At 71.3% G+C, this 56328-nt stretch carries 52 protein-coding genes, 2 tRNA genes and 1 riboswitch (1 of these 55 only partly in view); of the genes, 32 read left to right on the top strand and 22 right to left on the bottom strand.

Annotated features, from left to right (window positions below; all coding sequences use genetic code 11):
* The 5 genes from ACFXPL_RS22035 to ACFXPL_RS22015 all read left to right on the top strand — a co-directional run.
* Window positions 1–454: the final stretch of an ATP-dependent DNA helicase UvrD2 gene (locus ACFXPL_RS22035; protein WP_384922071.1), read on the top strand. The gene continues 1838 nt to the left of window position 1, outside the view; 454 of the gene's 2292 nt are visible here — the last part of the coding sequence; the start codon falls outside the window, past its left edge; its stop codon occupies window positions 452–454.
* A gap of 182 nt (window positions 455–636) precedes the next feature.
* Window positions 637–975 carry a hypothetical protein gene (locus tag ACFXPL_RS22030; protein WP_384922038.1) on the top strand — a complete coding sequence of 113 codons (339 nt, stop codon included), beginning with the start codon at window positions 637–639 and terminating at the stop codon, window positions 973–975.
* 172 nt (window positions 976–1147) lie between these two features.
* Window positions 1148–1516 (top strand): WhiB family transcriptional regulator, encoded by a 369-nt coding sequence (locus ACFXPL_RS22025; RefSeq protein WP_365812136.1) that lies wholly within the window; start codon window positions 1148–1150, stop codon window positions 1514–1516.
* The gene (locus ACFXPL_RS22020; RefSeq protein WP_384922035.1) at window positions 1513–1836 is read left to right on the top strand and encodes a hypothetical protein; all 324 of its coding nucleotides are present in this window, start codon (window positions 1513–1515) and stop codon (window positions 1834–1836) included. Before ACFXPL_RS22025 ends, ACFXPL_RS22020 begins: the two co-directional genes overlap by 4 nt.
* Before the next feature lie 108 nt (window positions 1837–1944).
* Window positions 1945–2139 (top strand): hypothetical protein, encoded by a 195-nt coding sequence (locus tag ACFXPL_RS22015; RefSeq protein ID WP_384922032.1) that lies wholly within the window; start codon window positions 1945–1947, stop codon window positions 2137–2139.
* A gap of 15 nt (window positions 2140–2154) precedes the next feature.
* Here ACFXPL_RS22015 and ACFXPL_RS22010 read toward each other — a convergent pair whose 3' ends face one another.
* Both ACFXPL_RS22010 and ACFXPL_RS22005 read right to left on the bottom strand, forming a co-directional pair.
* Window positions 2155–3582, bottom strand: a complete 1428-nt coding sequence (locus ACFXPL_RS22010) for an ABC1 kinase family protein (protein WP_384922029.1) — start codon at window positions 3580–3582, stop codon at window positions 2155–2157.
* Between the two features lie 42 nt (window positions 3583–3624).
* On the bottom strand, window positions 3625–4770 hold the full coding sequence (locus ACFXPL_RS22005) for a ThiF family adenylyltransferase (protein ID WP_384922027.1): 1146 nt from the start codon (window positions 4768–4770) through the stop codon (window positions 3625–3627).
* 180 nt (window positions 4771–4950) lie between these two features.
* Between ACFXPL_RS22005 and ACFXPL_RS22000 the strand changes: the two genes are divergently transcribed.
* From ACFXPL_RS22000 to ACFXPL_RS21985, 4 genes are all read left to right on the top strand, one after another.
* Window positions 4951–5595, top strand: a complete 645-nt coding sequence (locus ACFXPL_RS22000; RefSeq protein ID WP_384922024.1) for a M48 family metallopeptidase — start codon at window positions 4951–4953, stop codon at window positions 5593–5595.
* A 173-nt stretch (window positions 5596–5768) separates the two neighbouring features.
* On the top strand, window positions 5769–7337 hold the full coding sequence (locus ACFXPL_RS21995) for a TerD family protein (protein ID WP_384922022.1): 1569 nt from the start codon (window positions 5769–5771) through the stop codon (window positions 7335–7337).
* Between the two features lie 13 nt (window positions 7338–7350).
* A complete protein-coding gene (locus ACFXPL_RS21990) occupies window positions 7351–8031 on the top strand; it encodes an AIM24 family protein (protein WP_384922019.1) in 681 nt (226 codons plus the stop codon).
* Window positions 8032–8046: 15 nt separating this feature from the next.
* Window positions 8047–8805 carry an AIM24 family protein gene (locus ACFXPL_RS21985; RefSeq protein ID WP_384922016.1) on the top strand — a complete coding sequence of 253 codons (759 nt, stop codon included), beginning with the start codon at window positions 8047–8049 and terminating at the stop codon, window positions 8803–8805.
* Window positions 8806–8919: 114 nt separating this feature from the next.
* Here ACFXPL_RS21985 and ACFXPL_RS21980 read toward each other — a convergent pair whose 3' ends face one another.
* Together ACFXPL_RS21980 and ACFXPL_RS21975 are read right to left on the bottom strand one after the other, a co-directional pair.
* A complete protein-coding gene (locus tag ACFXPL_RS21980) occupies window positions 8920–9459 on the bottom strand; it encodes an NUDIX hydrolase (RefSeq protein WP_384922013.1) in 540 nt (179 codons plus the stop codon).
* On the bottom strand, window positions 9456–10934 hold the full coding sequence (locus tag ACFXPL_RS21975) for a zinc-dependent metalloprotease (RefSeq protein ID WP_384922010.1): 1479 nt from the start codon (window positions 10932–10934) through the stop codon (window positions 9456–9458). Before ACFXPL_RS21975 ends, ACFXPL_RS21980 begins: the two co-directional genes overlap by 4 nt.
* Before the next feature lie 238 nt (window positions 10935–11172).
* On the opposite strand from ACFXPL_RS21975, the gene ACFXPL_RS21970 reads away from it, so the two are divergent.
* The 4 genes from ACFXPL_RS21970 to ACFXPL_RS21955 all read left to right on the top strand — a co-directional run bounded on the left by ACFXPL_RS21970 (window position 11173) and on the right by ACFXPL_RS21955 (window position 14374).
* Window positions 11173–12285 carry an SDR family oxidoreductase gene (locus ACFXPL_RS21970; protein WP_384922007.1) on the top strand — a complete coding sequence of 371 codons (1113 nt, stop codon included), beginning with the start codon at window positions 11173–11175 and terminating at the stop codon, window positions 12283–12285.
* Window positions 12286–12419: 134 nt separating this feature from the next.
* Window positions 12420–12878, top strand: coding sequence for a molybdenum cofactor biosynthesis protein MoaE (locus tag ACFXPL_RS21965; RefSeq protein ID WP_384922004.1), 459 nt, complete (start codon window positions 12420–12422; stop codon window positions 12876–12878).
* A 67-nt stretch (window positions 12879–12945) separates the two neighbouring features.
* Window positions 12946–13179: a hypothetical protein gene (locus ACFXPL_RS21960; RefSeq protein ID WP_384922074.1), complete on the top strand. Its 234-nt coding sequence runs from the start codon at window positions 12946–12948 to the stop codon at window positions 13177–13179.
* Window positions 13180–13285: 106 nt separating this feature from the next.
* Entirely contained in the window at window positions 13286–14374 is a 1089-nt protein-coding gene (locus ACFXPL_RS21955) for a PDZ domain-containing protein (protein ID WP_384922000.1), read from the top strand.
* Between the two features lie 121 nt (window positions 14375–14495).
* Here ACFXPL_RS21955 and ACFXPL_RS21950 read toward each other — a convergent pair whose 3' ends face one another.
* Window positions 14496–15056 (bottom strand): PPA1309 family protein, encoded by a 561-nt coding sequence (locus tag ACFXPL_RS21950; protein ID WP_384921998.1) that lies wholly within the window; start codon window positions 15054–15056, stop codon window positions 14496–14498.
* 125 nt (window positions 15057–15181) lie between these two features.
* Between ACFXPL_RS21950 and ACFXPL_RS21945 the strand changes: the two genes are divergently transcribed.
* The 4 genes from ACFXPL_RS21945 (at window position 15182) to ACFXPL_RS21930 (ending at window position 20619) form a co-directional block, all read left to right on the top strand.
* Window positions 15182–18139: a UPF0182 family protein gene (locus ACFXPL_RS21945; protein ID WP_384922068.1), complete on the top strand. Its 2958-nt coding sequence runs from the start codon at window positions 15182–15184 to the stop codon at window positions 18137–18139.
* A gap of 43 nt (window positions 18140–18182) precedes the next feature.
* A tRNA-Met gene (locus ACFXPL_RS21940) sits at window positions 18183–18256 on the top strand.
* Window positions 18257–18449: 193 nt separating this feature from the next.
* The gene (locus ACFXPL_RS21935; protein WP_384921995.1) at window positions 18450–20423 is read left to right on the top strand and encodes a tetratricopeptide repeat protein; all 1974 of its coding nucleotides are present in this window, start codon (window positions 18450–18452) and stop codon (window positions 20421–20423) included.
* Window positions 20424–20545: 122 nt separating this feature from the next.
* A tRNA-Met gene (locus ACFXPL_RS21930) sits at window positions 20546–20619 on the top strand.
* A 106-nt stretch (window positions 20620–20725) separates the two neighbouring features.
* Here ACFXPL_RS21930 and ACFXPL_RS21925 read toward each other — a convergent pair.
* Window positions 20726–21142, bottom strand: coding sequence for a Fur family transcriptional regulator (locus ACFXPL_RS21925; RefSeq protein ID WP_384921992.1), 417 nt, complete (start codon window positions 21140–21142; stop codon window positions 20726–20728).
* A gap of 144 nt (window positions 21143–21286) precedes the next feature.
* Between ACFXPL_RS21925 and ACFXPL_RS21920 the strand changes: the two genes are divergently transcribed.
* The gene (locus ACFXPL_RS21920) at window positions 21287–22738 is read left to right on the top strand and encodes a catalase (RefSeq protein WP_384921987.1); all 1452 of its coding nucleotides are present in this window, start codon (window positions 21287–21289) and stop codon (window positions 22736–22738) included.
* A 91-nt stretch (window positions 22739–22829) separates the two neighbouring features.
* Here ACFXPL_RS21920 and ACFXPL_RS21915 read toward each other — a convergent pair whose 3' ends face one another.
* Together ACFXPL_RS21915 and hisN are read right to left on the bottom strand one after the other, a co-directional pair.
* Window positions 22830–23231 (bottom strand): cyclic nucleotide-binding/CBS domain-containing protein, encoded by a 402-nt coding sequence (locus ACFXPL_RS21915; RefSeq protein WP_384921985.1) that lies wholly within the window; start codon window positions 23229–23231, stop codon window positions 22830–22832.
* 346 nt (window positions 23232–23577) lie between these two features.
* Complete coding sequence (hisN, locus tag ACFXPL_RS21910; RefSeq protein WP_384921982.1) at window positions 23578–24378, bottom strand: histidinol-phosphatase; 801 nt, start codon at window positions 24376–24378, stop codon at window positions 23578–23580.
* Between the two features lie 130 nt (window positions 24379–24508).
* Here hisN and ACFXPL_RS21905 point away from each other — a divergent pair, with 130 nt between their 5' ends.
* On the top strand, window positions 24509–25231 hold the full coding sequence (locus ACFXPL_RS21905; RefSeq protein ID WP_384921979.1) for a TetR/AcrR family transcriptional regulator: 723 nt from the start codon (window positions 24509–24511) through the stop codon (window positions 25229–25231).
* Here ACFXPL_RS21905 and ACFXPL_RS21900 read toward each other — a convergent pair.
* From ACFXPL_RS21900 to ACFXPL_RS21885, 4 genes are all read right to left on the bottom strand, one after another.
* The gene (locus tag ACFXPL_RS21900; protein ID WP_384921976.1) at window positions 25197–25520 is read right to left on the bottom strand and encodes a DMT family transporter; all 324 of its coding nucleotides are present in this window, start codon (window positions 25518–25520) and stop codon (window positions 25197–25199) included. The two genes, ACFXPL_RS21905 and ACFXPL_RS21900, sit on opposite strands and share 35 nt — an antisense overlap.
* Window positions 25521–25663: 143 nt before the next feature.
* Window positions 25664–26674, bottom strand: coding sequence for a ribosome small subunit-dependent GTPase A (gene rsgA, locus ACFXPL_RS21895; protein WP_384921973.1), 1011 nt, complete (start codon window positions 26672–26674; stop codon window positions 25664–25666).
* A 4-nt stretch (window positions 26675–26678) separates the two neighbouring features.
* On the bottom strand, window positions 26679–28037 hold the full coding sequence (aroA, locus tag ACFXPL_RS21890; RefSeq protein ID WP_384921970.1) for a 3-phosphoshikimate 1-carboxyvinyltransferase: 1359 nt from the start codon (window positions 28035–28037) through the stop codon (window positions 26679–26681).
* 129 nt (window positions 28038–28166) lie between these two features.
* On the bottom strand, window positions 28167–28880 hold the full coding sequence (locus ACFXPL_RS21885) for a M50 family metallopeptidase (protein WP_384922065.1): 714 nt from the start codon (window positions 28878–28880) through the stop codon (window positions 28167–28169).
* Between the two features lie 176 nt (window positions 28881–29056).
* Here ACFXPL_RS21885 and ACFXPL_RS21880 point away from each other — a divergent pair, with 176 nt between their 5' ends.
* The 8 genes from ACFXPL_RS21880 to def all read left to right on the top strand — a co-directional run bounded on the left by ACFXPL_RS21880 (window position 29057) and on the right by def (window position 37093).
* Window positions 29057–29872 (top strand): SOS response-associated peptidase, encoded by an 816-nt coding sequence (locus ACFXPL_RS21880; RefSeq protein WP_384921967.1) that lies wholly within the window; start codon window positions 29057–29059, stop codon window positions 29870–29872.
* A 22-nt stretch (window positions 29873–29894) separates the two neighbouring features.
* The gene (locus ACFXPL_RS21875; protein WP_384921964.1) at window positions 29895–30605 is read left to right on the top strand and encodes an alpha/beta family hydrolase; all 711 of its coding nucleotides are present in this window, start codon (window positions 29895–29897) and stop codon (window positions 30603–30605) included.
* A gap of 345 nt (window positions 30606–30950) precedes the next feature.
* A complete protein-coding gene (locus ACFXPL_RS21870) occupies window positions 30951–31610 on the top strand; it encodes a sigma-70 family RNA polymerase sigma factor (RefSeq protein ID WP_365812177.1) in 660 nt (219 codons plus the stop codon).
* Entirely contained in the window at window positions 31607–31987 is a 381-nt protein-coding gene (rsrA, locus tag ACFXPL_RS21865) for a mycothiol system anti-sigma-R factor (protein ID WP_384921960.1), read from the top strand. The genes ACFXPL_RS21870 and rsrA overlap by 4 nt, the downstream gene beginning before the upstream one ends.
* Window positions 31988–32197: 210 nt before the next feature.
* Window positions 32198–33835 (top strand): HD-GYP domain-containing protein, encoded by a 1638-nt coding sequence (locus ACFXPL_RS21860; protein WP_384921957.1) that lies wholly within the window; start codon window positions 32198–32200, stop codon window positions 33833–33835.
* Window positions 33832–35130 (top strand): HD-GYP domain-containing protein, encoded by a 1299-nt coding sequence (locus ACFXPL_RS21855; protein WP_384921954.1) that lies wholly within the window; start codon window positions 33832–33834, stop codon window positions 35128–35130. The genes ACFXPL_RS21860 and ACFXPL_RS21855 overlap by 4 nt, the downstream gene beginning before the upstream one ends.
* A gap of 107 nt (window positions 35131–35237) precedes the next feature.
* A complete protein-coding gene (locus ACFXPL_RS21850) occupies window positions 35238–36242 on the top strand; it encodes a tetratricopeptide repeat protein (protein ID WP_384921951.1) in 1005 nt (334 codons plus the stop codon).
* A 194-nt stretch (window positions 36243–36436) separates the two neighbouring features.
* Window positions 36437–37093: a peptide deformylase gene (gene def, locus ACFXPL_RS21845; protein WP_384921948.1), complete on the top strand. Its 657-nt coding sequence runs from the start codon at window positions 36437–36439 to the stop codon at window positions 37091–37093.
* Here the strand turns inward: def and ACFXPL_RS21840 are convergent.
* The 4 genes from ACFXPL_RS21840 to ACFXPL_RS21825 form a co-directional block, all read right to left on the bottom strand.
* The gene (locus tag ACFXPL_RS21840; RefSeq protein WP_384921945.1) at window positions 37069–39222 is read right to left on the bottom strand and encodes a transglycosylase domain-containing protein; all 2154 of its coding nucleotides are present in this window, start codon (window positions 39220–39222) and stop codon (window positions 37069–37071) included. The genes def and ACFXPL_RS21840 overlap by 25 nt on opposite strands.
* A gap of 110 nt (window positions 39223–39332) precedes the next feature.
* Window positions 39333–40343, bottom strand: coding sequence for a GlxA family transcriptional regulator (locus ACFXPL_RS21835; RefSeq protein ID WP_384921942.1), 1011 nt, complete (start codon window positions 40341–40343; stop codon window positions 39333–39335).
* Window positions 40344–40511: 168 nt separating this feature from the next.
* Window positions 40512–41015, bottom strand: coding sequence for a DUF2809 domain-containing protein (locus ACFXPL_RS21830; protein WP_384921939.1), 504 nt, complete (start codon window positions 41013–41015; stop codon window positions 40512–40514).
* A gap of 11 nt (window positions 41016–41026) precedes the next feature.
* Window positions 41027–42505 (bottom strand): translation initiation factor 2, encoded by a 1479-nt coding sequence (locus ACFXPL_RS21825; protein ID WP_384921936.1) that lies wholly within the window; start codon window positions 42503–42505, stop codon window positions 41027–41029.
* Between the two features lie 222 nt (window positions 42506–42727).
* Here ACFXPL_RS21825 and ACFXPL_RS21820 point away from each other — a divergent pair, with 222 nt between their 5' ends.
* The 3 genes from ACFXPL_RS21820 (at window position 42728) to ACFXPL_RS21810 (ending at window position 45264) form a co-directional block, all read left to right on the top strand.
* Window positions 42728–43609 carry an aminoglycoside phosphotransferase family protein gene (locus ACFXPL_RS21820; protein ID WP_384921933.1) on the top strand — a complete coding sequence of 294 codons (882 nt, stop codon included), beginning with the start codon at window positions 42728–42730 and terminating at the stop codon, window positions 43607–43609.
* A gap of 19 nt (window positions 43610–43628) precedes the next feature.
* A complete protein-coding gene (locus ACFXPL_RS21815; protein WP_384921930.1) occupies window positions 43629–44600 on the top strand; it encodes a GNAT family N-acetyltransferase in 972 nt (323 codons plus the stop codon).
* 64 nt (window positions 44601–44664) lie between these two features.
* Complete coding sequence (locus tag ACFXPL_RS21810; protein ID WP_384921927.1) at window positions 44665–45264, top strand: DinB family protein; 600 nt, start codon at window positions 44665–44667, stop codon at window positions 45262–45264.
* Between the two features lie 192 nt (window positions 45265–45456).
* On the opposite strand, the gene ACFXPL_RS21805 is transcribed toward ACFXPL_RS21810, so the two are convergent.
* Window positions 45457–46377: a D-alanyl-D-alanine carboxypeptidase family protein gene (locus ACFXPL_RS21805; protein WP_384921924.1), complete on the bottom strand. Its 921-nt coding sequence runs from the start codon at window positions 46375–46377 to the stop codon at window positions 45457–45459.
* 218 nt (window positions 46378–46595) lie between these two features.
* Between ACFXPL_RS21805 and ACFXPL_RS21800 the strand changes: the two genes are divergently transcribed.
* Window positions 46596–47345 (top strand): SDR family oxidoreductase, encoded by a 750-nt coding sequence (locus ACFXPL_RS21800; protein WP_384921921.1) that lies wholly within the window; start codon window positions 46596–46598, stop codon window positions 47343–47345.
* 82 nt (window positions 47346–47427) lie between these two features.
* Here ACFXPL_RS21800 and ACFXPL_RS21795 read toward each other — a convergent pair whose 3' ends face one another.
* The 5 genes from ACFXPL_RS21795 to ACFXPL_RS21775 form a co-directional block, all read right to left on the bottom strand.
* Window positions 47428–48447 (bottom strand): ribonucleotide-diphosphate reductase subunit beta, encoded by a 1020-nt coding sequence (locus ACFXPL_RS21795; protein WP_384921918.1) that lies wholly within the window; start codon window positions 48445–48447, stop codon window positions 47428–47430.
* Window positions 48438–50879: a ribonucleoside-diphosphate reductase subunit alpha gene (locus ACFXPL_RS21790; protein WP_384921915.1), complete on the bottom strand. Its 2442-nt coding sequence runs from the start codon at window positions 50877–50879 to the stop codon at window positions 48438–48440. The genes ACFXPL_RS21795 and ACFXPL_RS21790 overlap by 10 nt, the downstream gene beginning before the upstream one ends.
* 145 nt (window positions 50880–51024) lie before the next feature.
* Window positions 51025–51167: riboswitch (cobalamin riboswitch) on the bottom strand.
* 158 nt (window positions 51168–51325) lie between these two features.
* Window positions 51326–51544 (bottom strand): YbdD/YjiX family protein, encoded by a 219-nt coding sequence (locus ACFXPL_RS21785; protein ID WP_384921912.1) that lies wholly within the window; start codon window positions 51542–51544, stop codon window positions 51326–51328.
* Entirely contained in the window at window positions 51541–53763 is a 2223-nt protein-coding gene (locus tag ACFXPL_RS21780; RefSeq protein ID WP_384921909.1) for a carbon starvation CstA family protein, read from the bottom strand. Before ACFXPL_RS21780 ends, ACFXPL_RS21785 begins: the two co-directional genes overlap by 4 nt.
* A 194-nt stretch (window positions 53764–53957) precedes the next feature.
* Window positions 53958–54764 carry a GntR family transcriptional regulator gene (locus ACFXPL_RS21775; RefSeq protein WP_384922062.1) on the bottom strand — a complete coding sequence of 269 codons (807 nt, stop codon included), beginning with the start codon at window positions 54762–54764 and terminating at the stop codon, window positions 53958–53960.
* Between the two features lie 239 nt (window positions 54765–55003).
* Between ACFXPL_RS21775 and ACFXPL_RS21770 the strand changes: the two genes are divergently transcribed.
* On the top strand, window positions 55004–56287 hold the full coding sequence (locus ACFXPL_RS21770; protein ID WP_384921906.1) for an extracellular solute-binding protein: 1284 nt from the start codon (window positions 55004–55006) through the stop codon (window positions 56285–56287).
* Window positions 56288–56328 lie beyond the last annotated feature (41 nt).

Below are 56328 nucleotides of genomic sequence, written 5' to 3'. Positions count from 1 at the left end.
GCTGCGTCCGGGCTCCACGGCCCCTGGAGCCCGCGGCGCGGGTACGGGGGCGGGCGGCTCCGTCGAGCGGGGCGGCGCCACCGGTGCGGCGGCCGGCGGCGCCGCGCGGCGCAAGCGGCGGGGACCGGCCCGCTGCCGGGTGTGCGGCAGGACCCTCACGGACGCCGGCGAGATGAAGCTCATGCGCTGCGAGGAGTGCCCCTCCGACATGGACGAGGGGCTGTACGAGCGGCTGCGGGACTGGCGCGCCGGGCAGGCCCAGCGGATCGGACAGCCCGCGTACTGCGTGTTCACCGACAAGACACTGATGGCGATCGCGGAGGCCGTGCCGGGCAGTGCGGGCGAGCTGACGGGCATCCCCGGGGTCGGGGTCCGGAAACTGGATCGCTTCGGAGCCGATGTGCTGGCCATCTGCGCAGGTGAGGAAGGTGTGGGCGAGGACGGCGACGACTGAGTCGAACTCGTCGAAAAAATAGTTTGCGCCCGCACGGGGAATCCCCATAGGTTCTTAACCACGGAACGGCGGGCTTCTCCGAAGCCTGGTCCCCGTGCTCTACTTGTCAAGCAGTACTTGCCCAACATACGTATGACGGGTCTTCGGACCTGTCCTTGAGACGCCGAGAGGAGGCGATTCCAGTGATCAGCATCGACTACAGCTCCGTCAGCACCGTCAAAATGACCGATCTCTCGGTCGTCTCCGCCTGCTCGCTCGGCTTCTCCGGTACCGAACTCATCGCCAGTGGCCTGCCCGGCGCCTCCGCCGTCAAGCCCGCCGGACTCTCGGGTCTGCTGACTTGCGAGCGGCCCGTCATGGTCCGCGATGAGCGACCGACCAAGGCACTGGAAGCAGCAGTAGCAGCGGCAGCAGGCAATGCCTATGCCTTTGCGGCGACCGGTGCCGAAACGAAGCAGCAGACGCAGCATCACCTGATGTGGGCCTTCCGTGGGCTCGAACCCTGGAGTGATCCAGCCTGATCGACGATCAGGCCGGCGCCTTCAGGGCCGCGGAACCCCACCCGGGATCCGCGGCCCTTCTGTTTGTCCCGAACGGGACAGTCGGAGCGAAGGGGCCTCGGGACACGCACCACCCGGTACCAGCCGACAACTGGCCAACCAGGCCGGACCGACCAGACGAGGAACGACACCCGTGCAACTCGAAGCGCACGCCCCGTCCGTACCGCCTTCCGAATCGATCTCCCCGCCCGTCCCCACGGAGGACTCCACCTTGACCCCGCTGACCGCGCTCACCGCGCTCGACGACGCCATCGAGAACCTCGGCGTACCCGTTCCCTGTCGTGCCTACGACCCGGAGGTCTTCTTCGCCGAGTCCCCGGCCGACGTCGAGTACGCCAAGGCCCTCTGCGGCACCTGCCCGCTGATCGAGGCCTGCCTCGCCGGCGCCAAGGAGCGGCGTGAGCCGTGGGGTGTCTGGGGTGGCGAACTCTTCGTCCAAGGGGTCGTCGTGGCCCGCAAGCGGCCGCGTGGCCGTCCGCGCAAGAACCCGGTCACGGCATGAACGCCGTCGGCACGATCGACCGTCCCTTCACGCACGATCCCCAGAAGCAGGCCCCGATGACCTCTTCCCTGAGCGAGCCGTCCGGTTCCGCCACCCCAGTTGTCACCACCATGGGCGCGAACGACTCGCGTCAGAACAGGACCCGCGAGATGCAACTCATTCCAGAAGCCCTGGCTCGCGCGCATATGAACGAGCGCATGCGTGAAGCCAACGCGGAACGCCGGGCCGTGCGCCTGGTCGCCGCGCGGCGTATGCAGCGCCGTGCCGAGCGCGTGTCCCTGCGCGCCCGCCGCGCGCTGGCCATGGCCGTCATGCAGTAGGCGTCAGCCATCACCGACGTACGGAGTAACCGACGCACGGAGCGGGGGCCGGCCCCCGCTCCGTGCGTTGTCCCGCGCCGGGACGCCCGGCGGGGTTATCGTCGGCCCGTGCCGAGTTCCGAACCGCCAGGTGCCGAGAATGCCGAGAAGGCGGTCTGCGCCCGCTGCGGCGTCACGGCCGAAACCCCGCCACCGACCTGGAGCCGCGCCGTCGACCACGGCCGCCGCTCCTACCTCTGCGACGACTGCTGCCGGGCACACATCACAGCGATCGAGAGCAGGCTCGACCCCGCCCGGTGGTGACGCGCGCGGCGTCGCTCAGGCCCCCGTGTCCACCGCGGCCTCGACAGGATCCGAGTCCGGAACCGCCTCCACATCCGGACCCTGGGCCCGGTCAGGATCCTGCTCCGGCAGGAACCCGGGCAGCCACGCCTCCAGCTCCTCCCTGAGCCGTACCGTCGCGTTGAGCTGGCAGAGCACCCCGATCGTGCTCAGCGTGACGCGGTGGATCAGCAGATAGGACGGCGGCAGATTGAGCTGCTTGCCCAACTGATGGGCGGGCGACCGAGGATCGGCGATCCGCGCCGCCTGCGTACGGATCCAGCTCCGGGTGAAGGTGAACTCCTCCACCACGGCCGGCTCGATGATCGGCAGCAGATACTCCAGCACGGCGTCCGGGTCGAGATCGATGGATTCCTTGACGAACCCTTCCGCGCGCAGCAGCTCGTACACCGCCTCGGCGTCGTCCTCCAACGCCAGCCGCAGCGCCTCACCGATGATCCCGGGCAGCCCGCCCGGCAGCCGGTCCACCGTGCCGAAGTCCAGCACCCCCAGCCGGTACGCGCCCTCCGGGGACTCCCCGGCGTCGGCGGGTGGCAGCAGCCGGAAGTTCCCCGGGTGCGGATCCGCGTGCAGCAGACCCGTGCGCGCCGGGCCCGAGAAGAGGAACCGCGCCAGAAGCTGGCCCGCGCGGTCCTGCTGCTCGGGCGTGCCGTCCGCGATGATCTCCGCCAGCGGAACCCCGTCGATCCACTCGGTCACCAGCACCTGCTCGCCCTGATGCACCACCTGGGGCACCACCACGTCGGGATCGTCCGCGAACTCCGCCGCGTGCGCCCGCTGCGCCTCTGCCTCCAGGGCGTAGTCCAGCTCCTCGGAGACCCGGTCACGCAACTCGGTGATCAGGGGCTTGATGTCCATCCCCGGGATCAGCGGCCCCAGCAGCCGGGCGAAGCGGCTGAGCTGTGTCAGGTCGGAGAGCAGCGCCTCCCCGGCCCCCGGGTACTGCACCTTCACCGCGACCTGGCGCCCGTCGTGCCACACCGCACGGTGCACCTGGCCGATCGACGCGGCGGCCGAGGGCTTCTCCTCGAACTCCAGGAACAGCTCCCGCCACTCCTCGCCCAGCCGTTCCACCAGCACCGCGTGCACCGTGTGCGTCGGCATCGGCGGTGCCGCTTCCTGGAGCTTGGTGAGCGCCGCCCGGTAGGGCCCGGCGATCTCCTCGGGCAGCGCCGATTCGAAGACCGAGAGGGCCTGGCCGAACTTCATCGCGCCGCCCTTCAACTCCCCGAGGACCTTGAAGAGCTGGTCCGCCGTGCGCTGCTGCAGCTCCCGGGCGACGATCTCGGCCGATTTGCCGCCGATCCGCTTGCCCAGGCCCCAGGTGGCCCTGCCTGCGAAGCCCAGTGGCAGCGTGGCCAGCTTCGCGGTGCGGGTGACCGCCTTCCGGGGAAGATCAGACATGAAGCCCCTCCTAATCCCAGACAGCCGTGCCGCGTGCGGCGGTTACCCGGCCATTGTGTCGTGCGACGCCCCCGTTCCGGCGACGCGCTCCCCCCTTCGCCGTCCGGCCGCCCCGCACGGGCAGTCCTGATGGGGAGTGATCCGCTCCGAGCGCCAGTCCAGCAGCGGCAGTGCCGCCTCCCATCGTGCACCCGTACTGGCGGGAAGTTCCCCGTCGAGGAACGACAGGGCATGAGCCGCCGTCAGCCCCGCCACCGTGGTGGCCAGCGCCACATCACAGGCCGGTACGGCGCCCGCCCCGCGTCCCGAGCGCCACTGGGCCAGCATCCTCGGCCACCCGCGGTCGTGATCGGCCCGGGTCCGCGCGACGCATCCCGCACACGCCGTGCCACCCGGCAGCACCAGCGGCCCCACCAGCCCCGTGGCCTCGATCACCCCCGCGTAGAGATGCGGCGTGCCGGTGGTCAGCCACGGCTCGGCCGTCACCGGATCGGGTGCGTACGCCGCGAGCCCGTCGCGCGGCGTGACGATCACCAGGGAGAGCGGCGGCTCGCCCTCCGCCGACTCCGGGTGCCCCGCCGCTCTCGGCGGCCGGCCGGGCGCGGACCGCCGTACGAGCTGCCGGGCCGCCAAGTCCCTGCGCTCACCGACGGAGTGCTCCGGCAGTCCGCCGGGCGCCACGTCCCCCGCCGTCGCGCACCCGCCGTCCAGTACGTCGACCCGACCCACCCCCGAAGCAGCGAGCACGGCGGCGACGGCCGCTCCGACCCGGCCCGCGCCCCGGACCTGCACCCGCGCCGACCGCCGCGCGGCCAGCTTCCGCAGGGCCGCCCCCGGCTCGGGATGCAGGACGGAGAGCGACGCGAGATCGGGCCGCAGCCGCTCGACCTCTCCCGTCCTGCCACGCAGCGCGTCGGCCGCCGGGCCGCCCGCTCCCGGGTCGTCGAGCACCCCCGCCGCCGTGAGCCGCCGTACCAGCGCGTCGACCAGCCCGTCCGGCAGTCCCATCGCGCGGGCCTGCTCCCGTAGCAGCGGCAGCCCGCGCGTCCCGTCCAGCAGCTCGAGAAAACTGCCCGTGGCCGTATCGACCGGGCCCATCACCACCGCGTGCGCGGGCGTCACCCCGAACTGCACCGTCTGCCGGTCCCGCCAAGCGCGCCGCAGCGCGGGCTTCATCATCGGACGCATGTCGGCCTCCCCGTTCCCGCTGATCCGTGATCCCAGAATGCAGGGCGGCGGCCGACGGTGCGCAAAGTTGTCCACAGGCACGGGCATTAGTCGTTCGAATAGTGCGTGCCCATACGGGGAACAAGGCGGAACCCGTCAGGAGACAGGACTTCCGCCGCGCTGAGCGGGTAACGTCAGGGCGTGCCCGCCGACCCGTCCCCCAGCCGCCCGCTCCGCGGCTCGGGGACGAGCGCTGTCGAGGTCCGGAGAAGCGCCCGCCGCAGCAGAACGGTCTCGGCGTACCGCGAGGGCGACCGCACGATCGTGCTCATCCCCGCCCGGATGTCGGAGGCGGAGGAGCGCCGCTGGGTCTCGGTGATGCTCGACAAACTCGCCGCCCAGGAGAGCAAGCGGGTCCTCGGCGACAGCGCGCTGACCGAGCGCGCCGAACAGCTCTCCGCGCAGTACTTCGACGGCAGGGCGCGGCCCGCCTCCGTCCGGTGGGTCACCAACCAGAACACCCGCTGGGGCTCCTGCACCCCCGCCGAGGGCAGCATCCGCCTCTCGCACCGGTTGCAGGGCATGCCGGAGTACGTCGTCGACTACGTCCTCGTCCACGAACTGGCCCACCTGCTGGTGCCGGGGCACGGCCCGCGCTTCTGGCGGCTGCTGGAGGCCTACCCCCGCACCGAGCGGGCCCGGGGTTATCTCGAAGGCGTGGTCGCGGCCGAACGGCTTCCGCATCTTCCCCTCACGCGCGGGGAGAACGGCCCGGACGGCGGCGAGGCGGACGATGTGGACGCGGCCGGGACGCCCGACGTGGCCGGAGCCGAAACCGGGGGATGAACGCGGAGCCGGCCCGGAGCAGCGCGTTCCCTGGCGGTCCGGGCGCACCCTCCGTCAGGGAAGAGTCCGTTCACCGGTCCTGTACCGAGTCTGTACCGGCTTGGCCGATTGTCCGACCCAGCCGTTAGCCTGGCGCGACGCATTGCACTCGGGACGGGGGACGGTCGTTACGTATGGCACGGGAATTCCAGCGTGGCCACAAGGCCAGGATCAGTGATCTCACGGCGGGGACGGATCTGTACGTGGGCGTGCAGATCGCGGCCCCAGGACTGAGCTTCGACATCAGTTGTTTCGGTCTCGACGCCGACGAACAGCTCTCGGACGACCGCTACTTCATCTTCTTCAACCAGCCGAAGTCGCCGGAGGAATCCATCCAGTTGCTGGGCGCGCAGGCCGGCGACACCGAGTCCTTCCGGGTCACGCTGGACCGTATCCCCGCCGCCGTCCACAAGCTTTCCTTCACCGCCACGATCGACGGCGCGGGACAGATGTCGCAGGTCGGCCCCGGATACATCCGGATCGTCGCGGGCGGCGAGGAGGTCGTCCGATACGCCTTCACCGGCTCGGAGTTCACGACCGAGCGCGCCGTCATGCTCGGCGACTTCTATCTCAAGGACGTCTGGCGGTTCGCCGCCGTCGGCCAGGGCTTCGACGGCGGACTCGACGCGCTCCTGAAGAACTTCGGCGGCGAAGTCGCCGAGGAGGAACCGGCCGCACCGCAGTCCCCGGCGGGCGGTGGCCCGGCCCCGGGCTTCGCCCCGCCCGCGGCGCCCGTCGTGCCGCCCGCGCCCGCACCGTCCTTCGGCACTCCCGCGGGACCGGCGGCCCCGGCACCCGCGCCGCAGCCCGTGCACGCCGCGCAGACCATCGTGGCGCCGATGCCCCCGCAGGGCGGCACCGTACCGCCGCCGTCCGCGCCGCCCCCGTACGGCCAGCAGCCGCCCCAGCAGCCGCAGTTCGGCCAGGTCCCGGGACAGATGCCGCAGCCCGCGCCGTCCCCGTACGGTGGCGTCCCCGCCCCCTTCGGGCAGCAGCCGCCCGGTGCGCCCCAGGGCGTCCCGCAGGGTCTGCCAGCGGGCGGGGCCGGTCTCCAGGCGGCCCTCCAGCCGTACAAGGAAGCGCCCACAGGGCAGCGCTGGACCTCGCAGAACGGCCAGCTCGTACGGATCGACCTGGGCGAGGGCGGCAGCCCCGTCCTCGCCCGGCAGGGCAGCATGGTCATGTACCAGGGCAAGGTCGACTTCGGCTACAAGGGCGCCGGTTTCGTCGGCCGCGTCGTGGGCAACGCCACCGGCCAGGAGATGCAGCTCATGCGCTGCACCGGACGCGGCCAGGTCTTCCTCGCCGAAGAGGGCGCGCACCTCCACCCCGTCGAACTCCAGGGCGACGGCATCTGCGTCTCGGCGGAGAACGTCCTCGCCTTCGACGAGAGCCTTCAGTACGAGGTCCGCCGCATCGAGGGCCACGGCATCCCCGGCGGAGCCCTGTTCACCATGCAGTTCCAGGGCACGGGCACCGTGGTCGTGAAGACCCACGGCACCCCGGTGGTGCTGCCCGTCACGCCCACGACCTTCGCCGACTGCAACGCCGTCGTCGCCTGGTCGTCGGCCGCGCAGGTGATCATCTCCAGCCAGGTCAGGCTGCGCCGCAACGCGTACCCCGGCCACAGCGGGGAGACCGTGAACCTCCAGTTCCGGGGAGCGCCCGGCAATTTCATCGTCGTCCAGCCGTACGAGGTCTGAGGGAGCCCGGACAATGAACCAGCAGCTCGCGGGCTTCGCCCCGACCCCCGCCGCGGCCCGGATGGAGAATCACGGCCGCTCCATGCTCAAGGTCGCCATGGCCTCGGGGCACGACCTCTACGCGCGCACCGGCTCGATGATCGCCTACGAGGGCTTCATCCAGTACGAGCCGAACCCGCCCGCCGTCCGCCAGATCGCCTCGCAGTGGGTCACCGGTGAGACCACCCCCGTGATGAAGTGCGCGGGCGACGGTCTGCTCTATCTGGCCGACTACGGTTCGGATGTCGTTGTCATCAACCTCGACAACGACGCGCTCTCCGTCAACGGCTCCAATCTCCTGGCCTTCGACGCGCACCTCCAGTGGGGCGTGGAACGCGTCAAGGGGCTGGCCAAGTTCGCCGGCCAGGGCCTGTGGAACGTACAGATCTCCGGGACGGGCTGGGTCGCCCTCACCTCCCGCGGCACTCCGGTCGTCGTCGACTGCGGACGCGGCGAGGACGAGACCTATGTCGACCCCGACGCGCTCGTCGCCTGGTCGCCCGCCCTCAAGGTGAAGGGCAAGCGCAGCTTCAAGGCGTCCTCGCTGATCGGGCGGGGCAGCGGAGAGGCCTACCAGATGGCCTTCTCCGGCCAGGGCATCGTCGTCGTCCAGCCCAGCGAGGACAGCACCGACCGCCTGCGGGTCCGGGGCTGAGGGGAGCGAGGAACCATGCAGAGTCCGCTTTTCGCGTACACGGAACAGCAGTCCCAGGACCGCTACGCCGTCCAGAACCCGCAGCTCCTGCGGGTCGCTCTCACCGGTCAGGACGACCTCCTCGCCCGCAAGGGCGCGATGGTCGCCTACCAGGGGCTCATCGAGTTCGACGGTGAGTACCAGTCGCACGGCCAGCGTCAGGCACGCGCGACCACCGGCGAGGGTCTGGACCTGATGCGCTGCTCCGGGCAGGGCACGGTCTATCTGGCCAACCTCGCCCAGTACATCCATGTGGTGGATGTCGACCACGACGGGATGACGGTGGACAGCGCCTACGTCCTGGCGCTCGACTCCGCGCTGCACGTCGAGGTCGTCGCGGTGGACAGCCAGTACGGAATCTCCGGCTCCGGCAAGTACCAGCTCAACATCTCCGGACGGGGCAAGGTCGCGCTGATGACCTCGGGCCAGCCGCTGATGATGGAGGTCACGCCGGACAAGTACGTCAACGCCGACTCCGACGCGGTCGTCGCCTGGTCCTCCGCGCTGCGGGTGCAGATGCAGGCGCAGACGCATTCCTCGGGGGTACGGCGGCGGCGCGGCTCCACCGGCGAGGGCTGGGAGCTGAGCTTCCTGGGGCAGGGCTTCGCGCTCGTCCAGCCGAGCGAGGTCATGCCGCCGCAGCAGGCGGAGATCGGCCAGGGGCTGGGCGCGCAGTACGGCGTCGGGCAGCACGGCGCGTACGGGCAGAACCAGAACAACGCCTGGAGCAGGTGACCCGGGCCGGCAGAGTCAGGGGGCGGATCCCACAGGACCCGCCCCCTGACTCTGCCGATCCCACGGGCCCCGCGGCCGATCCGGTGGGATCCGTCTCCGCGGCAAGCTTCCGTCTCAGGCGTCCAGGACCGCCCGCGTACGCTCCAGCAGCCGGACGACCGAGCCGTCGGCCACCTCCGCCACCTCGTCGTACGCGAACCAGCGCAGGTCCAGCGACTCCTCGCTGATGGACTCGACCGCGCCCGGCCGCGCCAGCGCCGCGTACTGGACGTCGAGATGCCAGTGACAGGGCGCCGGGATGGGGTGCCGGTCGAGCTGTACGGGGCCGCCCGGCAGCAGGGTCAGCTCCGGGATCCCGGACTCCTCCCCGGCCTCCCGCAGCGCCGCGCGCTCCACCGTCGTGTCACCCGGCTCGCAGTGGCCGCCCATCTGCAGCCACCTGCCGAGCTTCTTGTGCAGGGTCAGCAGGACCCGGCCCCGCTCCGGATCGACGACCAGCGCGCTCGCCGTCAGATGCCCGGCCCCGCACGCCTTCCACATACCGTCCGGGTGGGCCGCGAGATGATTCAGATAGAGCCCGCGCAGCTCCTGCTGAGCGGACCCGGGCCCCTCGTACGTCTTCAGCACGAGGACCGCGTCGTCATGCAGGCTCACTTGTCGGTGTCGTCCTTGTCGTCCGTGCTGCCCTTGTCGCCCTTTTCGGTTTCGTCGGTGGAGTCTTTCCGCGGATTCGGCTTGTCGCCCACGCCGGCCGCCTCTCCGAGCATCTTGTCCAGCTCGGAGAAGTCGAGCTGCTCGTGGTGGACAAAACCGTCCGGGTCGTCGAGGTCCGAGGCCGTCGGCAGCATGTCCGGGTGCTCCCAGAGCCGGTCGCGCCCGTCGACACCCCGCGCGTCCGTGAGCGAGGCCCACAGCCTGGAGGCGTCACGAAGCCTGCGGGGCCGGAGCTGGAGCCCGATGAGCGTGGCGAAGGTCTGCTCGGCCGGACCGCCCGAGGCCCGGCGCCTGCGCAGCGTCTCGCGCAGCGCGTCAGCCGCCGTCAGCCGGTTCTTCGCGGCCTCGTGGACCACCGCGTCCACCCAGCCCTCGACCAGCGCCAGCGCCGTTTCCAGCCGGGCGAGCGCGGCCTTCTGCTCCGCTGTGTCCTCCGGCTGGAACATGCCCTGCTGGAGTGCTTCCTGGATCTCCTCGGGGTGGCTGGGATCGAACTGGCCGACCACGTCCTCCAGCTTGGAGGTGTCCACCTTGATCCCGCGGGCGTAGCCCTCGACCGCGCCGAACATGTGCGCCCGCAGCCACGGCACGTGGGCGAAGAGCCGCTGGTGGGCGGCCTCACGCAGCGCCAGATAGAGCCGGATCTCGTCCTTGGGGACACCGAGGTCCTTGCTGAACGCCTCGATGTTCAGCGGCAGCAGCGCGGCCCGGCCCGCCGGTCCCAGCGGCAGCCCGATGTCCGTCGAGCCGACCACCTCACCGGCCAGCACGCCCACGGCCTGGCCGATCTGCTGGCCGAACATGGCGCCGCCCATGGAGCGCATCATGCCGATCAGCGGGCCCGCCACCGACTGCATCTCCTCGGGCAGCACCTCGCCCATGGCCGTGCCGACCCGCTCCGCCACGGGGTCGACGAGCTGCTGCCACGCGGGCAGCGTCGCCTCGACCCACTCGGCGCGGCTCCACGCCACGGAGGCGTTGGCGCCGGAGGGCAGCGACGTCACGCCGTCCAGCCAGATGTCCGCCAGCCGCACCGCCTCGTCCACCTGCGCGCGCTCCGAGGGGCCGACGCTCTCGTCCTTCGTTCCGTCGGCAGTGCCCTGGGCGACCGTCTGGCGGGCGATCTGCTTGGCCATGTCCCAGTTCACGGGACCGCCCTCGTAGCTCAGCATCTGGCCGAGCTGCTGGAACGCGGCCCCCAGGTCGTTGGGGTTCAGCGAACCGAACATCGCGGCGAACGGATTGTCCGCGCCGCCCGCGCCGCCGCCACCGGGCAGCCCGAATCCTGCGAAGGGGTTGCCCTGGGCGCCTTGGCCGCCGGCACCCTGACCACCTCCGGCAGGGTCCTTCTTCTTGCCGTCGCCGTCCTCCGGCTCCTCCGGCGGAAGGCCGAATCCGAATGGTGTGTCACTCACGGGGTTCCTCGGCTCGTAGGGCCACCGGCTTCCTGCCGGCGGCGACTGCCCGACTGCACCACCCAGCCTAAGCGGCACAGGGAGCGAAGGGGCGGTGCCGCGGGTCGGCACGGGACCGACATCCCGGTGGCTTCCGGGCTCGATGCTCCGTCGGCCGATGGCCTGCGGCAGGATGGACGTCACCTGGTACGTACGCGCCATTCACGTACGTATTGAAGACAACCGCTGGAGACGCCCGGTGAGTTCCCCAGATCCGCAGGTTCGCGCAGCGCGAAACCACTCAACCCCGACCCCGTCCCGCGGCCCCGTCGTCGCGGTCACCGGCGCCGCCTCCGGCGTCGGTGACCTGCTCACCCGGCGGCTGGCCGCGTCCGAGGAGATCAAGCAGGTCATCGCCATCGACGAGCGCCGAGGGGAGGTCTCCGAGGCCCAGTGGCACATCCTCGACGTCCGCGACCCGGCCATCGCGGAGAAGCTGCGCGGGGCTGACGTCGTCGTCCACCTGGCGCTCGACCTCGACCTGGAGACCGACGCGGCCGCCCGTACCGCGTACAACGTCCGCGGTACCCAGACCGTACTCACGGCCGCCGCGGCGGCCGGGGTGCACCGCGTCGTGCTCTGCACCTCGGCCATGGTCTACGGCGCGCTGCCCGACAACGACATCCCACTCTCCGAGGACGCGGAGCTGCGGGCGACCGCCGAGGCCACGGGCGTCGGCGACCTCCTGGAGATCGAGCGGCTGGGCCGCCGCGCGCCCCGCGCGCACCCCGGCCTGAATGTGACGGTCGTACGGCCCGCCGTCCTCATCGGCGGTACGGACACGGCCCTCACCCGCTACTTCGAGTCGCCACGGCTGCTCGTCGTCGCCGGATCCCGCCCCACCTGGCAGTTCTGCCATGTGGAGGACCTGGTGAGCGCGCTGGAGTACGCGGCGCTCGAAAAGGTCGAAGGCGAGTTCGCGGTCGGCTGCGACGGCTGGCTGGAACAGGAGGAGGTCGAGGAGCTGAGCGGCATCCGCCGCATGGAGCTGCCCTCGGCGGTCGCCCTGGGCGCGGCGGCCCGGCTGCACCGGATCGGTCTCACACCGTCCCCGGCCGGCGATCTCGCGTACACGATGCACCCCTGGGTGGTCAGCGTGAGCCGGCTGCATGACGCGGGCTGGCGCCCTCGGTGGACGAACGAGGAGGTTCTCACCGCCCTCCTCGAAGAGGTGGAGGGCCGTCACACGGTCGCCGGGCGCCGCCTGGGCCGCAAGGACGCCACGGCGGCGGGCGCGGCGGGCGCCACGGTCGCGCTGCTCGGTACGGCCGCGCTGGTACGGCGCGCCCGCAAGGCGCGCCGCCGGATCTGAGCCGCCGGCCGGGCGGCCCGCGGACGGCCCCGCTCCGGCCTGTCCTGCCCGGTCCGCCCTGCCCGGTCCGGGGGACGTCCGGTCCGGGGGACGGCTGTTCCATGGCGGCGGTGGCGTACGGCACGATGGGCCCCATGGCGAGTACGCGTTCCCACCCGGGCGAGCAGGCGGCGCAGGACCCCATCCGGCTGCTCGCGATCCGTGACACCCCGCTCAGCGTCGACGAGGTCTTCCGCGCGGTGGGGGACGACGCGGCGGGCGGTACGGCGCTCTTCGTGGGCACGGTGCGCGACCACGACGGCGGCGCGTCGGTCGACGCGCTCGGCTACTCCTGCCATCCGTCGGCGGAGGCCGAGCTGCGGCGGGTCGCGGAGAAGATCGTCGCCGGTCATCCGGTGCGCGCGCTGGCCGCCGTCCACCGTGTGGGTGATCTGGAGATCGGAGATCTGGCGGTGGTCGTCGCGGTCTCCTGCCCGCATCGGGCGGAGGCGTTCGAGGCGTGCAGAAAGCTGATCGACGACCTCAAGCACGAGGTGCCGATCTGGAAACACCAGAAGTTCTCGGACGGAACAGAGGAATGGGTGGGCGCGTAGCGCCTCCTTGAGGGGCCTCCACCCGTACGGCCCGATTTGCGTAACCGCCTTCCGGCCAGCAGCGTTGGTGCTGCAGATGGTTAATCTGCTGATCGGTCAGTTCGCAGACACTCATGGTCGGGAGGTCGACATGACCGCGCTCGTCTGGTTGTTGATCCCGCTTTTCGCTGCCGTAGGTGCGGCGATATGGGGAAGCTGGGTCTCCAGGGACCGCACGATAGGAGACATGGCCGAGCTCAACGGCTATGCCCGGTTCCGCGACGCGATGGAGAAGGCGGACACCCGGTCCGAGCCGGTCTGAGTCCGCGGGCCCGCAGGGCCCGTCGGGTCCGGGGCCCGCACCCCCCTGACCTCGTACGGACCGGCCCCGGGGGTGCACTGACGGAGCCTTCCCGTACTGTCGTTCCATGCCACGCCGCACCGCGACGATGCTCGCCTCCACCCTCGTCCTCATCGCGCTGCTCTGTGCGGGTGTGCTCATCAAGGTCCCGTACTCGGAAATGAGCCCGGGACCGACGGTGAACACACTGGGTGAGGCCGGCGGCGAGCCCGTGCTCCAGATCTCCGGTCGTAAGACATACCCGACGTCGGGTCATCTCAATATGACGACGGTCAGGGTCACCGGCGCGGACTACAACATGAATATCGTCGAGGCGGTCTACGGCTGGCTGGCCCACGACAGTGTCGTGGTGCCGCACGACACCCTGTATCCGGACGGCAAGACGGAAGAGCAGTCCACTCAGGAGAACGCCGAGGAGTTCAGCCAGTCCCAGGAGAGCGCCAAGGTCGCCGCCCTGGAAGAGCTGGGCCTTCCGTTCTCCTCCCGCACGATCGTCTCCTCGGTGGTCAAGGAGAGCCCCTCCGAGGGCATCCTGCACGCCGGCGATGTGATCAAGGCCGTGGACGGTACGGAGATCAAGGCGCCCGAGGACGTCGCCGAGCTCGTCACGAAGCACCAGCCGGGTGAGGACGTCGTCTTCACCATCGTGCCGGTCAAGGAGGCCAAGGCCGCGGAGAAGTCCGGCAAGGAGCCGACGGCCACCGAGAAGGTCACGATCACCACACGGAAGTCCGACGAGGGTGACCGCGCGATCGTCGGCATCCAGGCGGGGACGGATCACACGTTCCCGTTCACCATGGACATCAAGCTGGCCGACGTGGGCGGTCCGAGCGCCGGGCTGATGTTCTCCCTCGGCATCGTCGACAAGCTCACGCCCGGGTCGCTGACCGGTGGAAAGTTCGTCGCCGGTACGGGGACGATCGACGACAAGGGCGAGGTCGGCCCGATCGGCGGGATCGAGATGAAGCTCGTCGGCGCGCGGAACGCGGGCGCGCGGTACTTCCTCACGCCCGACCAGAACTGCGCCGCCGCGTCCTCCGACATCCCGAGCGGCCTCACTCTGGTCCGGGTGAAGACGATCAAGGACGCGACGCAGTCGCTGGGGAAGATCCGTAACGGGGACACGACCGGCCTGCCGAGCTGTTCGGCAAACTGACCGGCCGCGTCCGCGCGGGAGGACGAGCCCGTACGGCGCGGTACGGCGCCTGAGGACGCCCGCGGGCTCCTGTCGCCCCCGGGTCGCCGTCGCGCCCGCCCCGCGCCGTCCGTAGGCCTTGCTACGCCTCGAAGGTGGCGGACAGTGCCTCCGCCAGCCCCGGGACGAGCCCGGAGCCCGTGAGGACCTCGTTCGGGGAGTCCTTCTCGCGCAGCCGCAGCGCGGACTCCCGGGCGCCGTCCCGCAGCACGGCCACGGTCATCCGTACCTCCTGGCGCTCGGGGTGTGAGGCGACCCACGCGGCGAGCGCCGTTTCATCCAGATTGTCCGGTACGGATGCTTCCGCCGACGGCGGCAGCATCAGCCGCTCCACGGTCATCGCGCAGCCCGCCACCGCCCCGGGCCACGCGATGGTGCCGAGGAATTCGTCGAGCGGGGTGCCCGCGGGGATCTCGTCCTGCTCCACGGGGGTGAGGGGGGCGGCGGAGCCGCCGTCTTCGTCGAGACCCAACTGGGCCGCGAGTTCGGGTTCGTCGGTGCGCAGCCGCGTGGTGTCGACGAGCGCGAAGAGCCGGGCGGGCTGGTCCCAGCCGAGCGTCGAGGCGTATTCGTCGATTTCGAGCACCGCGCGGGTCAGCGGGCTCGCGGCCATGGGGGTGCCTGAGGGAGAAACAGTGGACATGGTCAATATCCTGCCTCCTTCGGACCCGGATGCGGGAACTAGGTAAAGCCTGAGTAAGTTGAACAGACTGAACCACACGCATTCACACGACCGCGAACTTCGAGGTGCGCACGTTGGCTTTCCAGATGCCGGACCGCGGCGGAGGCCCGACCGGGCCACGGATCAGAGTGGGCCGGCCTTCCCGTCGGGCTCGGACCCTGCTCATGACTTTGGGCGTACTGGCCGTTCTGGCCATGCTCTTCGTCATGTTCGCGGGGTTCTGGACCGACTGGCTCTGGTACCGCTCGGTGAAGTACTCATCGGTTTTCACCACCACTCTCTGGACCAAGATCGGTCTTTTCGCGGTCTTCGGACTGCTGATGACCGTCGCGGTCGGGCTGAACATCTGGCTGGCGCACCGGTTGAGGCCGCCGCTCAGCGCGATGTCCATGGAGCAGCAGAACCTCGACCGTTACCGGATGGGGATCGCGCCGTACAAGAAGTGGGTGCTCCTCGGGATCACCGCGCTGGTCGGGCTGATCGCCGGGGCCTCCGCCGCCGGACAGTGGCGTACGTGGCTGATGTGGATCAACGGGGTCCCCTTCGGCCAGAAGGACCCGCAGTTCAAGATGGACGTGGCGTTCTACGCGTTCGACCTGCCCTGGTACCGCTTCATGCTGGCGTTCGGCTTCGCGGCGACCGTGCTGTCGCTGATCGCCGCCGCGCTGACGCACTACCTGTACGGCGGGCTGCGGATCACCAGCCCCGGCGCGCGGGCCACCGCCGCGGCCACCGGTCATCTCTCGGTGCTGCTCGGTGTCTTCGTCTCGCTCAAGGCCGTCGCGTACTGGCTCGACCGGTACGGCCTGGCCGTGAAGTCCAGCGACTTCAAGGCGACGGGCAACTGGACCGGTCTGCGGTACACGGACGCGAACGCGTTCCTGCCCGCCAAGACGATCCTCTTCTGCATCGCGGTCATCTGCGCCGTGCTGTTCTTCGCGACGCTCTGGCGCCGTACGTGGCAGCTCCCGGTGATCGGCTTCGGCCTGATGGTGCTCTCGGCGATCCTGATCGGCGGTCTCTACCCGGGGATCGTGCAGAAGTTCCAGGTCGAGCCGAACGAGCAGGCCAAGGAAGCCCCGTACATCAAGAAGAACATCGACGCGACGCGCGAGGCGTACGGCATCGATACCGCCGATGTGCAGGACTACGGGGGCAAGGGCGACCCGGACAAGAAGGCCGAGCAGCGCAAGGCGGCCGACACGGCGGCCAGCTACCGGCTGGTCGACCCGAATGTCGTCTCGCCCGCGTTCCAGCAGCTTCAGCAGGAGCGTAAGTACTACCAGTTCCCCTCCACGCTGGACGTCGACCGGTACCCCGGCCCCGACGGCAAGCCGCAGGACACGGTCGTCGGTCTGCGTGAGCTGAACATCACCGGTATCCCGAAGCGCAACTGGATCAACGATCACTTCACGTACACCCATGGGTACGGGCTGATCGCGTCCAAGGGCACGAACACGGTGACGGACGAGAACGAGGGCACCATCGGCGCCCCCGACTTCACCGAGTCCGGCCTGCCGACCACCGGTGAGATCCCCAAGTACGAGCAGCGCGTCTACTACGGGGAGAAGACCGAGCAGTACTCGATCGTGGGCGGCCCGCAGAAGGAGCTGGACTACGAGAAGAACGGCGAGCAGACCACGAGCTACAAGGGGAAGAGCGGCGTCGACCTCTCCAACCCGCTGAACCGCGCGGCGTACGCCGTGGCCTTCAGCGAGCCCCAGATGCTCTACTCCGGCGCCATCGGCGACGGCTCGCGGATTCTGTACAACCGCACGCCCAAGGAGCGCGTCGAGGCGGTCGCACCCTGGCTGACCATCGACGGCGACGCGTATCCCGCCGTGGTCGACGGCCGGATCCAGTGGATCGTCGACGCGTACACGACGACGAACGGCTACCCGTACGCGTCCCGTACGACGCTCGGCGACACCACGGCCGACTCGCTGACCGACAGTCAGCGCGCGGTCGTCGCCCAGCAGAACCAGGTCAACTACATCCGGAACTCGGTGAAGGCCACCGTCGACGCGTACGACGGCTCGGTCAACCTGTACCAGTGGGACACCGAGGACCCGGTGCTCAAGACCTGGATGAAGGCGTTCCCGGGCACGGTGAAGCCGAAGGCCGAGATCGACGCGACGCTCAAGGACCACCTGCGCTACCCGCAGGACATGTTCAAGGTGCAGCGGGAACTCCTCACCCGGTACCACGTCACGGACCCCGCCCAGTTCTACAGCGGCAGTGACGCGTGGCAGGTGCCGGACGACCCGACCACCAAGGACAGCAACTCGGTCCCGCCGTACTACCTGAGCCTGAAGATGCCCGGCCAGGACGATCAGAAGTTCTCGCTGACGACGACCTTCACGCCCAACGGGCGCCCCAACCTGGGGGCGTTCATGGCGGTGGACGCCGACGCCACCAGCACGGACTACGGCAAGATCAGAGTGCTGAGGGTGACGTCCACGGTCCAGGGCCCGCAACAGGTGCAGAGCGAGCTGAACGGTGTGCCTGAAGTCGCCGAGTTCGTGAGGAACCTGAGAGGCACCGACTCGGACATCGAGTACGGCAACCTCCTGACGGTGCCGCTCGACGGAGGCTTCCTCTACATCGAGCCGGTGTACGCGCGCGGTGGCAGTGCCAACTATCCGCTGCTGAAGAAGGTGGCCGTCTCCTACGGAGGCAAGCCGGTCTTCAAGGACACCCTTCCGGAGGCGCTGAACGCGGTGTTCGGCGCGGAGAGTACGGAGCCGCCGGGCACCACGGAGCCGCCGGGCGACACCACCACGCCGCCGGCCACCGGCGACAAGGCCCTCCAGCAGGCCATCGCGGACGCCCAGAAGGCGTACGAGGCGGGCGAGGAGGCGCTGAAGAAGCCGGACTGGGACGCGTACGCCAAGGCCCAGAAGGACCTGCAGAGCGCGCTCGAACGGGCCGCCAAGGCGAAGCCCGGAGCGGGCGGCGGGGACGCCGGTGACTCCGGCGCCGGCTCCAGCAGCACGGGCAGGGCCGGTTCCGGCAGCTCGGACGGCGGTGGCGATACGAGCTGACCTGGCAACACCTCCGCCCCGTGGTACGGTTGGAACACAACGACGCGGGGTGGAGCAGCTCGGTAGCTCGCTGGGCTCATAACCCAGAGGTCGCAGGTTCAAATCCTGTCCCCGCTACGGCGAAGTCAAGGGCCCGGATCCTTCTAGGATCCGGGCCCTTGCCATGTGCCCGTCCCAACTGGGTAGTAGATGGGCTCAGTTGTTCTCCGGCGGGTTTGATCTGTCTCTCTGTGGGCATGTCGACAAAACGCTGTAGTGACCTTGTGGGGCGCGGTATACCGGCTGTACGCGGCCGGCGGGTGGTGCGACGATGGAAAATGTGGGGGATAGGGCAACTCTGTTGGAGACAGGGCGGTATGTGCAGTCACACGTGAATGACGCGGCCGGTGGGACCGGAGCCGCCGACGGGGCCGACACCGAGGCCGAGGCGAGACACCGCCGCGCCGCCGACGCCGGGGACACCGCGTCGATGAGCGTGCTCGGCGCCCTGCTGCTGCGTCGCGGCGATCTCGACGGCGCCGAGCCGTACCTGCGGGCCGCGACCGGCGAGGGCGACCGTGCCGCCGCCAACAACCTCGGCGTCCTCCTGCACCAGCGCGGCTACGTCGACGAGGCCGCCGGCTGGTGGCGGATCGCCGCCGTCGCCGGGTCCGCCCCGGCGGCCCACGCCCTCGGCCGCCACTACCGCGAACTCGGCGACGAACCCGCCGCCGAGTACTGGCTGCGCCAGTCCGCCGAGCAGGGCCACGCGCTGGGCGCCTACGCCCTCGCCGACCTGCTGGAGCACCGCAGCGACGTCGGGGCCGAGCGCTGGCTGCGCGCCGCCGCAGAGCAGGGGCACCGCGAGGCGGCCTACCGGCTCGCCCGCGCACTGGAGCGCAGAGCCCGCGAGAGCGCCCGCTCCGGAGCCGACGTGGTCTACCGGGCCGGTACGGCCGGGCCGTCCCCCCGTGGCCGCCGTACGGGCCAGGAGCCGCTGCTCTCCATGGACCCCTTCACCAGTACCGACCCCCGGATGCCCGCCTACACCGGGACACCGGGCCCCGCCACCCTCGGCTCCGGGCCCGCGGCCTCCCTCGTCGGCGAGGCCGCACAGTGGTACCAGCAGGCCGCCGCGCGTGGCCACCGCCGCGCCGCGCTGCACCTCGGCGCGATCCTGGAGCGGCGCGGCGAGCTGAAGCAGGCCGGCCGCTGGTACCTCAGCGCCGCCAAGGACGGCGAGGCGCGGGCCGCCTGCGCCCTCGGCTTCCTGCTGCGCGACGCCGGGGACGAGGAGAGCGCCGCCGTCTGGTGGCTGCGTGCCGCCCAGGAGGGCGACGGGAACGCCGCCAACGCCCTCGGCGCGCTCCACGCGGCACGGGGCGAGTCGCAGACCGCCGAGCGCTGGTACCGCGCCGCCATGGACGCGGGCGACGTCAACGGCGCGTACAACCTCGGGCTGCTCTGCGCCGCCCAGGACCGTACCGTCCAGGCCGAGCAGTGGTACCGCCGCGCCGCCTACGCGGGCCACCGCGAGGCCGCCAACGCCCTCGCCGTCCTGCTCCTCCAGGCCGACGACCCGACGGGCGCCGAGCCCTGGTTCTCCAAGGCCGCCGAGGCGGGCAGCGTGGACGCCGCGTTCAACCTCGGCATCCTGTACGCGGGCCGCGACGACGACGGCGCGGCCCTGCGCTGGTACGAGCGCGCCGCCGCGGCCGGGCACACCGAAGCGGCCCTCCAGGTCGGCATCGCCCGGCTGCGCGACGGCGACGACCGCACCGCCGAGCGGCACCTCCGCTGCGCGGCGGGCGGCGGCAGCGCGGAGGCCGCCTTCCGGCTGGCCACCGTCCTCGACCAGCGCGAGCCGCCGCCCGGGCCGCCCGCGCTCGGCGAGCCGTACGGCGTGAAGAGCGAGTGCGAGCAGTGGTACGAGCGCGCCGCCGAGCAGGGCCACCGGCGCGCCCAGGTGCGCGTCGGCATGCTCGCCGCCGCCCGGGGCGACATCAACGAGGCCGCCCGCTGGTACCGGGAGGCCGCGGAGGCCGGCAGCCGCAACGGCGCCTTCAACCTCGGGCTGCTCCTGGCCCGCGAGGGCGGCGAGCGGGAGGCCGCGCTGTGGTGGACCAGGGCCGCCCAGGCGGGGCACGGCAGGGCGGCGCTGCGGCTCGCGCTGCTGGCCGCGCGCCGGGGCGAGCTGACCGAGGGGCAGCGCTGGTGCGCGCGCGCCGTCGAGCTGGGCCCGGCGGAGGTCGCGGAGCGCGCGGCGCGGCTGCGCGAGGCGCTGCACCAGGAGCTGACCGCGTGAGCCGGGTCACCAGGCGCCGCGCCGCGCGGCCCTTACCGTGTGACCTGCGCCGATGGCGTCGGGTCCGCACGGGAAGGGATTTGCACCGCCCGGCACCCGTGACGTAATGTTTCATTCAACGGCGCGGGGTGGAGCAGCTCGGTAGCTCGCTGGGCTCATAACCCAGAGGTCGCAGGTTCAAATCCTGTCCCCGCTACTGAAGACCTGAGGCCCGGATCTCATCACGAGATCCGGGCCTCAGGCATGTGCGCGGTGAACGCGAGCCGGAACAGACGAAAGGCCCCGCCTCCGGGGCCTTTCCGTCACGCGGACGCGCAGTGGGGGCAGGTGCCCCGGTACGTCATCTCGACGTCCGAGACCGTGAAACCGAAGCGTTCACCGGCCGGCAGATCTGCCAGCGGGTCGCCCGTCGGATGGACGTCCCTGATCGCACCGCACCCCGCGCACACCAGATGGTGGTGCGGCCGGTGCGCGTTCGGGTCGTAGCGCTTGGCGCGGCGGTCCGTCGAGACCTCGATGACCTCGCCCAGCGTCACCATCTCGCCCAGCGTGTTGTAGACGGTCGCGCGGGAGATCTCCGGGAGCCTCGCCACGGCCCGTTCGTGCACCTCGTCGGCGGTCAGATGGACATGGTCCCCATCGAGGACCTCGGCCACGACGCGTCGCTGCGCCGTCACACGCCAGCCACGTTCGCGAAGTCGTTCCAACAGGTCACTCATGAAATCCAGCCTAACAGTGAAGAGACCCAGGTTCCGAACGAGTGTGACTTTGGATGCTCACTTGACTTGGATAAAGTCCATTGTAGGATCTGGAGCAGAGTCCGGGAGGGACGGGATTCGCACCGATCGACGCAGGAGGCGTACGTGACGCAGGGACCGCTCACCACCGAGGCCGGGGCTCCGGTCGCCGACAACCAGAACAGCGAGACCGCGGGCGTCGGCGGCCCCGTACTGGTCCAGGACCAGGCGCTGCTGGAGAAGCTCGCGCACTTCAACCGGGAGCGCATCCCCGAGCGTGTCGTGCACGCCCGCGGCGCCGGCGCCTACGGCACCTTCACGCTGACCCGGGACGTCTCGCGCTGGACGCGGGCGAAGTTCCTCTCCGAGGTAGGCAAGGAGACGGAGACGTTCCTGCGCTTCTCCACCGTCGCGGGCAACCTGGGCTCCGCGGACGCGGTGCGCGACCCCCGCGGTTTCGCGCTGAAGTTCTACACCGAAGAGGGAAACTACGACCTCGTCGGCAACAACACCCCGGTGTTCTTCGTCAAGGACGCCATCAAGTTCCCCGACTTCATCCACACCCAGAAGCGCGATCCGTACACCGGCTCGCAGGAGGCGGACAACGTCTGGGACTTCTGGGGGCTGTCGCCCGAGTCCACCCACCAGGTGACCTGGCTCTTCGGCGACCGCGGCATCCCGGCGACGCTGCGCCACATGAACGGGTACGGCTCGCACACGTTCCAGTGGAACAACGAGGCCGGCGAGGTCTTCTGGGTCAAGTACCACTTCAAGACCGACCAGGGCATCGAGAACCTGACCTCGCGGGAGGCCGCGGTACTCGCCGGCCAGGACCCCGACTCGCACCAGCGCGACCTGCGTGAGGCCATCGAGCGAGGGGACTTCCCGTCCTGGACGGTGCAGGTCCAGATCATGCCGGCGGCCGACGCCGCGACGTACCGCTTCAACCCGTTCGACCTGACCAAGGTCTGGCCGCACGAGGACTACCCGCCGATCGAGATCGGCAGGCTGGAACTCAACCGCAACCCGGAGAACATCTTCGCCGAGGTCGAGCAGTCGGTCTTCTCGCCGGCCCACTTCGTGCCCGGCATCGGCCCGTCCCCGGACAAGATGCTCCAGGGCCGGCTCTTCGCCTACGGCGACGCCCACCGCTACCGCGTCGGCGTCAACGCCGACCACCTGCCGGTCAACCGCCCGCACGCCACCGAGGCGCGCACGAACAGCCGGGACGGCTCCCTGTACGACGGCCGCCACAAGGGCGCCCGGAATTACGAGCCGAACAGCTTCGGCGGCCCCTTCCAGACGGACCGGCCGCTCTGGCAGTCGACGGCGGTCACCGGCGGCACGGGCAACCACGAGGCTCCGAGCCACGCCGAGGACGACGACTTCGTCCAGGCGGGCACCCTCTACCGCCTGATGGCGGAGGACGAGAAGGGCCGCCTGATCGACAACCTGGCCGGCTTCATCTCCGAGGTCTCGCGCGACGATATCGCCGAGCGCGCGATCGGCAACTTCCGCCGGGCGGACGGTGACTTCGGCAAGCGGCTGGACGCCGCGGTCCAGGCCCTGCGCGGCTGACAGGGGCCGCCTGCTGAAGACGGAAGGGGCCGGTTCCTCCGGGAGCCGGCCCCTTCCGCCACCCTCGGGGGCGTCCGGAGGCAGCGCCGGTTCAGCCGGTCAGGACGGCTGTTTCGCGCCGGACCGGGGCCCAGCAGCGGAGGATGTCGCGTACGGAGACGATGCCGACGGGCTCGCGCTCGTCGAGCACGATCAGATGACGGAAGCCGCCGGTCGACATGGCCGCCGCGGCCTCTTCGAGCGTCCAGACCGGCGAGGCGAAGACGACGTCGGTCGTGGTGTGCGAACAGGCGGTCTCGACGTCCGGGCTCTGGCCCGCGCCGAGCGAGTTGAGAATGTCACGTTCGGTGAGGATGCCGATACCGCAGTGATCGGTGTCGAGGACGACGGCGGCGCCGATGCGGCGGGCCGACATCAGCCCGGCGGCCTGGCGGAGCGTATGCGTGGGCCCGATGGTCAGAACCACCGAGCTCATGGCGTCACGGACAAGCATGGGGTGGAGCCACCTCCTTGGTGAGCCGGTTTCCGGGTCCCGGGGGAGCGGGGGACCCTGGAGAAACGATTCACAAGTTCACAAGTGGGGGAGGTCTTCAGGGTGACACGGTTGCGCTGAGTCAACAAGGGGGCGGGCGGGGCATGGCCGGGGGCGCCCATAAACCAGACAAACACCCCCCCTTTTTTTGAGGGCTCGGTTCGCCTCCGGGGCGCTTGCCGCGCTCATCAGCGGCCTCCGGCCGCAGGCACCGCCGACGGTCGACCGTACTCGCCCCGCCCCCTCGCCTGGTCGGCCGTTGGCGTCGATCTGCCGCGCCCCGGAGGCGAGCCGAGCCTCCAAAAAATCAGTAGCGCTGATTCAGGTAGCCCAGGAGTTCTTCGTGGAGGACGCCGTTCGACGCCGCCGCGTTGCCGCTGTGCGGGCCCCGGCGGCCGTCCAGGCCGGTGAAGCTGCCGCCCGCCTCCTCGACGACGATCGCGGTGGCCGCCATGTCCCAGAGCGACAGTTCCGGCTCCGCGCACATGTCCACCGAGCCCTCGGCGACCATCATGTAGGGCCAGAAGTCGCCATAACCGCGCGTTCGCCAGCACGCCCTGGACAGGTCGAGGAAACCGTCGAGCCGGCCCTGTTCCTCCCAGCCGGTGAGCGAGGAGTACGCGAACGACGCGTCCGGTACGCGCGAGACGTCCGAGACGCGCAGCCGGGTCGCCGACGACAGACTGCGCCCCGTGTAGGCGCCGCCGCCCTTCGCGGCCCACCAGCGGCGGCCCAGCGCGGGCGCGGACACCACGCCGACGACCGGCTCGTAACCGCCCTCACCTGCGACCATCAGTGCGATGAGCGTCGCCCAGACCGGCACGCCGCGTACATAGTTCTTCGTGCCGTCGATCGGGTCGATGACCCAGCGGCGCGGGCCGGTGCCCTCGACGCCGTACTCCTCGCCCAGGATCGCGTCGCGTGGCCTCGCCCGCTGGAGATTGCCGCGGATCAGTTCCTCGGCCGCCTTGTCGGCCTCACTGACCGGGGTCATGTCCGGTTTCGTCTCGACCTTGAGGTCCAGGGCCTTGAACCGGTCCATCGTCGCGGCGTCGGCGGCGTCCGCCAGTACGTGGGCGAGACGCAGGTCATCGTGGTAGTCGGACATGCACGCCACAGTATCCACCGGGGCGGTGCCGCTGCCACGGGCCCCTTCGGCCGGAACCCGACGACGGTCTTGACAGTGAGCGACGGTCCGTCAACTCTGTGCGCAGAGCCGCACGGCCCCGGAGGCGACGATGCCCAGCGCGCGTGAAGCCCTGCTCAGTGCTGCCCTTTCGGCCCTCGCCGACCAGCCGTGGTCCGCGGTGCGCATGGTCGATGTGGCGGCGGCGGGCGGGGTCTCCCGGCAGACCCTGTACAACGAGTTCGGCAGCAAGGACGGTCTGGCCCGCGCCCTCGTACGGCGCGAGGCCGACCGCTATCTGCACGGTGTGGAACGGCTGCTGCGTGAACGTGCCGACGCCGCCGACCGGCTGGTCGCGGTCGCCGAGTGGACGGTCGGGGAGGCGCGCGCCCGGCCGCTGTTACGGGCGCTGCTCACCGGCTGCTGGGGAGAGTGGCTGCCCGCCCCGCGCCCCGCGCGCGCCGGCGCCACCCCGTCCGGCATCCCGGCGCAGCGGCGCGCCGACGCGGGGCCGCCCGCGACCACCGAGCTGGTGGCGCTCGTACGGGACAGGTCCGCGGCGGCGCTGGATCCCACCCGTAAGGACCACGGGCGTCCGGAGCACGGCCGTACCGAACACGGGCACGGGGGCCATGCCGGGCCGGCCGGCCACAGCCGGTTCGCCGCGTACGGCCGTACCGAACTGCTCTACCGCTGCGAACTGGCCATGCGGCTCGCGCTCGCCCATCTCGTCGCGCCTGGCGCCGAGCCCGTGGGCCCGCTGGTCCGCACCGCCGTCACGGCGTCGCCGTCCGCGCTGCTCAGTGCGCCGAGCCCGAGAGCTGGAGCCCGATGACGCCGACGATCACCAGCGAGATGGAGACGAGTTTGAGTACGGACACGATGTCGCCCAGGAAGACCATGCCGTAGATCGCCGTACCGGCCGCGCCGATGCCCGTCCACACCGCGTACGCGGGGCCCACGTCGAGCTTCCGCAGGGCGAGCGTCAGCAGTCCGAAGCTGCCGAGCGCGAAGGCCGCGAAGGCGATCGTCGGCCAGAGCCGGGTGAATCCGTGGGACAGCTTGAGACAGACGGCGAAACCGGTTTCCAGGATCCCCGCCACCACAACGAGCAGCCACGCCATGTCACACGTCTCCCCACGTCAGTGACGGCCCCGCCGGCCTGCCGGCAGGCACTGACGACCGTCTGTGACCAACTGTCCCACCTGGTGTGATTATGCCCTTACCAGTCGCCCGGGTCGGCAAACGTGGCCACGGCCCGGTGCGGTCAGTCTCCCTCGCGTCGCTCCCGCGTGGAGAGCAGCCGCCGGAGCGAGTACAGCCGCGCGGGATCGGCGTGGCCCTCGGCCACCCAGGCGTCGAGCGCGCACTCCGCCTCGTCGTGGCTGCACGCGCGCGGGCACCCCTCCGTACCCGGTACGAGGTCGGGGAAGGCGAGGACGACCCGCGACGGGTCGACGTGGTGGAGCCCGAAGGAGCGGATGCCGGGGGTGTCGATCACCCAGCCCTCCGCCTTGGCCAGCGGCAGCGCGAGCGCCGAGGTGGTGGTGTGCCGGCCGCGCCCCGTCACGGCGTTGACGTCGCCGGTGATCCTCTGCCGGTCGTCCGGTACGAGCGCGTTGACCAGGGTCGTCTTGCCGACGCCCGAGTGGCCGACGAAGGCGGTGACCCGGCCGTCGAGGTATTCGCGTACGAGATCGGCGGCGTGCCCGCTCATCAGTTCGTCCCGCCGTGTGACGACATGGCGGATGCCGAGCGCCCGGTAGGTCTCCAGCAGCTGATCCGGCGGTGCGAGATCGGACTTGGTGAGGACGAGGAGCGGTTCGAGGCCGCCGTCGAACGCCGCGACCAGACAGCGGTCGATCAGCCGGGGGCGCGGCTCCGGGTCGGCGAGCGCGGTGACCACGGCGAGCTGGTCGGCGTTGGCGACGACCACGCGCTCGTACGGGTCGTCGTCGTCGGCCGTACGACGCAGCACGGAGCGGCGCTTCTCGATCCGTACGATCCGGGCGAGGGTGTCCTTCTTGCCGGACAGGTCCCCGACCAGGAAGACCTGGTCCCCGACGACGGCGGCCTTGCGGCCCAGCTCGCGCGCCTTCATCGCGAGGATGACCCGGTCCTCGACGAGACAGGTCAGCCGGCCGCGGTCGACGGTCAGGACCATGCCCTCGGACGCGTCCTCGTGCTTGGGCCTGATGTTCGTGCGCGGCCGGTTGCCCTTGGGGTTGGGGCGGGAGCGGATGTCGTCCTCGTCGGGGTTCTTGCCGTAGCGCCGCATGCCCTCAGGCTCCCGCTCCCGCGAGCATCTCTGTCCACATCCGCGGGAAGTCGGGCAGGGTCTTGGCGGTCGTGGAGACGTTCTCGATCTCCACCCCGGGCACGACGAGGCCGATGATCGCACCGGCCGTGGCCATGCGGTGGTCGTCGTACGTGTGGAACACCCCGCCGTGCAGCGGGCGCGGCCGGATGTGCAGCCCGTCCGCGGTCTCGGTGACGTCGCCGCCCAGCTCGTTGATCTCCTTGGTGAGCGCGGCCAGCCGGTCCGTCTCGTGGAGCCGCAGATGGGCGACGCCGCGCAGGGTGGACGGCGAGTCGGCGAGCGCGGCGACGGCCGCGATGCCGGGCGTCAGCTCGCCGACCTCGCTCAGGTCGAGGTCGACGCCGTGGATCCGGCCGGAACCGGTGAGGGTGAGGCTGGTGGACCCGGCGGTCCCGGTGAACTCGCAGGAGCCGCCCATCGCGGTGAAGATCTCGCGCAGCGCGTCACCCGGCTGGGTGGTCCGCGCGGGCCAGTCGGGGACGGTCACCCGGCCGCCGGTGATCAGCGCTGCGGCCAGGAACGGCTGGGCGTTGGACAGATCGGGCTCGACCGTCAGATCGCGGCCGAGGAGCGCGCTGGGGGAGACCCGCCAGACGTTCGGCTCGCCGCCCGTCTCGGGCTCGTCGACCTGCGCGCCGACCCCGCGCAGCATGTCGACGGTCATCCGGATGTGCGGCAGGGAGGGGAGTACGGAGCCGGTGTGCCGTACCTCCACGCCCTGGTTGAAGCGCGGTGCGGAGAGCAGCAGCGCCGAGACGAACTGGGAGGACGCCGAGGCGTCGATCTCGACCGTGCCGCCGTCCAGCGCGCCGCCGCCGTGCACGGTGAGCGGGAGCGAGCCGCGGTCGTCGTCGTCGATCCGGGCGCCGAGGACGCGCAGCGCGTCGATGACGCTGTGCAGGGGGCGCTCGTACGAGCGGGGGTCGCCGTCGAAGCGGACGGGTCCGTCGGCGAGGGTCGCCACGGGCGGCAGGAAGCGCATCACCGTACCGGCGTTGCCGACGTCGACCGAGGCCGGGCCGTGCAGCCCGGCGGGGATCACGCGCCACGCCTCGCCGCTGGGGCCGCCGGCGGTGCCGCCGGAGCTGGACGAGACGGTCTCCTCGATGCCGACGCCCATCGCGCGCAGCGCCTCCGCCATGAGCAGCGTGTCGCGGGAGCGCAGCGGACGGCGCAGCCAGCCGGGCTCGGCGGCCAGCGCGGCGAGGACGAGACCGCGGTTGGTGACCGATTTCGATCCGGGCACGGTGACCGTCGCTTCGACGGCCCCGCTCGCGTAGGGGGCGGGCCAGTGGGCGGACTGCACGGAGCTCTCGGTCATGCCCCACACTTTAGTGGCTCTTGACGGAGCCCGATCCTGATCAAATGCGTGGCAACCCGGGCGTACACCCCGCGTCGTGACCACGTGTGGAGGCCGGTGAGGACCACCGGGCCGGCGGCCGGCCGGCGGTCAGAGGTCCAGCAGCCAGCGTCCGCCGCCGATCAGGGAGCAGAGCGAGACGGCGTGGAAGAAGAGCAGCCACAGGGTGGGCGGCGTGTGGGTGAGCCGGCCGAGCTGGTCCGCGTCCGAGTCCCCGGCGCCGCCGTACCGCCGCTTCGCCTGGAGCTCGAAGGCCGGGCGCACCCCGCCGAGGAGCAGGAACCAGACGGCGGTGTACGCGAACGCCGCCTGGACGTCGGGGCTGGTCAGCCAGGAGATGAGGAGGAAGGCGGCGCCGGTGACGATCACGGTGAGCGCCCCGTACGCGTTACGGATCATCACCAGCATCGCGAGCAGCAGCGCGGTCGCCAGCCACAGCAGCAGGGTGATGTGGTCGGCGGCGAGCAGCCAGGCGCCGCCGAGTCCCAGCAGGGGTGGGGCGGTGTAGCCGGCGGCGGCCGTGAGGATCATGCCGAGGCCGGTGGGCCTTCCCCGGCTGACGGTGAGCCCCGAGGTGTCGGAGTGCAGCCGTATTCCGTCGAGTCTGCGCCCCGTGACCAGGGCTATCAGCCCGTGGCCGCCCTCGTGCGCGATTGTGATCGCGTTGCGCGAGAGCCGCCACAGCGCGCGGGGCACGACGGCGATGAGCGCGACGACCGCTGTGACGATCATCAGCCACTCGTCCGGAGGGGACTGGGTGCCGAAGACGCGATCCCAGAGATCGCCGAGAGAGGTCGGGTCGATGCTGGCCATTTCTCGGGCGGCTCCTCAACTGGATGTGCGTCGTGGCAGTCTGGCACTCATACGCGGTACGGGGTAAAGACGCTCACCCGCCGCCCGCCGTTCCGGCGGACGAGAACGCACAGGCAGTTCATAAGGCCGGTCTGCGACTGCCGGCCGGTCCAAGGTGGTGATGGGGAATGTGCGGCAGGTACGCGGCGAGCCGCCGGCCCGAGGAGCTTCAGGAGATCTTCGGGGTCGAGAAGTGGGAGCCGGAGGAGACGCTCGCCCCGGACTGGAACGTGGCGCCGACCAAAGAGGTCTACGCGGTCCTTGAGCGCCCCTTGAAGGACGCACCCACGCCGCGGCCCGTGCGCCAGCTCCGGCGGCTCAGGTGGGGGCTCGTACCGTCCTGGTCGAAGACGCCCGAGGGCGCCGCCCGGATGATCAACGCGCGGGCCGAGACCGTCCACGAGAAGCCGTCCTTCCGCCGGCCCTTCGCCTCGCGGCGGTGCATCCTGCCCGCCGACGGCTACTACGAGTGGGTCACCGGCCCCGACGAGCGCCGGCTGGAGGAACAGGGCAAGAAGAAGCGGACGCGCAAGCAGCCGTACTTCGTGACCCCCGCGGACGGCTCCGTGATGGCGCTGGCCGGGATGTACGAGTTCTGGCGCGACCCGACCCTGCCGCCCGACCATCCGCTGGCCTGGTGGGCGACCTGCTCGGTGATCACCACGGAGGCGGAGACGACCCCGCTCGGGGTGGCCCCGGCGGAGGGCCCCGGGACGCTGGCCGAGATCCACCCCCGGATGCCGCTGATGCTGACCCCGGACCGCTGGGACGCCTGGCTGGACCCCTCCCGTACGGACCCGGACGACCTGCTGGGGCTGCTGACGCCGCCGCCGGCCGGGCTGATGCGGGCGTACCCGGTCACCACGGAGGTCAGCAGCGTGCGCAACAACGGGCCCGAGCTGCTGGCGGAGCTGGCCGCGCCGGAGGAGAGCACGCTGTTCTGAAGATCCTTTCCCGGGCGGCAGGATGGACCGGGTGACCACAGACACCGAGACCGTCGCCACCCCCGCCGGGGACGCCAGGATCACCTGGCACCCCGCCCCGCGTCCGCGTCTCGTCCTCGCCCTCGGCCATGGCGCGGGCGGCGGGATCGAGGCGCGCGACCTGCGGGCCCTCGCCGCGGCGCTGCCCCCGCTCGGGGTGACCGTCGCCCTGGTGGAGCAGCCGTGGCGGGTGGCCGGGAAGAAGGTGGCGCCCGCGCCCGCGACCCTGGACACCGGCTGGCGGGCGCTGTGGCCCGCACTGGCGCGGCGGGAGCCGGGAATCGGGCTCGTCGCGGGCGGGCGCAGCGCGGGGGCGCGCGTGGCCTGCCGTACGGGGCGCGAGCTGGGCGCCCGCGCCGTACTCGCGCTGAGCTTCCCGCTGCACCCGCCGGGCCGCCCGGAGAAGTCCCGGGCCGCCGAGCTGCTGGGCTCCGGGGTGCCCACCCTGGTCGTTCAGGGAGGGAACGACCCCTTCGGGAAGCCCGCGGAGTTTCCTGAGCCCTCAGAGTCCACCGGACCGGAGCCCTCCGAGTCCGCCGCGTCCCTGGGCGGAGCCGGCTACGGGCTTCTTGAGGTGCCGTACGGCGACCACTCCTTCGCCGTACCCGAGCGGGCGCCCCTCGGGCAGGACGAGGCTCTGGAAACGATCACCGGGGGCGTGGCCGCCTGGCTGGACGGGCTCGGCCCGGCCTGATCCGCCACGAGAGCCACGGCAGTGGAGCCACGGCAGTGGAGCCGCCGCACGGGAGGCCCCGGCAGGAGGGGCACCGGATCGTCCGGGCGGGAATGATGCGCACGGGGGCGCTGTTGTGACGAACATCGGTACTCAGCGCATCGAAAGGGAGTCCGTCGTATGGGTTCGACCATATGCCCGCGCCGCTCAGACGCCACTGACCTGGAGTGGACTGTGCTTTCCGCGGCCAGGAACGCCCCCGGTCGGGCCGGCGCCGGGACGGACCGACAGGCCCCGTCCCAGCAAGGTCGACTATTCTCCGATTCGAGTGGGTCCGCATTCGGATCCGCCACAGCGTTGGAGGAGGTGGGTCCGGTCACTGGGACCGACGGAGCGACCGACGACGGCCACATCGAAGAGACCACTGCCGAGCGCAACGCCCGCTTCGAGCGGGACGCCCTGGGCTACCTCGATCAGATGTACTCGGCCGCGCTGCGCATGACGCGCAATCCGGCCGACGCCGAGGACCTGGTGCAGGAGACCTATGCCAAGGCGTACGCCTCTTTCCACCAGTTCCGTGAGGGCACCAACCTCAAGGCGTGGATGTACCGCATCCTCACGAACACCTTCATCAACTCGTACCGCAAGAAGCAGCGGGAACCCCAGCGCAGCGCCGCCGAGGAGATCGAGGACTGGCAGCTCGCACGCGCCGAGTCGCACATGTCGACCGGGCTGCGCTCCGCCGAGTCGCAGGCGCTGGACCACCTTCCGGACTCCGATGTGAAGTCGGCGCTCCAGGCGATTCCGGAGGAGTTCCGCATCGCCGTTTATCTCGCCGATGTAGAGGGCTTTGCCTACAAGGAGATCGCGGACATCATGGGGACACCCATCGGTACGGTGATGTCACGACTCCACCGTGGCCGCCGCCAGTTGCGCGGCATGCTGGAGGATTACGCCCGCGACCGCGGGCTCGTCCCGGCGGGTGCCGGGGAGTCGTCGGACGATCGGAAAGGTTCGGGCTCATGAGCTGCGGAGGGCCGCATGAGACGGATTGCGCCGAGGTTCTCGACCACCTCTACGAGTTCCTCGACCGGGAGATGCCCGACAGCGACTGCACCAAGTTCGAGGTCCACTTCGAGGAGTGCTCCCCGTGCCTGGAGAAGTACGGCCTTGAGCAGGCCGTGAAGAAGCTGGTGAAACGGTGCTGCGGGCACGACGACGTACCGGCCGACCTGCGCTCCAAGGTACTGGGGCGGATCGACCTGATCCGGTCGGGCGAGGCGGTGCCCGACCATGACGTGTCGGTGTCGGCGAGCGGGGACGACGTGTCGACGACATCCGTCACCACCGCCGCGCGGGCCCGGCCGTCCGGCAGCGATCTGCCGGGTGTCGCCAAGGAGTGAGCCGGGCGCCGTCCCGCCGTCCGCGACGGACGGCGCGACCACCGGTGCCATGACGGGGGCGTATCGCACAGAGTGCGGTGCGCCCCCGTCACGGTTCATAGCACCTTTTTCACCCGAAGGTGCTAATCGGCGCCAACTACCCGATGATCGCCCCCCAACTCGCTAGCCTGACCCTCTGTTTGGGCGGAGCCGAGGGAGGGGCGGAGACGCGTGAGGGCCATACGGGGAGCGGCGCGCGCGTACATCCTGGTGACCGCGGTCTGCGCCGCCGCCTGTGTCCAGCCCGCCCTGCGCGACCCCGGCTCCACGCCCTGGCTCGCGGCCGGGCTGCTCGCCGCCCTCTACGCGCTCTGCGAGCTGCCCGCGCGCTGCCGCGTCCTCGGGCGCTCGCTGAACGGCTCCGTACCCGTCGCCGCCGGGTCGTTCTTCCCCGTACTGCTCGCCGCCGCCCTGCTGCTGCCGCCCGCCGCCGCGGCGCTGGTCGCCGTGCCGGGCGCGCTGCTCGGCCGGATCGAGCAGCGCCCGCGGAGCGCCCGGCGGGTCTGGCGCGCGGCCCAGCTCGCCCTCGCCACCTGGGCGGCTTCCCGGGCCCAGGTGCTCTTCGGCGGGCCCGTGGCGCTCGGCGGCGGGGGGTACGGGCTCACGGTGCCCGACTTCCCGTACGTCCTGCTCCCCGCGGGCGCCGCCGCCCTCGCCTTCTGCCTGGTGCTCACCGCGCTGGACGGCTCGATCCTCGTCGTCGCCGAACGGATGGAGCCGCGCGCCGCCTGGCGCGGACTGCTCGCCGGCTCCCTCGCCCCGCACGCCGCGCACGGGCTGGCCGGGCTGATGATGGCCGTCCTGTGGCGCAGTCCGTACGGGCCGCTCTCCGCGCTGCTGGTCCTGCTGCCGATGTACATCTCCTGCTGGGTCTTCGCCCAGTACCACCGCGAGCGAGCCGCCCACCAGGCCACCATCAGGGCGCTCGTCCAGGCGGTCGACATCAAGGACACGTACACCCGGGGACACAGTGAGCGCGTGGGCCACGCCTCCGTACTGATCGCCCAGGAGATGGGCATGGAGCGGGAGCGGATCGAAGTCCTCCGCTTCGCCGGGATCCTGCACGACGTCGGCAAGCTCGGCGTGCCGACCCGGGTGCTGCGCAAGGACGGCCCCCTGACGCCCGAGGAGCGCCGCGTCATCGAGCTGCACCCCGAGTACGGACACGAGATGGTGCGCGGCATCGCCTTCCTGGGCGAGGCGCGGGGCGCGATCCTCCACCACCACGAGCGGCTGGACGGCGGCGGCTACCCGTACGGGCTCGCCGGGGACCGGATCCCCGAGTTCGCGCGGGTGGTGGCGGTGGCCGACGCCTTCGACGCGATGACCTCGACCCGCTCGTACCGGCGCGGACGGCCGGTCGGGACGGCGGTCGCGGAGCTGGAGCGGTGCGCGGGGACGCAGTTCGACCCGGTGATGGTAGGGGCGCTGGTCCGGGCCCTGGACCGGCACGGCTGGCGGACGGCGGTCACGGCGGACGAGGGGACGACCCCGCCCGCCCCGCCCGCCCCCGCTTCCCCGTCCGCCCCGGGGCCACGCGGAAACGTCCCTTCGGCCCGCGCGGCCAAGCCCGGCACAGCCGCCCCGTCCGGCGTTTCCGCCCCATCGGCCTCAACCCCGTGCGGAACATCCGGACCGTCCGGAACATCCGGAACCGCCGGTGGATCCGCCCCCTCCGCCCCGCCTGCCCCGCCCGCCCCGTCCGGAGCGGCCACCGGACCCGGTGGATCCGCCGCGTCCGCCCCGCACAGCCCCCGTAGGACCGGCGGCGGTCCGCCCCGGGGCGGACGCCGAGGAGGCCCCCGATGACCGCCACCGCCACCACCGGCGTCCGGGCCCCGGCCGGCCACGCCCGTACCGTCCCCCGCACCGTCGTCGCCGTGTACGGCACGGCCGCGCTGCTCACCGCCGCCGGCCTCGCCTCCACCCTCTGGAACGGTCTCGCGGAACCCCGGGTCGCCCTCGCCTTCGGCGTTCTCATCGCCGTCGGTGAACTGGCCCGCTGGGGCGCGCTCCCCGGCGAGCGGGAGCCCGCTCCGCTCGGCGCCGCCGGGGCGCTCGCCTACGCCCTGCTCGGCGAGAACGCCGGGCAGGAGACCAGCCACGGCGTGCTCCAGACCGTCACCGTCGTCCTCGCCGCCACGCTCGCCGGGGCCGTGCCCCATGTCGCGCGCGGCCACGGCCCCACCCTCGACCACCTGGTCAGACGCGTCCTCACGGTCGGCTTCGCCGCCGTCTGTTTCCAGCCGCTCTACAACTCCGGCGAGCTGCGCGAACACGTCGGCGCAGGCCCCGGCCACGCGCTCCTGCTCCTCCTCCTGCTGGTCCTCACCGCGCTCTGCGACGCCGTCCTGGCCGCCCTGATGGTGCGCGCCCGCACCCGCCACCCCTTCGGGCCGCTGCTCCGCGACGAGCTGCGCGCCCTGCTGCACATCGGCTCCGCCGTCTGCGCCACCGGCGCCGTCATCGCGCTGGGCGTCGCCGTCGCGGGGCTCTGGGCGCTGCCCGTGTTCTGCGTACCGCTGCTGCTCACCCAGGTCTCCTTCCGCCGGTACGCCGCCGTACGCACCACCTACCGCCAGACCATCGCCTCACTCGCCCGCGCCACCGAGATCGCCGGATACACCCGGCACGGACACGCCCGCAGGGTCGCCGACCTCAGCCGCGCCGTCGGCCGCGAGCTGGGGCTCTCCGGGCCCGAGCTGACCGTTCTGGAGTACGCCGCGCTCATGCACGACATCGGCCAGCTCTCCCTCGTCGACCCGGTACCCGAGGGCGCCACCGCGCTGCTCCCGGTCGCGGAACAGCGCCGTATCGCCCTGCTCGGCGGCGCCGTGGTCCGCCAGACCGGGGTGCCCGCCGCCGTAGCCATGGTGGTGGAGCGCCAGGCGGATCCGTACCGCGAGCAGCCGCTGCCGGCCCGGATCGTCCGCGCCGTCAACGCGTACGACGACCTGGCCGGGGAAAGTGCCAGTGCGAGCGGACCGCTCAGCGCGCTGGAGCGGCTACGGCTCGGTACGGGGCACGACTACCAGCCCGAGGTGGTGGAATCCCTGGCGCGCGTCCTCTCCCGGGGCGGCCCGGCCCCTGGTGGGGCGGGGTAACCCATGGGTAATGAGCGGGCGTCCGACCGGGCATGGTTGGATGCGAAGAAGAGGGTGGAAGAAGAGATTGTCAGGGGGCACTGCCCGACGACCGGCAGGCGGGAATCGTGAAGATCTTCGGGAAGGTACGGCATCGGCCCTCCGCCTCGTGGCGGCAGGCCACCGACCGCGCGTTCACGCTGATCGGTGACGGCCGGTACGAGGACGCGGGCGCGCTGCTGACGCGCGCTGCCGATCTGGAACCGTGGCTCTCCGAGTCCTGGTTCAATCTGGCGCTGCTGCACAAGTTCCGGCACGACTGGGAGCAGGCGCGCGCCGCCGGGCTGCGCGCCGTGGCCCTGCTCGACAAGGAGACCGGCGCCCCCGACTGGTGGAACGTCGGGATCGCGGCGACCGCGCTCCAGGACTGGCCGCTGGCCCGCCGCGCCTGGCAGGCGTACGGCCTGCGCGTGCCGGGCAATCCGCACAGCGCCGAGGCGAACGGCGAACCCGACGGCATGGAGCTGGGCAGCGCGGCCGTCCGGCTCTCCCCGGAGGGCGAGGCCGAGGTGGTCTGGGGCCGCAGGCTCGACCCGGCGCGGATCGAGATCCTGTCGATCCCGCTGCCCTCGTCCGGCCGCCGCTGGGGCGAGGTCGTGCTGCACGACGGCGTGCCGAACGGTGAGCGCACCACCGCCGCGAGCCCGGACGGCGCCGTCCGGGCCTACCCCGTCTTCGACGAGATCGAGCTGTGGGCGCCCTCGCCCGTACCGACCTGGGTCGTGCTGCTCGAAGCGGCCACGGAAGCGGACAGGGACGCCCTGGAGCGGCTGGCCGCCGACGCCGGTTTCGCCGCCGAGGACTGGTCCTCCTCCGTACGGCTGCTCTGCCGCGCCTGCTCGGAGTCGACGATGCCGAGCGCCGAGGGCGAAGGCGAGCACCTCGACCCGCACGACCACAGCGAGCCGGGCCACCCGGGGCCGCTGGGCCACCGTACGGCCGGTGAGCAGTGGGTCGCGGAGCGTGAGTGCGGGATCGCGGCGCCGCCGGGGCTGGTGCGCGGGCTGCTGGACGGATGGGTGGCCGACAGTCCGGACAGCCGGGAGTGGCGCGACCTCGAAGAAGTGTGCTGACGGCAACGCCGGGCGCACGAGCCCCGGCCAGGGCGGGCGGATCGCCCCGGGCGTTGGAGGAGCCGGATCCGGGTTCCGGTGAGCCCCCCGCGAGCTGCGCCTATTCTGTACGGGCACAAGTCTGTACGGCGCGACCGGCACATCGCCGGGGGCCGTGCAAGCAGCATCGGTACCGAGGAAGGCGTACTGCGGACATGGCGCAGCAGGAGACGGACCAGGGATACGAGAGCGGCACCTCGGTGGCGGAGCCGGGGGACGGGCTCGTCGTGGACACGGAGGACGCGGCGGCCCGTGAGCTGGCGCACCGCGAGCGCGGCACGTCCCGCCCGATCACCGTCGTCGGGAACCCGGTGCTCCACAAGGAGTGCCAGGACGTCACGGAGTTCGGCGACGAGCTGGCCGCGCTGATCGACGACATGTTCGCGAGCCAGCACACGGCCGAGGGCGTGGGCCTGGCCGCCAACCAGATCGGTGTGGACCTGAAGGTCTTCATCTACGACTGCCCGGACGACGACGGCGCACGGCACGTGGGCGCCGTCTGCAATCCGGTGCTGGAGGAACTGCCCCCGTCGGAGCGCCATCTCGACGACTCCAACGAGGGCTGCCTCTCCGTGCCGACCGCGTACGCCGCGCTGGCCCGCCCCGACTACGCGGTGGTCCGTGGCCAGGACGCCCGGGGCAACCCGATCAGGGTCGCGGGCACCGGCTACTTCGCGCGCTGCCTCCAGCACGAGACGGACCACCTGTACGGCTACCTGTACATCGACCGGCTGTCGAAGCGCGACCGCAAGGACGCGCTGCGGCAGATGGAGGAGAACACGCCGCGCTACGAGGTCGTCCCCAACCCCTGAGCGGCCGGGGCGTCCTGAGTGCTCCGGACGCCCCTGGCGCCGCCGGACGCCGCCTTCTCCCGCGGCGGGAGGAGGCCGCCGGACGGCTCCGGCGACTCGGGGGCCACCGTCCGCATGTACGCGTCCCAGATCTGTACGGGAAAGACGTTGCCGCGCTCGGTGTCCGGGCCGCCGACGCCCTGCATGCCCAGGAGCTGCGGGGTGTCCGGCTTCGTACGGAACATCGCGATCGCCGTCGAGATTTTCTCGGTGGATCCGATGAACCACGCCGAGCGCATGCGGTCGCCCGCGTTGGTGCCGCCCGCCCAGAGGGGCCCGCCGGCCCGCTGGGCCGCCTGCCGCGTCTTCCCCTCCTCCGGGGCCTTCTGGTTCCCCCGCTCCACCAGTTCCTTCTTCGCCAGTGCGCCGAGGGCGTTCCGCCCCGTGTCCAGGAGTGCCCCGGAGACTTCTGCGGCCACCTCGGCCTTCATCGCGCGCCGCGGCTCGGGCCTGGCGAATCCGTCGACGGGGACGCCGCCCCGCTCGACCGAGGCCACCGAGTACGGCTCGGTCCGGATGCCGTCGTTGACGAAGGTCGTGTAGGTGCTGGCCAGCCGGACGGCGCTGGGGGTCGAGGTGCCGATGGAGAACGTCGGCTCCAGTTCGGCCATGGACTCCTCGCGCAGCCCGGCCGAGACGGCCATCCGCCGGACGTTCCGCAGGCCGACCTTCTCGCCCGCCGCCACGAACGGGGCGTGGACCGTGCCCAGCATCGCCCTGGCCAGGGCTGACCCCATGAACGGGTCCACGGCCGCCTGGGCTTCCACCGGGAGCGGGGCCGCCGTCGCGACGGGCCCGTCGTCCCTCCCCGTCACGCCGGAGCCGTACTCCAGCGTCGCGGCGTACACGAACGGCTTGAACGCGGACCCGGCGGGCACGCCCGAGGTGTCGGCGTTGTTGCTGAAGTGGGTGATGGCGTCGGCGCCGCCGTACACCGCGACGACCGCGCCGTCCTCGGGCCGTACGGACGCCGCGCCGACCTCCACATGCCGGTCGGCCGCGCGTTTCTCCGGGTCGAGGCCGTCCTTCCGTACCTTCTCGACCGCCTTGGCCAGCGCGTCCACCTTGTCCTTCTCGAAGGTGGTACGGATGCGGTAGCCGCCGTCCGCGAGGTCCTTGCCGGTGATGCCACCACGGCTCTTGAGGTACTTGTTGGCGATGTCGACGAGATAGCCGGTCTGTCCGGCCTGACTGGTCGGCTTGACCGGCTTCCTCGGTTCGGGGAAGTCCTTGTACGTGGCGCGCTCGGCGGCGCTCATCAGGCCGGTCGCGACCTGACGGTCCAGCACCCAGCTCCAGCGTTCCACGGCCCGCCGGTGGTTGGCGGGGCTGAGCGCGGGGTCGTAACTGTCGGCGCCCTTGAGGAGGGTGGCGAGCAGCGCGGCCTGGCTGGGGTCCAGTTCCTTGGCGGGGACGCCGTAGTAGGCGTACGCGGCGGCCTGGACGCCGTACGAGTCGCGGCCGAACCAGGAGGTGTTGAGGTAGCCCTCCAGGATCTCCGCCTTGCTCCTGCTGTTGGTGATCTTCAGCGCGAGGACGAGTTCCTTGACCTTGCGGCTGACGGTCTGGTCCTGGGTGAGGTACGTGTTCTTCACGTACTGCTGGGTGAGGGTCGAGCCGCCCTGCGTCTCCTCGCCCTCGACGATGCTTTTGGCGGCGCGGGCGATGCCGCTGAGGGAGACGCCGGAGTCGGAGTAGAAGTCTGCGTTCTCCGCGGCGATGACGGCGTGCTGGACGGAGAGGGGGACCTGCGCGAGTGTGACGTCCTGCCGGTTGACGTCACCGACGCTCACCATGCGGCTGCCGTCGGCCCAGTAGTAGACGGTGGCCTGGCGGCGCGCGGAGTCGTGCACGCCGGGTATCTCGACCTGTGTGTAGACGACGGCGAACAGCCCGCCCAGGGAGACGGCGGAGAACGCGGCGAGGCCGGACGTGAGCTTCCAGGACGGCGTCCAGCGCCGAAGGCCGCTGCGGCCGTGGCGGGGGAAGTCGATGAAGCGCCGGCCGGCCGGGCCGGACGGGGGTTCCGCGTGGGGGCGGGCCTGGGCGTGTGTGGTGCGGCGCGACCGGAGTGCGTGGGGCAGTCTCATCGGCGCGTACCTCCTCCTCGGTCAAGAGCCCACCAGGGCAAGGTGGTTGCTCGGACTCGGGAGGGAAGAGTGCCGGAAGGCGGAGGCCGTTGTTCCGCAGGCGGGAATCTTCACATGCGGAGGGGTTTATCGGCCGGGACGTCGGTTTTGAGGGCCGCTCCGAGGTCCGACGGGCCCCGGAAGGTGCGGCGGTACGCGTGCGGAGTCGTCCCGAGCGTCCGCAGGAAGTGGTGGCGCAGCCCCGCCGCGTTCCCGAACCCGGCCCGTCCCGCCACGCTGTCCACCGTCTCGTCCGTGCCCTCCAGCAACTCCTGCGCCAGCAGTACGCGTTGACGCAGCAGCCAGCGGTACGGGGTCGTCCCCGTCTCCTGCTGGAAGCGGCGCGCGAAGGTGCGCGGCGACATGTGCGCCCGTACGGCGAGCTGTTCGACCGTCATCTCACGGTCGAGGTGCCGCTCCATCCAGCCGAGGACGTCGCCCACCGTGTCGCAGGGCGAGGCGGGCAGCGGGCGCTCGACGAACTGCGCCTGCCCGCCGTCCCGGTGCGGCGGTACGACCATGCGGCGGGCGATCGCGTTGGCGACCTCGGGCCCGTACTCCTTCCGTACGAGGTGGAGACAGGCGTCGATCCCGGCCGCGGTGCCCGCCGAGGTGATGACCGGGTCGTCGTCCACGTACAGCACATCCGGTTCGACGGTGGCCCGGGGGAAGGCGCGGGCCAGCTCTTCCGCGTGCCGCCAGTGCCCGGCGCAGCGCCGGCCGTCCAGCAGCCCGGCGGCCCCGAGCACGAAGACCCCGGAGCAGACGCTGAACACCCGGGAGCCGCGGTCCACGGCACGGCGCAGGGCCGCCAGCAGCTCGGGCGGGTAGCTGCGGGTGGTGTACGTGTTCCCGGCGGGCACGGCGATCAGATCGGCCTCCTCCAGCCGGTCGAGACCGTGCAGATCGCTCAGCGTGAACCCGGCGTGGGTCCGCAGGACGGGCCCCTCCGCCGAGACGACGGCGAAGTCGTGGACGGGCAGGCCCTGGTCGCTGCGGTCGAGGCCGAAGACCTCGCAGAGGACCCCGAGCTCGAAGGGGTGCACACCGTCGAGGAGGACGGCGGCCACATTGGTCAGCATGGTTCCAGTCTGCCAGGGGTGTGGCAGTAATTCGAGGGTTGATGACAGTCCTGCCACTGCCGCCTCCGGCGCCGGGTGGCGACAGTAGGGACATGGACATCTTCCTCACCGTTCTCGCCCTGATCGCCCTCTTCGCCCTGGTACTGGCGCCGCCGGTGTACTGGCACCTCAAGGACCGGGCGGTCGACCGCCGGATACGCCGCGCGGAGCACCCGGAACCCCCGGAACCACGGGGGCGGGTCGCTCCGCCGACTGTACGGACCGCCCCCGGGAGGCCCGCTGACCGGACACCCGCGCACACCCCGCGTGCACGCCCCATCCGACTGCCGCACCGACCGCGTACCACAGCAGGTCAGGCGCGTTGAACGTCGAACCGAGCACCAGCCGCGCGGCGGTACTGCGCGCGGCCAGCTCGGCGGGGACGCCGGTGAGCTGGAGCAGCTCGACGGCGACACTGAACGCGAGCGCGACCGCGGCGGCCGTACGGGGCCGCACGCGGGGCACGGCCAGCACCACCAGGACGTACACCAGCGCGGTGTAGAGCGCGTCGCCCCCGTACTTGGCGACGTCGCCCGAGCCGAAGGACCGGAGCCCCAGCCCGGCGGCGACGGTCAGCACGGCGGCACCACACGCCACCAGGCGCGTTCTCATGAGGCGGGGAGTCTCCGTCATGGGGACGGACTCTACGCGGCGGCCCCCGCACCCGTGAGAAGCCGCCGCATCACCGGCACCGGCAGCGCGGGATTGGCGGCGGCGCCGCGCACCGTCTCCTCCTCCTCACCGTCCAGCAGCTCCCTCAACCGCCCGGCCGGCAGCCGCGGATGGCGGGCCGCCCCTGCTCGGATCGCCGGCACCGGATCGCGGCTGAGCCGGTCGGCGAGCGCGGGGGAAAGCGCCGGGTCCAGCACCGCCAGCCCACGCAGCTCGGGCTCCCCGGCCGCCGCGAACCGCTCGGCGAGCCCGGCGACGGGGAAGCGGGGGTGTTCGGCCAGCAGCTCCCGGTGCGGACCCCGGTACTCCCGGTAGCAGCGCAGCAGCAGCTCCGGTGGCGCGCCCGGATGGTTCTGGGCGAGCAGGACCCGTACGCCGAGGTCTTCGTCCCCGGCGAGACGCCGCACCAGTTCGGGTGGCAGCGCCGGATCCACGGCGGCGCGGCGGCGCAGCAGCGGGTGGCGGGAACGGGCGTACGCGGCCGACTCGGCAGGATCGAGGGGCGGGTGCCAGTGGTGCTCACGCGGCCCGCAGTCCTCTTCCGCGTCGACGGCGTAGTCGATCAGCGTCCGCTCCTCCTCGGTGAGTTCGGGACGTACGGAGACGGCGGTACGGACGCGCGGATCGGCGTCCCGGGCGAGCGCGTCGACGAGGGGACGGGGCAGGTCGGGACGGCGGGCCAGTTCCAGCCGGACCGCGGCGTCGGGGGAGTCGGCCAGGCGCGCGAGGACATCGGGCGGGGTGCTGTAGTTGTGGGCGAGGGCCCAGTGGTCGCCGTCGTCCGGGTCGCGGAGCAGCGCGTCGACCACGGCGGGGGAGAGCCGGTGATTCACCAGGATCTGGGAGCGCGCGTGGCAGGCGGGCATGGACTCCAACTCCCGTTCCATCGCCGCCCCGTCGTCCTCCCGCAGCCGACGCTCGGCCGCCCGGCGGACCTGGGGATGCGGATCGGCCAGCAGCGCGGCGCGCCGCTCCGCCGACAGGTGCCTCCACATCCCCGTGCTGTTCGCGCGGATGGAGGCCATGGGGTGCGTGGCGTGCGCGAGGCGTACGGAGAAAGGGACTTGGCGGGAGACGTGGAGCTCTTGGAGCTCCTGGTCGTCGTACGTCGTGAACATGCGGTCGAGGACCCATTCGGGCAGCGCCCCGGCGACCCCGTCCCGGTCCGGCAGGCTCGCCACGCGTGACCGGACGGCCCAGTGCGGATCGTCCACGAGCAGTCCCCGCACCTCCGGATCCACCCACGGATTACGGGCCAGCGCCCCGCGCAGCCGGGGCTCGGGATGGACGACGACAGCCGCGGCCACCTCGGGCGGAAAGGCCCGGCGCTCACGGCCGAGGGCGTACCAGGCGTCCGCGTACTCCGGCTCCAGCAGGCGCAGCAGGAGGTCGGCGGGGGTGGCCGGGTTGACGGCGAGCCCGGCGAGGACGGACTTCGATGCCGGCCGCATGGCCCCCCTTTCGCGCGGGCGTTTCCCCGTCGCGCACCCATGGTAGGAGTCTGCGCGGGGCTGGTGGTGGTGGAGCTGCGCGTCGGGTACGACCGAGGCGGCGCGCGAGGGCGGAGGACGGCTTCGCGCGGCTGCCCGAGCCGGAGACGAAGGCCCTGAGCCGCGTGATGGTCGCCGCACGTCGCCACCGGCCGGACGGGCCTGCTGCCAGACTCTGCCCCCATGAACAGCTTCGACATCGACGACGACCTGGTGCGCACCCTGGTCCGCGAGCAGCATCCCGACCTCGCCGATCTGGACCTGCGCGCCGTGGACGGCGGCTGGGACAACCAGATGTGGCGGCTCGGGGACGAGCTGGCCGTACGTATGCCGCGCACGCCGCACGCCCCGACCCTGCTGCGCGCCGAGCACCGGTGGATGCCCGAACTGGCCCCGCGCCTCTCGCTTCCCGTACCGGTGCCCGTACGGGTGGGTGAACCGTCCGCGCGTTTCCCGCGCCCGTGGACCATCGCGACCTGGGTGCCCGGCGAACCGGCCGACCGGACCCCGGTCACGCGTGGCCCGCACGCGGCCGACGCCTTGGCGGGTTTCCTCAGGCGGCTCCACCGGGAGGCGCCCGCCGACGCACCGGTCAAGGCGGACCGCGGGGGCCCGCTCGACGCGGTGCGCCAGGCGGTCGACGACATGTTCCGGTCGGTCGACGGCGTGGACGACGAGGTCCGGGACGTCTGGGAGGACGCGCTCGCGGCCCCGGTGTGGCAGGGGCCCCCGAGGTGGATCCACAGCGATCTGCACCCCGCGAACGTCGTCGTCGCCGACGGCACCCTCGTGGGCGTGGTCGACTTCGGCGACCTCTGCGCCGGTGACCCGGCGACGGACCTGGCCGCCGCGTGGGTCCTCCTCCCCGAGGGCGCGGCCTCCCGGTTCCTGGACGGATACGCGTACGCGGACGAGGCGATGGTCCGGCGCGCCCGCGGGTGGGCGGTGCTGCGCGGCATGATGCTCCTCAGCGTCGGACGGGCCGGGGACCAGGGCCTTCCCGGCGGCAAGGTGACGTGGGGCCCTGCGGGCCGGGCGGCGCTCGACCGTGTGCTGGCGTGGTGACGCGGCGGTGGGAGGCGCCATGAGGGCGGCGGAGATCGTCCCGTTCGAGAGCGGCTTCGTGGCGCAGGCCGCGAACCTGCTGGCAGAAGCGCACGCCACCGGCGCCCTGGACCTCGCGGACGGGGACGTGGCCCGCCGCCTGGTGGCGCGTTGGCAGGGATCGGGGCCGGCGGTGGCAGCAGTACGGGACGGCACGCTGACCGGGTTCATGGCGGCGGGCCTGCCGCGCACGACCGGAGAGCAACGGGCGCGGGTCCGTCTCCCTCAGCACGCCTGCGTACGGAGGGACCGGCGCGCGACCTACCGAAGCCTGTACGCGGCACTCTCGGGCCAACTGGCCGCCATAGGCGCGTACGAGCACACCCTGGCGGTGCCGGTGGACGACCGCGAGGCCGTCTCCTGCTTCTTCGAGTTGGGCTTCGGAGTCGACCGGATCAGAGGCTTTCGGCCGGTCACCCACGCGCAGGCACCGGCGCCGCCCCCACGGGGGACGCGACTGCGTACCGCACGGGCGGAAGACCTGGAGGGGATGTTCGGCCTGGCCGTGGAACTCCAGCGCTTCCACGCAGGGTCGCCGGTCCTGCGTCCCGCACCGCCCGACCTGCGGCCGATCAGGGACAGCCTGAGGGCGGCACTCTCCGACGACGCCCAACTCCTCCTCGTCGCGGAGGAACACGACCGCCTGACGGGCCTGATCCAGGCCGCGCCCGACAGCCACCACCTCGGCGCCGCCACGATCGGCATCGCGGCGGTGGCCGCGCCGTCCCGGTCCGCCGGGGTGGGAACGGCGCTGGTCTCCGCCGTCGAGGCGTGGGCGGCGGTGCGCGGCTTCGGCACGTACGGCACCGAATGGTCGTCGGCGAACCAGGCCGGCGACGCGTTCTGGCGCGGGCGGGGCATGGTCCCGGCCCAGTTCACGCTCGGCCGCCTGATCGACTCCCGCGTCGCGTGGGCCGACGCGCGGCTGGACTACGGACGCGTCACCCCGTAACGGCCGCGGCGGCCCTGCCGCCTCGCCAGGCAGGACTGTCAGTGCCGGGTGCAAGACTGCCGAGATGACCTCACCAGACCCGAAAGCAGACCTTCTCCGCTACCTGCAAGAGGCTCGCGACGCGCTGCTGTGGAAGCTCGAAGGGCTCTCCGAGTACGACGTCCGCCGCCCCATGACCCCCACCGGCACCAACCTGCTGGGGCTGGTCAAGCACGTCGCCGGCGTGGAACTGGGCTACTTCGGCGACACGTTCGGGCGCCCGTTCTTCGAGGCGGAGCCGCCGCCCTGGTGGTACACGGAGGACCCCGAAACCAACACGGACATGTGGGCGACGGCGGACGAGTCCCGCGACGACATCGTCGGGCTGTACCACCAGGCGTGGGAGCACTCCGACGCCACGATCGCGGCGCTGCCGCTCGACGCGATCGGTCACGTCCCGTGGTGGCCGGAGGAACGACGGGAGGTGACCCTGCACAGCATCCTGGTGCGCGTGATCTCCGATGCCCAACGCCACGCGGGCCACGCCGACATCGTGCGCGAACTCATCGACGGTGCCGCCGGGCTGCTGAAGGACAAGGGCGACATGCCTACGGGCGACCAGGCGTGGTGGGAGGCGTACCGGAGCAACCTGGAGCAGGTGGCGCGCGAGGCGGGCAAGGGCTGACGCCTCGGGGGGCGCGAGCCGAGACGTCAGGCGGTGGCGTCCGGTGGCGTACCGCGCGGCCGAGGGGGCCAGGAGGCGGGGCACGTCTGCGCTGCGCGGCCCCGAAGGATGTGGTCGTACGTGAGGGCCGTACGGGAACGGCCCGCCGGAAGAACCGGCGGGCCGTCCTGTGCGATCGGGAGCGGAGCGTGATCAGTCGCGCTGCGCGTTCGCCGGGAGCTTGCGGAGCTTCATGTCCTTCGCGGTGTCCGTACCGAACCCGTAGTCCAGGATCTTCGCCGCGTCGCCGTACCGGTCCGTGCTGTTCAGGACCGTACCGACGAGGGTCTTGTCCTCGCGGGTGGCCGCGAAGACCAGGCACTCGCCCGCCGGGGTCGTCGTACCGGTCTTGATGCCGATGACACCGTCGTACGAACCGAGCAGCTGGTTCGTGTTGTTCCAGGTGTAGTAGCGCGTACGGCCGTTCGCGGCCGGGGCCTCACCCTTGTACTGCTTGGTCGCGACGACCGTACGGAAGGTGTCGTTCGTCATCGCGTGCTGGGCCAGCTTCGCCAGCTCGGTGGGGGTGCTGGAGTCCGTGCCCACGCCGTCGAACGAGTCGAACTCGGTCTTCGGGAGGTACAGCTCGTCGGCCTTCGCGTTCATCTGGTCGACGAACGACTCGGCCCGCTCCTCGCTGGTGGCGCCGATGCCGAAGGTGTCGGCGAGGGCGTAGCCGGCGTCGGCGCCGGAGGGGAGCAGCGACGCGTAGAGGAGCTGGCGGACGGTGAGCTTGTCACCGGTCTGGAGGTCCGCCGTGCTGGTGCTGTGCTGCGTGACGTAGTCGCGGTACTCCTGCTTGACGGGCACCTGGCGGTCCAGGTCCGGGCCCTTGTCGAGCACCACGTACGCGGTCATGATCTTCGCTGTGCTGGCCATGGGGCGGACGGTGTCCGCGTCCTTGCCGTAGAGCGTCTCGCCGCTGTCGCCGTCCATCAGGGCGGCGCCCTGGGCGGTGACGGTGGGCTCGGGCTGCGCGGCGACGGCCGTCTGGGTGACCAGTGGGGAGAGCGCGAGCAGCGCGCCACCGGCGACGGCGGCGGCCCTGCGCTTGGTCAGTATCTTGGCAGTCAAGAGGGAATGCTCCGTATCTGCGATTGCTTGCGGTGGAACTGTTCTGCTGCAGGGGCCTGTGGGGTGTGAGTGGCCCCTACATGGAAACGTGCTGACAGGGTCGGTTGGTTGCCTCGAACCTGTAAAGATCCTAAGAAGGCTGTCCGAGCACCGGTCATAGGGGCGATTCCGGCGAACAGCCGAGCCGGGGTGACGCGCTCGGCCAGTATGGGCAGATCATGGATACTCACATCAGTCCCACGCAGCGGCTGGCTCTGGTCACCGGCGCCAACAAGGGCATCGGGTTCGCGGTCGCCGAAGGGCTCCTCGGGATGGGGATGACGGTCTACCTCGGTGCCCGGGACACGTACCGCGGTACCTCGGCCGTCTCCGCCCTGGTCGCGCGCGGATACGACGCGCGGTTCGTCCAGCTCGACGTCACCGACCAGGCGTCGGTCGACGCGGCGGCGGAGACGGTCGCCCGAGAGGCCGGCGGGCTCGACATCCTGGTCAACAACGCCGGTGTGCTCGCCACGCCCATCCACAAGCCGAGCCGGACGTCGGTCGACGAGGTGCGCGCCACCTACGAGATCAACGTGTTCGGCGTCGTGGCGGTGACCAACGCGATGCTCCCGCTGCTCCGCCGGTCCTCGGCCGCGCGCGTCGTGAACATCACGAGCAACCTCGGCTCCGTGTCCCTGGCCGCGTCGAACCGGGCCTTTCCGCAGTTGCTGGCCTACAACTCCTCGAAGGCCGCGCTGAACGCCCTCACCGTCACGTACGCCAACGAGCTGCGCTCCGAGCGGATCCTCGTCAACGCCGTCTCGCCCGGGTCCGTCGCGACGGATCAGAACGGACACGCGGGCGCGCTGACCGCCGCGGAGGGGGCGCTGCTGCCGATCCGGATGGCCACCCTGCCGCCCGGCGGTCCGACGGGTACGGCGGTCACGGCGGACGAGGACCTGAGTCACCATCCGCTGCCCTGGTGAGTGAGTGAGTGACGGACGGACAGATCCGGGTCCGGGGCAGGGGACTTCCCCCGCCCCGGACCCGGCGTGACCGGCCCGCGGCCTAGAAGTCGTCGTCGAAGCCGACGGTGCCCTCCACCGCCACCTGGTACGCCGACGGGCGGCGCTCGAAGAAGTTCGTCAGCTCCTGCACGCCCTGGAGCTCCATGAACGGGAACGGGTTCTGCGATCCGTACACCGGCGGGAAGCCGAGCCGCTGGAGCCGCTGGTCCGCGACGCACTCCAGGTACGCGCGCATCGATTCCGTGTTCATGCCCGGCAGTCCTTCGCCGCACAGGTCGCGGCCGAACTGCAGCTCCGCCTCCACCGCTTCCCTCAGCATGTCCGTGACCTGCTGCTGGAGCGCGTCGTCGAACAGCTCCGGCTCCTCCTTGCGGACCGTGTCCACGACCTCGAAGGCGAAGTTCATGTGCATGGTCTCGTCGCGGAAGACCCAGTTCGTGCCCGTGGCCAGGCCGTGCAGCAGGCCGCGCGAGCGGAACCAGTAGACGTACGCGAACGCCCCGTAGAAGAACAGGCCCTCGATGCACGCCGCGAAGCAGATCAGATTGAGCAGGAAGCGGCGCCGGTCCGCCTGCGACTCCAGGCGGTCGATCTTCTCCACCGAGTCCATCCAGCGGAAGCAGAACTGCGCCTTCTCGCGGATCGACGGGATCTCCTCGACCGCGTCGAAGGCCGCCGCGCGGTCCGCGGGGTCCGGGAGGTAGGTGTCCAGCAGCGTCAGATAGAACTGGACGTGTACGGCCTCCTCGAAGAGCTGGCGCGAGAGGTAGAGCCGCGCCTCCGGGGAGTTGATGTGCTTGTAGAGCGTCAGCACCAGGTTGTTCGAGACGATCGAGTCGCCCGTCGCGAAGAACGCGACCAGCCGGCCGATCATGTGCTGCTCGCCGGGGGAGAGTTTGGCCAGGTCGGCGACGTCTGAGTGGAGGTCGACCTCCTCCACCGTCCAGGTGTTCTTGATCGCGTCGCGGTAGCGCTCGTAGAAGTCCGGGTAACGCATGGGGCGGAGCGTCAGCTCGAAGCCCGGGTCCAGAAGATTCTTCTCGGTGGTCATTACTGGCATGCCTCGCAGGACTCGGGGTTCTCCAGGGAGCAGGCGATCGCCTCGTCGGCCGGGGTCGCCTGTACGGGGATGGGGGCGGGGGCCGGGGCGGACGCGGGGGCCGGCACCGGCTGTCCGCCCGCCGCGCGCGCGATCCGGGTCGCCGGGCGCGAGCGCAGGTAGTACGTCGTCTTCAGCCCCTTCTTCCAGGCGTACGCGTACATCGAGCTGAGCTTCCCGATGGTCGGCGTCTCCAGGAACAGGTTCAGCGACTGGCTCTGGTCCAGGAACGGCGTACGGGCCGCCGCCATGTCGATCAGTCCGCGCTGCGGGATCTCCCACGCCGTACGGAACAGCTTCCGTACCTCGGCAGGGATCCACGTGAAGCCCGCCACCGAACCGCTCGACTCGCGCAGCGCCTCGCGCGTCTGCGCGTCCCAGACGCCGAGCCGCTTCAACTCGTCCACCAGGTAGGAGTTGACCTGGAGGAACTCCCCGGAGAGCGTCTCGCGCTTGAACAGGTTCGAGACCTGCGGCTCGATGCACTCGTACACGCCCGCGATCGACGCGATGGTCGCCGTCGGCGCGATGGCCAGGAGGAGGGAGTTGCGCATGCCGCTCTTCGCCACCCGGGCGCGCAGCGCCTCCCAGCGCTCCGGCCAGTTCAGCTCCACGTCGTAGTGGTCGGGGTGGAGCACCCCGCGCGCGGCACGCGTCTTCGACCAGGCGGGCAGCGGGCCGTTGCGCTCGGCGAGGCCGCAGGACGCCTCGTACGCGGCGAGCATGATCCGCTCGGCGATCCGGGTGGAGAGCGCGGCGGCCTCGGGGGAGTCGAAGGGCAGCCGCTTCTTGAAGAAGACGTCCTGGAGCCCCATCGCGCCCAGGCCCACCGGACGCCACTTGGCGTTGGAGCGGCCCGCCTGCTCGGTCGGGTAGAAGTTGATGTCCACGACCCGGTCGAGGAAGGTCACGGCGGTACGGACGGTCTCGTCCAGCCGCTCCCAGTCGATCTCGCCGGTGGCCGCGTCCACGAACGCGCCCAGGTTGACCGAGCCGAGGTTGCAGACGGCCGTCTCGCCGTCGTCCGTGACCTCCAGGATCTCCGTGCAGAGGTTGGAGGAGTGGACGGTGTGGCCGGGCTCGGCGGTCTGGTTCGCCGTACGGTTCGACGCGTCCTTGAAGGTCATCCAGCCGTTGCCGGTCTGCGCGAGGGTGCGCATCATCCGGCCGTACAGCTCACGGGCCTTGATGGTCCTGCGGGCGAGACCGTCGGCCTCCGCCTCGCGGTACGCGGTGTCGAACGCGTCGCCCCACAGGTCGACCAGCTCGGGCACGTCCACCGGCGAGAACAGCGACCACACGCCGTCCGACTCGACCCGGCGCATGAACTCGTCGGGGATCCAGTGCGCGAGGTTGAGGTTGTGCGTACGGCGCGCCTCCTCGCCCGTGTTGTCGCGCAGTTCGAGGAATTCCTCCAGGTCCGCGTGCCAGGTCTCCAGATAGACGCAGGCCGCTCCCTTGCGCCGGCCGCCCTGGTTGACGGCCGCGACGGAGGAGTCGAGGGTCCGCAGGAACGGGACGATGCCGTTGGAGTGGCCGTTCGTCCCCCGGATCAGTGAACCGCGCGAGCGGATACGGGAGTACGAGAGCCCGATGCCGCCCGCGTGCTTCGACAGCCGCGCGACCTGGTGGTAGCGGTCGTAGATCGAGTCCAGCTCGTCCAGCGGCGAGTCCAGCAGGTAGCAGGAGGACATCTGCGGGTGGCGGGTGCCGGAGTTGAAGAGGGTGGGGGAGGAGGGGAGGTAGTCCAGCCGGCTCATCAGCCGGTAGAGCGCGGCGACCTCGTCCAGCGCGTGCGCGCTCTCGTCCTCGGCGAGCCCGGCGGCGACGCGCAGCAGGAAGTGCTGGGGCGTCTCGATCACCTGACGGGTGAGCGGGTGCCGGAGCAGATAGCGGCTGTAGAGCGTACGCAGCCCGAAGTAGCCGAAACGGTCGTCGCCCGCCGGGTCGATCAGCGCGTCGAGGCGGTCGGCGTGGCGGGTGACGAAGGCGGCCGTACGGTCCGCGATCAGCCCCTCGCGGTGACCGACGGCGATGGACGCGGCGAACGACACGGCGCCCTGGGACGCCGCCTCGTCGGCGATCGTACGGGTGAGCAGCCGGGCGGCGAGACGGGAGTAGGCCGGGTCCTCGGAGATCTGTCCGGCCGCCGCCTCCGTGGCCAGCTCGCGCAACTCGGCCTCGTCCGAACGGGCGTTGCGGCCGCGCAGCGCGGCGGCGGCGATCCTGCCCGGGTCGGCGTCGGGCAGATCGGCGGTCAGCTCGGTCAGGGTCCGCAGCAGCGCGGTGCCGGGGGCGTCGGCCGCCGGTGCCTGCGCGGCTCCGGGCCGCTGCTCGGCCTCCGTCCGCTGGTCGGTCGGTGCTGAAACCGGATCCGCTGGCGCGATGGTCACGTGGTGCTCTCCCTCGCTCGGCTCTGGGCCACGGGGAAGCACGGGTCCGCGCGCACGGACGTACCCCCGCCATCGCAGGGCAGCACACCGCGCCGCGTCCACCGGCCCAACCGCGAGGCCCGGACGTCTGGGCGTCCGGTTCGGTCGAGCCGGACGCGCTGCCGGCAGGTGTTCGGACTGGAGGGCGCGACAAAGTGCGCCACAGTACACCGTTGCGGGACAGTTCCGGATTCGCACCGGATTCCCCTGCGTCGACAGCGAGGTCGAGCATACATCTGGGGGGCGCGCGGTGCGCCACCCCCCAGATGTTGTGTCGTACGTCGCCGCGGTACGAGATCAGCGGCGGCTCGGCAGAGCCTCGGCGAGGGCCCGGTGAGGCTTGGGAAAGGCCCCGATGAGGCCTCGGAAAGGGCCCCACGAGGCCTCATCGGGGCCTCGGCAAGCGCTCAGCAGCAGCGGAAGCCCTCGCGCGGGTCGGCCTCGCGGGCGTCCGTGCGGCTGCGTTCGAAGGCGCGGCGGGTCATGACCTCCCCCGCCGGGTCACCGGCGCCGGCGTGGGCGACGTAGCGCTCGTACGCCGACTCGCCGGTGAACTCGCGCACGTACCAGCGGATCCGCCGGGCCACGTGCCGTACCGGCTCCGTCCGGCTCCGGAGTCCGCTCATGCCGGGCCCGTCCCCGCCGGGACGCTCTCACGGACCGTCGCGGCCTCGGCGGCGGCCAGCTCCGCCTTCTCCTCCTGGGTGGGGATCATTCCGGCCGGGGCGACGATCCTGGACTCGGTGTACGGGGCCTCCACCAGCCGGACGGCCTCCGGGGCGCGGATCGCCTTGAAGCAGACCCGTCCCGCGTCCGCGATGACCACCAGGATGAGGACCGCGAAGAGGGCCGAGAGGACCCCGTCCACGGTGGAGTTGGTGACGACGGTGTGCATGTCGTCCATGGTCTTGGCCGGGGCCAGCACCTCGCCCCGGTCGATCGCCGACTGGTACACGTCGCGCTGGGTGAAGAAGCCCACCCTCGGGTCGCCCGAGAAGATCTTCTGCCAGCTCGCGGTGAGGGTGACGGCGGCGTCCCAGGCGAGCGGTACGGCCGTCACCCACGCCCACTTCAGGCGGCCGGACTTGACCAGCAGCGTGGTGCAGACGGCGAGCGCCACCGCCGCCAGGAGCTGGTTGGCGATGCCGAAGAGCGGGAAGAGCTGGTTGATGCCGCCCAGCGGGTCGTGGACGCCGACCCAGAGGAAGTAGCCCCAGCCGCCGACCACGACCGCGCTGGCGAACCAGACGCCCGGCTTCCAGCTCACCTGGCGCATCGGCTTGTACACGTTGCCGAGCATGTCCTGGAGCATGAAACGCCCGACGCGCGTCCCCGCGTCCACCGTGGTGAGGATGAACAGCGCCTCGAACATGATCGCGAAGTGGTACCAGAACGCCTTCATTGCGGTGCCGCCGACGACGGACGAGAAGATCTCCGCCATGCCGAGGGCGAAGGTCGGCGCCCCGCCGGTCCGTGACAGCAGACTCGTCTCCTCGACGTCCTTCGCCGCCTGGGCGAGCTGGTCGGGCGAGATGGTGAAGCCCAGGTTCGCGACCGCCTGCGACGCGGATTCGACCGTACCGCCCATGAGACCGGCGGGGGAGTTGACCGCGAAGTACAGGCCGGGGTCGATGATGCAGGCGGCGATCAGCGCCATGATCGCGACGAACGACTCGGTCAGCATCGCGCCGTAACCGATCATCCGGATCTGGGTCTCCTTCTGGATCATCTTCGGGGTCGTGCCCGAGGAGATCAGTGAGTGGAAGCCCGAGAGCGCGCCGCACGCGATGGTGATGAAGACGAACGGGAACATGGACCCGGCGAAGACCGGGCCGTCACCGCGGCTCGCGAATTCGGTGACGGCGTCCATCTTCAGTGTCGGGAGCGCGATCGCGACGCCCAGCGCCAGCAGCACGATCGTGCCGACCTTCATGAAGGTCGACAGGTAGTCGCGCGGCGCCAGCAGCATCCACACCGGGAGTACGGAGGCGAGGAAGCCGTACGCGATCATCCAGATGACCAGCGTGCCCGCTTCCAGCGTGAAGGTGTCGGCGAGCGAGGACTCGGCGACCCAGCCGCCCGCCACGATGGCGAGCAGCAGCAGTGCCACCCCGATGAGCGAGACCTCGCTGACCCGGCCGGGGCGCAGCACCCGCAGGTACACGCCCATGAAGAGGGCGATCGGGATGGTCATGGCGATGGAGAAGACGCCCCACGGCGAGTGCGCCAGGGCGTTGACGATGACCAGCGCCAGCACGGCCAGCAGGATGATCATGATCATGAAGACGGCGATGAGCGCGGCGGCGCCGCCGAAGGGGCCGATCTCGTCCCGGGCGATCTGGCCGAGGGAACGGCCGTCGCGGCGGGTGGAGAAGAACAGCGTCACCATGTCCTGGACGGCCCCGGCGAAGATCACGCCCGCGACGATCCAGATGGTGCCGGGCAGATATCCCATCTGGGCGGCGAGTACGGGACCGACCAGGGGCCCCGCGCCCGCGATGGCCGCGAAGTGGTGGCCGAACAGCACGCGCCGGTCGGTGGGGTGGAAGTCGACCCCGTTGTCGAGCCGTTCGGCCGGGGTGGCCCGGGTCTTGTCGACCTTGAGGACGCGGTTCGCGATGAAGCGCGAGTAGAAGCGGTAGGCGATCGCGTACGAGCCGAGGGCGGCGGCCAGCATCCACGCCGCCGAGACCTCCTCGCCCCGGGAGAGGGCGAGCACCCCCCAGCCCGCCGCGCCCACCAGCGCGACCAGGATCCAGATGACGAGGGATCTCGGGCTGAGACCACCTGTGGTTTTCGGCCGGGTGTCCGTCGACGGGGTGTCGGTCGGTGCGGGCTCTGGCATGGCGAGTCGTCCCCTCACTGGTCACCTGCGTACTGCCTGACGCGTCAACGCGGCATACGTGATGCGTAACGCGCAGGAAATCTAGGGGACCATCCCGGGACACGCCACCACCAGCCCATATCCCGGTACGTGAACTGCCCGCACACGGTGGGTTTATGCGGGCGTGGCGGGATTTCGTTCATGGGCTCATGGCTTCACGGGCGCGGGCGTTGGAGACGCGCCACGAACTTGTAGCGGTCGCCGCGGTAGACGGACCGTACCCACTCCACCGGTTCACCGGCCCCGTCCAGCGAGTGGCGCGACAGCATCAGCATCGGCAGGCCCACGTCCGTGCCGAGCAGCCCGGCCTCGCGCGGGTTGGCCAGCGACGTCTCGATGGTCTCCTCGGCCTCGGCGAGGTGGACGTCGTACACCTCCGCCAACGCCGTGTAGAGAGACGTGTACTTGACGAGCGAGCGGCGCAGCGCCGGGAAGCGCTTCGCGGAGAGGTGCGTGGTCTCGATGGCCATCGGCTCGCCGCTCGCCAGCCGCAGCCGCTCGATCCGCAGCACGCGCCCGCCCGCGGTGATGTCGAGGAGACCGGCGAGGGTGTCGTCGGCCGTGACATAGCCGATGTCGAGGAGCTGCGAGGTCGGTTCGAGGCCCTGGGCGCGCATGTCCTCGGTGTACGAGGTGAGCTGGAGGGCCTGGGAGACCTTCGGCTTGGCGACGAAGGTGCCCTTGCCCTGGATGCGTTCGAGCCGGCCCTCGACGACCAGTTCCTGGAGCGCCTGGCGCACGGTCGTGCGCGAGGTGTCGAACTCGGCGGCCAGCGTGCGCTCCGGCGGTACGGGCGTCCCGGGCGGCAGCGTCTCCGTCATGTCGAGCAAGTGCCGCTTCAAGCGGTAGTACTTGGGTACGCGGGCCGTACGGGTGGCGGGTCCGCCCTCGGTCTGCGCACCGGCCCCGGCTCCGACCCCGATCCCGGCTCCGGCCCCGGCACCGACCCCGTCCGTGGCCATGGCCTGCCTTCCCGACTCCTGCGCTGCTGCCGTCACCGGCTCCTCCGTCTGTCGCGGCTCACATGGTGGCACGGTCCGGCCACAGGGCGTCGCCCTCTCTCAGGTGTCGGTCCGATAACGGACACGACTGCCCTTCTTATACACCCTTGACACCCCTAAAGGTCTAGGCCAAGCTCCCCCCTACTGGTCTAAACCATTAATTGGACCAGGGGGGTTGCAGTGTCCCTGAGGAGGGTGGCGTGAAGCGCAAGCTCATCGCGGCGGTCGGCGTCGCAGGCATGGTGATCGGCCTCGCGGCGTGTGGTTCCGACGACCCGAAGGGCGGTGCGGGCGGGGGCGGTTCGGCGAAGGAACTCACCGTCTGGCTGACGGTCGACGCCCAGAACAACTGGCCGGAGCTGGTCAAGGCCGCGGACGCCGCGGTGGTCAAGAAGCACCCGGGCATCAAGATCAAGCACGAGTACTACGGATGGCCCGACAAGAACGCGAAGCTCGACGCCGTTCTCGCCACCGACAAGGCCCCCGACGTGGTCGAGATGGGCAACACGGAGATGCTCGGCTACACGGTGAAGGGCGCCTTCGCCGAGCTGGACCCCGCGAAGTTCGACAACGCCGACGCCTGGCTGGACGGCCTCAAGTCGTCGGTGACGTACAACGGCAAGACCTACGGCGTGCCGTACTACGCCGGAGGCCGCGTCGCCAACTGGCGCAAGGACGTCGCCAAGGAGGCCGGGGTCACCGCCGTACCGAAGACCTACGCCGAGCTGACCGCCGGACTCGACAAGATCCAGGCGAAGAAGGGCGACAAGTTCAGCGCCTGGTACCAGCCCTCGCGCGACTGGTACGCGGCCATGTCCTTCGTGTACGACGCCGGCGGCTCCATCGCCGAGGACAGCGGCGGCACGTTCAAGGCGAACCTCTCCTCGCCCGAGTCCCTCAAGGGGCTCAAGGAGTACAAGAAGATCCTGGACGCGTACATGCACGCGGACAAGACCAAGGACGAGTCCGACCGCTACATCGTGTACGGCCAGGGCCAGTCCGGCATGATCTTCGGCGCCGCCTGGGAGGGCGCGACCGCCGAGGACCCGAAGAGCGACAAGACCGGCAAGCTCAAGGGGAACCTGGAGAACTTCGTGATGCCGGGTCCGTCCGGCGCCAACATGCCCGTCTTCCTGGGCGGTTCCGACCTGGCCGTACCGGTCAAGTCGAAGGCGCAGGACACCGCCGCCGAGTGGATCAACGCCTACACCGGCGCCCAGGGCCAGAAGGGCCTGATGGGCAAGGGCAACCTGCCGAACAACAAGACCGACCTCGCGACGCTGAAGAACGACCCGGCGACCGCGGTCCCGGCGACGGCGGCCGAGTCGAGCTGGTTCGTACCGATGGCGCCGGGCTGGGGCCAGGTCGAGAAGGCCCAGGTGCTCCAGACCATGCTGCAGTCCATCGGCACCGGGAAGCAGTCGGTCGAGGAGGCCGCCAAGGAGGCGGACGCCGCCATCGACAAGGTCATCAACACCAAGTGACCTGAGGGCGGGGCGCTGTCCGGCACCGACCTGCCGGACAG

Origin of the sequence: Streptomyces sp. NPDC059092 (assembly GCF_042756365.1) — a bacterium.
Lineage (GTDB): Bacteria > Actinomycetota > Actinomycetes > Streptomycetales > Streptomycetaceae > Streptomyces.
Note: the sequence above shows the minus strand (reverse complement) of the source record. Positions and strands in the feature narration are given on the sequence as shown.

Excerpts from the sequence above, each read along its gene's own strand:
- ACFXPL_RS21830 (WP_384921939.1), bottom strand. The coding sequence starts at position 41,015 with ATGACGGAGACTCCCCGCCTCATGAGAACGCGCCTGGTGGCGTGTGGT.
- hisN (WP_384921982.1), bottom strand. The coding sequence starts at position 24,378 with ATGTCCGACTACCACGATGACCTGCGTCTCGCCCACGTACTGGCGGAC.
- ACFXPL_RS21965 (WP_384922004.1), top strand. The coding sequence starts at position 12,420 with ATGGCGAGTACGCGTTCCCACCCGGGCGAGCAGGCGGCGCAGGACCCC.
- ACFXPL_RS21935 (WP_384921995.1), top strand. The coding sequence starts at position 18,450 with ATGGAAAATGTGGGGGATAGGGCAACTCTGTTGGAGACAGGGCGGTAT.
- ACFXPL_RS21875 (WP_384921964.1), top strand. The coding sequence starts at position 29,895 with ATGGACCGGGTGACCACAGACACCGAGACCGTCGCCACCCCCGCCGGG.
- ACFXPL_RS21955 (WP_384922000.1), top strand. The coding sequence starts at position 13,286 with ATGCCACGCCGCACCGCGACGATGCTCGCCTCCACCCTCGTCCTCATC.
- ACFXPL_RS22010 (WP_384922029.1), bottom strand. The coding sequence starts at position 3,582 with ATGTCTGATCTTCCCCGGAAGGCGGTCACCCGCACCGCGAAGCTGGCC.
- ACFXPL_RS21820 (WP_384921933.1), top strand. The coding sequence starts at position 42,728 with ATGAACAGCTTCGACATCGACGACGACCTGGTGCGCACCCTGGTCCGC.
- ACFXPL_RS21785 (WP_384921912.1), bottom strand. The coding sequence starts at position 51,544 with ATGAGCGGACTCCGGAGCCGGACGGAGCCGGTACGGCACGTGGCCCGG.
- ACFXPL_RS21950 (WP_384921998.1), bottom strand. The coding sequence starts at position 15,056 with ATGTCCACTGTTTCTCCCTCAGGCACCCCCATGGCCGCGAGCCCGCTG.
- ACFXPL_RS21925 (WP_384921992.1), bottom strand. The coding sequence starts at position 21,142 with ATGAGTGACCTGTTGGAACGACTTCGCGAACGTGGCTGGCGTGTGACG.
- ACFXPL_RS21775 (WP_384922062.1), bottom strand. The coding sequence starts at position 54,764 with ATGGCCACGGACGGGGTCGGTGCCGGGGCCGGAGCCGGGATCGGGGTC.
- ACFXPL_RS21880 (WP_384921967.1), top strand. The coding sequence starts at position 29,057 with ATGTGCGGCAGGTACGCGGCGAGCCGCCGGCCCGAGGAGCTTCAGGAG.
- ACFXPL_RS21990 (WP_384922019.1), top strand. The coding sequence starts at position 7,351 with ATGAACCAGCAGCTCGCGGGCTTCGCCCCGACCCCCGCCGCGGCCCGG.
- rsgA (WP_384921973.1), bottom strand. The coding sequence starts at position 26,674 with ATGCGGCGCTACGGCAAGAACCCCGACGAGGACGACATCCGCTCCCGC.
- ACFXPL_RS21905 (WP_384921979.1), top strand. The coding sequence starts at position 24,509 with ATGCCCAGCGCGCGTGAAGCCCTGCTCAGTGCTGCCCTTTCGGCCCTC.
- ACFXPL_RS21945 (WP_384922068.1), top strand. The coding sequence starts at position 15,182 with ATGCCGGACCGCGGCGGAGGCCCGACCGGGCCACGGATCAGAGTGGGC.
- ACFXPL_RS21800 (WP_384921921.1), top strand. The coding sequence starts at position 46,596 with ATGGATACTCACATCAGTCCCACGCAGCGGCTGGCTCTGGTCACCGGC.
- rsrA (WP_384921960.1), top strand. The coding sequence starts at position 31,607 with ATGAGCTGCGGAGGGCCGCATGAGACGGATTGCGCCGAGGTTCTCGAC.
- ACFXPL_RS21810 (WP_384921927.1), top strand. The coding sequence starts at position 44,665 with ATGACCTCACCAGACCCGAAAGCAGACCTTCTCCGCTACCTGCAAGAG.
- ACFXPL_RS22005 (WP_384922027.1), bottom strand. The coding sequence starts at position 4,770 with ATGCGTCCGATGATGAAGCCCGCGCTGCGGCGCGCTTGGCGGGACCGG.
- ACFXPL_RS21825 (WP_384921936.1), bottom strand. The coding sequence starts at position 42,505 with ATGCGGCCGGCATCGAAGTCCGTCCTCGCCGGGCTCGCCGTCAACCCG.
- ACFXPL_RS21855 (WP_384921954.1), top strand. The coding sequence starts at position 33,832 with ATGACCGCCACCGCCACCACCGGCGTCCGGGCCCCGGCCGGCCACGCC.
- ACFXPL_RS21840 (WP_384921945.1), bottom strand. The coding sequence starts at position 39,222 with ATGAGACTGCCCCACGCACTCCGGTCGCGCCGCACCACACACGCCCAG.
- ACFXPL_RS22020 (WP_384922035.1), top strand. The coding sequence starts at position 1,513 with ATGAACGCCGTCGGCACGATCGACCGTCCCTTCACGCACGATCCCCAG.
- aroA (WP_384921970.1), bottom strand. The coding sequence starts at position 28,037 with ATGACCGAGAGCTCCGTGCAGTCCGCCCACTGGCCCGCCCCCTACGCG.
- ACFXPL_RS21985 (WP_384922016.1), top strand. The coding sequence starts at position 8,047 with ATGCAGAGTCCGCTTTTCGCGTACACGGAACAGCAGTCCCAGGACCGC.
- ACFXPL_RS21915 (WP_384921985.1), bottom strand. The coding sequence starts at position 23,231 with ATGCTTGTCCGTGACGCCATGAGCTCGGTGGTTCTGACCATCGGGCCC.
- ACFXPL_RS21815 (WP_384921930.1), top strand. The coding sequence starts at position 43,629 with ATGAGGGCGGCGGAGATCGTCCCGTTCGAGAGCGGCTTCGTGGCGCAG.
- ACFXPL_RS21835 (WP_384921942.1), bottom strand. The coding sequence starts at position 40,343 with ATGCTGACCAATGTGGCCGCCGTCCTCCTCGACGGTGTGCACCCCTTC.
- ACFXPL_RS21780 (WP_384921909.1), bottom strand. The coding sequence starts at position 53,763 with ATGCCAGAGCCCGCACCGACCGACACCCCGTCGACGGACACCCGGCCG.
- def (WP_384921948.1), top strand. The coding sequence starts at position 36,437 with ATGGCGCAGCAGGAGACGGACCAGGGATACGAGAGCGGCACCTCGGTG.
- ACFXPL_RS21900 (WP_384921976.1), bottom strand. The coding sequence starts at position 25,520 with ATGGCGTGGCTGCTCGTTGTGGTGGCGGGGATCCTGGAAACCGGTTTC.
- ACFXPL_RS21795 (WP_384921918.1), bottom strand. The coding sequence starts at position 48,447 with ATGCCAGTAATGACCACCGAGAAGAATCTTCTGGACCCGGGCTTCGAG.
- ACFXPL_RS21995 (WP_384922022.1), top strand. The coding sequence starts at position 5,769 with ATGGCACGGGAATTCCAGCGTGGCCACAAGGCCAGGATCAGTGATCTC.